The 55278-nt window shown below is 73.6% G+C and carries 53 protein-coding genes and 1 pseudogene (1 of these 54 only partly in view); 33 read left to right on the top strand and 21 right to left on the bottom strand.

Features of this window, described 5'->3' with window-relative positions; all coding sequences use genetic code 11:
* From GA0115242_RS16090 to GA0115242_RS16075, 4 genes are all read left to right on the top strand, one after another.
* Positions 1-492 carry part of the coding region annotated (locus GA0115242_RS16090; RefSeq protein WP_093828944.1) for an MFS transporter on the top strand (this coding region is incomplete at its 5' end). 434 nt of the annotated region lie to the left of the window's left edge, so 492 of the 926 annotated nt are shown.
* A gap of 526 nt (positions 493-1018) precedes the next feature.
* Positions 1019-1231, top strand: a complete 213-nt coding sequence (locus tag GA0115242_RS16085) for a hypothetical protein (RefSeq protein WP_093828942.1) — start codon at positions 1019-1021, stop codon at positions 1229-1231.
* Positions 1232-1497: 266 nt separating this feature from the next.
* On the top strand, positions 1498-1737 hold the full coding sequence (locus tag GA0115242_RS16080; protein WP_093828940.1) for a response regulator transcription factor: 240 nt from the start codon (positions 1498-1500) through the stop codon (positions 1735-1737).
* A gap of 261 nt (positions 1738-1998) precedes the next feature.
* Positions 1999-2559 carry a hypothetical protein gene (locus tag GA0115242_RS16075; protein ID WP_093828938.1) on the top strand — a complete coding sequence of 187 codons (561 nt, stop codon included), beginning with the start codon at positions 1999-2001 and terminating at the stop codon, positions 2557-2559.
* Positions 2560-2684: 125 nt separating this feature from the next.
* On the opposite strand, the gene GA0115242_RS16070 is transcribed toward GA0115242_RS16075, so the two are convergent.
* Positions 2685-3905, bottom strand: a complete 1221-nt coding sequence (locus GA0115242_RS16070; protein ID WP_237549084.1) for a helix-turn-helix transcriptional regulator — start codon at positions 3903-3905, stop codon at positions 2685-2687.
* A gap of 747 nt (positions 3906-4652) precedes the next feature.
* On the bottom strand, positions 4653-5480 hold the full coding sequence (locus tag GA0115242_RS16065; RefSeq protein ID WP_093828936.1) for a helix-turn-helix transcriptional regulator: 828 nt from the start codon (positions 5478-5480) through the stop codon (positions 4653-4655).
* Positions 5481-5610: 130 nt separating this feature from the next.
* Between GA0115242_RS16065 and GA0115242_RS16060 the strand changes: the two genes are divergently transcribed.
* The 3 genes from GA0115242_RS16060 (at position 5611) to GA0115242_RS16050 (ending at position 8198) form a co-directional block, all read left to right on the top strand.
* Positions 5611-6366, top strand: coding sequence for an SDR family oxidoreductase (locus GA0115242_RS16060; protein ID WP_093828934.1), 756 nt, complete (start codon positions 5611-5613; stop codon positions 6364-6366).
* Entirely contained in the window at positions 6363-6881 is a 519-nt protein-coding gene (locus GA0115242_RS16055; protein WP_256089450.1) for a nuclear transport factor 2 family protein, read from the top strand. The genes GA0115242_RS16060 and GA0115242_RS16055 overlap by 4 nt, the downstream gene beginning before the upstream one ends.
* A 183-nt stretch (positions 6882-7064) precedes the next feature.
* Positions 7065-8198, top strand: coding sequence for a PP2C family protein-serine/threonine phosphatase (locus GA0115242_RS16050; RefSeq protein WP_093828932.1), 1134 nt, complete (start codon positions 7065-7067; stop codon positions 8196-8198).
* Positions 8199-8225: 27 nt separating this feature from the next.
* Here GA0115242_RS16050 and GA0115242_RS16045 read toward each other — a convergent pair whose 3' ends face one another.
* Both GA0115242_RS16045 and GA0115242_RS16040 read right to left on the bottom strand, forming a co-directional pair.
* Positions 8226-9818, bottom strand: coding sequence for a discoidin domain-containing protein (locus tag GA0115242_RS16045; protein WP_093828930.1), 1593 nt, complete (start codon positions 9816-9818; stop codon positions 8226-8228).
* Positions 9819-10026: 208 nt separating this feature from the next.
* Positions 10027-10176: pseudogene (locus tag GA0115242_RS16040) on the bottom strand (bifunctional 5,10-methylene-tetrahydrofolate dehydrogenase/5,10-methylene-tetrahydrofolate cyclohydrolase); the annotation flags it as partial.
* Between the two features lie 1175 nt (positions 10177-11351).
* Here GA0115242_RS16040 and GA0115242_RS16035 point away from each other — a divergent pair.
* The 3 genes from GA0115242_RS16035 (at position 11352) to GA0115242_RS16025 (ending at position 16201) form a co-directional block, all read left to right on the top strand.
* Positions 11352-13517, top strand: a complete 2166-nt coding sequence (locus GA0115242_RS16035; protein WP_370672288.1) for a transglycosylase domain-containing protein — start codon at positions 11352-11354, stop codon at positions 13515-13517.
* Positions 13518-13610: 93 nt separating this feature from the next.
* Positions 13611-14900: a hypothetical protein gene (locus tag GA0115242_RS16030; RefSeq protein WP_093828928.1), complete on the top strand. Its 1290-nt coding sequence runs from the start codon at positions 13611-13613 to the stop codon at positions 14898-14900.
* Between the two features lie 161 nt (positions 14901-15061).
* The gene (locus tag GA0115242_RS16025) at positions 15062-16201 is read left to right on the top strand and encodes an amidase domain-containing protein (RefSeq protein WP_256089449.1); all 1140 of its coding nucleotides are present in this window, start codon (positions 15062-15064) and stop codon (positions 16199-16201) included.
* A 96-nt stretch (positions 16202-16297) separates the two neighbouring features.
* Here the strand turns inward: GA0115242_RS16025 and GA0115242_RS16020 are convergent, their stop codons facing one another.
* The 3 genes from GA0115242_RS16020 to GA0115242_RS16010 are packed head-to-tail and all read right to left on the bottom strand — an operon-like array spanning position 16298 to position 18208.
* A complete protein-coding gene (locus GA0115242_RS16020) occupies positions 16298-17014 on the bottom strand; it encodes a GntR family transcriptional regulator (protein ID WP_237549082.1) in 717 nt (238 codons plus the stop codon).
* 38 nt (positions 17015-17052) lie between these two features.
* Positions 17053-17556, bottom strand: coding sequence for a flavin reductase family protein (locus GA0115242_RS16015; protein WP_093828926.1), 504 nt, complete (start codon positions 17554-17556; stop codon positions 17053-17055).
* A 49-nt stretch (positions 17557-17605) separates the two neighbouring features.
* Entirely contained in the window at positions 17606-18208 is a 603-nt protein-coding gene (locus tag GA0115242_RS16010; protein WP_237549081.1) for an ester cyclase, read from the bottom strand.
* A 210-nt stretch (positions 18209-18418) separates the two neighbouring features.
* On the opposite strand from GA0115242_RS16010, the gene GA0115242_RS16005 reads away from it, so the two are divergent.
* From GA0115242_RS16005 to GA0115242_RS15975, 7 genes are all read left to right on the top strand, one after another.
* Positions 18419-19033, top strand: a complete 615-nt coding sequence (locus GA0115242_RS16005; protein WP_237549080.1) for an amino acid synthesis family protein — start codon at positions 18419-18421, stop codon at positions 19031-19033.
* Complete coding sequence (locus tag GA0115242_RS16000; RefSeq protein ID WP_093828920.1) at positions 19030-19581, top strand: amino acid synthesis family protein; 552 nt, start codon at positions 19030-19032, stop codon at positions 19579-19581. The genes GA0115242_RS16005 and GA0115242_RS16000 overlap by 4 nt, the downstream gene beginning before the upstream one ends.
* Before the next feature lie 7 nt (positions 19582-19588).
* Positions 19589-20320, top strand: coding sequence for an alpha/beta fold hydrolase (locus GA0115242_RS15995; RefSeq protein WP_093828918.1), 732 nt, complete (start codon positions 19589-19591; stop codon positions 20318-20320).
* Complete coding sequence (locus GA0115242_RS15990; RefSeq protein ID WP_093828916.1) at positions 20313-21800, top strand: aldehyde dehydrogenase; 1488 nt, start codon at positions 20313-20315, stop codon at positions 21798-21800. The genes GA0115242_RS15995 and GA0115242_RS15990 overlap by 8 nt, the downstream gene beginning before the upstream one ends.
* A gap of 31 nt (positions 21801-21831) precedes the next feature.
* On the top strand, positions 21832-22116 hold the full coding sequence (locus tag GA0115242_RS15985) for a tautomerase family protein (protein ID WP_093828914.1): 285 nt from the start codon (positions 21832-21834) through the stop codon (positions 22114-22116).
* Positions 22113-23156 (top strand): LLM class flavin-dependent oxidoreductase, encoded by a 1044-nt coding sequence (locus tag GA0115242_RS15980; protein ID WP_093828912.1) that lies wholly within the window; start codon positions 22113-22115, stop codon positions 23154-23156. Before GA0115242_RS15985 ends, GA0115242_RS15980 begins: the two co-directional genes overlap by 4 nt.
* Positions 23157-23422: 266 nt before the next feature.
* Positions 23423-24859 (top strand): purine-cytosine permease family protein, encoded by a 1437-nt coding sequence (locus GA0115242_RS15975; RefSeq protein ID WP_093828910.1) that lies wholly within the window; start codon positions 23423-23425, stop codon positions 24857-24859.
* A 65-nt stretch (positions 24860-24924) separates the two neighbouring features.
* Here the strand turns inward: GA0115242_RS15975 and GA0115242_RS15970 are convergent, their stop codons facing one another.
* Positions 24925-25890, bottom strand: a complete 966-nt coding sequence (locus GA0115242_RS15970; RefSeq protein WP_093828908.1) for a pirin family protein — start codon at positions 25888-25890, stop codon at positions 24925-24927.
* On the opposite strand from GA0115242_RS15970, the gene GA0115242_RS40760 reads away from it, so the two are divergent.
* Together GA0115242_RS40760 and GA0115242_RS15965 are read left to right on the top strand one after the other, a co-directional pair.
* Positions 25889-26053: a hypothetical protein gene (locus GA0115242_RS40760; protein WP_161353163.1), complete on the top strand. Its 165-nt coding sequence runs from the start codon at positions 25889-25891 to the stop codon at positions 26051-26053. The genes GA0115242_RS15970 and GA0115242_RS40760 overlap by 2 nt on opposite strands.
* 53 nt (positions 26054-26106) lie before the next feature.
* Positions 26107-26481, top strand: a complete 375-nt coding sequence (locus tag GA0115242_RS15965) for a tetratricopeptide repeat protein (RefSeq protein ID WP_093828906.1) — start codon at positions 26107-26109, stop codon at positions 26479-26481.
* A gap of 244 nt (positions 26482-26725) precedes the next feature.
* Here GA0115242_RS15965 and GA0115242_RS15960 read toward each other — a convergent pair whose 3' ends face one another.
* On the bottom strand, positions 26726-28135 hold the full coding sequence (locus tag GA0115242_RS15960; RefSeq protein WP_093828904.1) for a PepSY-associated TM helix domain-containing protein: 1410 nt from the start codon (positions 28133-28135) through the stop codon (positions 26726-26728).
* A 157-nt stretch (positions 28136-28292) separates the two neighbouring features.
* Here GA0115242_RS15960 and GA0115242_RS15955 point away from each other — a divergent pair, with 157 nt between their 5' ends.
* A complete protein-coding gene (locus tag GA0115242_RS15955) occupies positions 28293-28970 on the top strand; it encodes a peptide deformylase (protein WP_093828902.1) in 678 nt (225 codons plus the stop codon).
* 358 nt (positions 28971-29328) lie between these two features.
* On the opposite strand, the gene GA0115242_RS15950 is transcribed toward GA0115242_RS15955, so the two are convergent.
* Positions 29329-30759, bottom strand: coding sequence for a dihydrolipoyl dehydrogenase family protein (locus GA0115242_RS15950; RefSeq protein WP_093828900.1), 1431 nt, complete (start codon positions 30757-30759; stop codon positions 29329-29331).
* 134 nt (positions 30760-30893) lie between these two features.
* Here GA0115242_RS15950 and trxA point away from each other — a divergent pair, with 134 nt between their 5' ends.
* Positions 30894-31295 (top strand): thioredoxin, encoded by a 402-nt coding sequence (gene trxA, locus GA0115242_RS15945; protein WP_093828952.1) that lies wholly within the window; start codon positions 30894-30896, stop codon positions 31293-31295.
* An 81-nt stretch (positions 31296-31376) separates the two neighbouring features.
* On the opposite strand, the gene GA0115242_RS15940 is transcribed toward trxA, so the two are convergent.
* Positions 31377-32411: a LacI family DNA-binding transcriptional regulator gene (locus GA0115242_RS15940; RefSeq protein WP_093828950.1), complete on the bottom strand. Its 1035-nt coding sequence runs from the start codon at positions 32409-32411 to the stop codon at positions 31377-31379.
* A 157-nt stretch (positions 32412-32568) separates the two neighbouring features.
* On the opposite strand from GA0115242_RS15940, the gene GA0115242_RS15935 reads away from it, so the two are divergent.
* Positions 32569-33240 carry a TetR/AcrR family transcriptional regulator gene (locus GA0115242_RS15935; protein ID WP_093828898.1) on the top strand — a complete coding sequence of 224 codons (672 nt, stop codon included), beginning with the start codon at positions 32569-32571 and terminating at the stop codon, positions 33238-33240.
* Between the two features lie 135 nt (positions 33241-33375).
* Positions 33376-34515 carry an FAD-dependent oxidoreductase gene (locus tag GA0115242_RS15930; protein ID WP_093828896.1) on the top strand — a complete coding sequence of 380 codons (1140 nt, stop codon included), beginning with the start codon at positions 33376-33378 and terminating at the stop codon, positions 34513-34515.
* 192 nt (positions 34516-34707) lie between these two features.
* On the opposite strand, the gene GA0115242_RS15925 is transcribed toward GA0115242_RS15930, so the two are convergent.
* Positions 34708-35397, bottom strand: coding sequence for a TetR/AcrR family transcriptional regulator (locus GA0115242_RS15925; protein ID WP_176729823.1), 690 nt, complete (start codon positions 35395-35397; stop codon positions 34708-34710).
* Between the two features lie 98 nt (positions 35398-35495).
* On the opposite strand from GA0115242_RS15925, the gene GA0115242_RS15920 reads away from it, so the two are divergent.
* Entirely contained in the window at positions 35496-36059 is a 564-nt protein-coding gene (locus GA0115242_RS15920; protein WP_093828892.1) for an NAD(P)H-dependent oxidoreductase, read from the top strand.
* Positions 36060-36296: 237 nt separating this feature from the next.
* Here the strand turns inward: GA0115242_RS15920 and GA0115242_RS15915 are convergent, their stop codons facing one another.
* Entirely contained in the window at positions 36297-37166 is an 870-nt protein-coding gene (locus GA0115242_RS15915; RefSeq protein WP_093828890.1) for an LLM class F420-dependent oxidoreductase, read from the bottom strand.
* A 108-nt stretch (positions 37167-37274) separates the two neighbouring features.
* Positions 37275-38216, bottom strand: a complete 942-nt coding sequence (locus tag GA0115242_RS15910; RefSeq protein ID WP_093828888.1) for a TerC family protein — start codon at positions 38214-38216, stop codon at positions 37275-37277.
* 242 nt (positions 38217-38458) lie between these two features.
* On the opposite strand from GA0115242_RS15910, the gene GA0115242_RS15905 reads away from it, so the two are divergent.
* Both GA0115242_RS15905 and GA0115242_RS15900 read left to right on the top strand, forming a co-directional pair.
* Complete coding sequence (locus GA0115242_RS15905) at positions 38459-39433, top strand: alpha/beta hydrolase (RefSeq protein ID WP_093828886.1); 975 nt, start codon at positions 38459-38461, stop codon at positions 39431-39433.
* A 40-nt stretch (positions 39434-39473) separates the two neighbouring features.
* Positions 39474-40487 (top strand): helix-turn-helix domain-containing protein, encoded by a 1014-nt coding sequence (locus GA0115242_RS15900; protein ID WP_093828884.1) that lies wholly within the window; start codon positions 39474-39476, stop codon positions 40485-40487.
* Between the two features lie 17 nt (positions 40488-40504).
* On the opposite strand, the gene GA0115242_RS15895 is transcribed toward GA0115242_RS15900, so the two are convergent.
* Positions 40505-41047: a 2'-5' RNA ligase family protein gene (locus GA0115242_RS15895; RefSeq protein WP_093828882.1), complete on the bottom strand. Its 543-nt coding sequence runs from the start codon at positions 41045-41047 to the stop codon at positions 40505-40507.
* A gap of 174 nt (positions 41048-41221) precedes the next feature.
* On the opposite strand from GA0115242_RS15895, the gene GA0115242_RS15890 reads away from it, so the two are divergent.
* From GA0115242_RS15890 to GA0115242_RS15880, 3 genes are all read left to right on the top strand, one after another.
* Positions 41222-41680 carry a MarR family winged helix-turn-helix transcriptional regulator gene (locus GA0115242_RS15890; protein ID WP_093828880.1) on the top strand — a complete coding sequence of 153 codons (459 nt, stop codon included), beginning with the start codon at positions 41222-41224 and terminating at the stop codon, positions 41678-41680.
* A gap of 227 nt (positions 41681-41907) precedes the next feature.
* Entirely contained in the window at positions 41908-43128 is a 1221-nt protein-coding gene (locus GA0115242_RS15885; protein ID WP_093828878.1) for an MFS transporter, read from the top strand.
* 53 nt (positions 43129-43181) lie between these two features.
* Positions 43182-44009 (top strand): aldo/keto reductase, encoded by an 828-nt coding sequence (locus GA0115242_RS15880; protein ID WP_093828876.1) that lies wholly within the window; start codon positions 43182-43184, stop codon positions 44007-44009.
* Positions 44010-44042: 33 nt separating this feature from the next.
* On the opposite strand, the gene GA0115242_RS15875 is transcribed toward GA0115242_RS15880, so the two are convergent.
* Positions 44043-44954 (bottom strand): LysR family transcriptional regulator, encoded by a 912-nt coding sequence (locus GA0115242_RS15875; RefSeq protein WP_093828874.1) that lies wholly within the window; start codon positions 44952-44954, stop codon positions 44043-44045.
* Positions 44955-45066: 112 nt separating this feature from the next.
* On the opposite strand from GA0115242_RS15875, the gene GA0115242_RS15870 reads away from it, so the two are divergent.
* Positions 45067-46362: an MFS transporter gene (locus tag GA0115242_RS15870; RefSeq protein WP_093828872.1), complete on the top strand. Its 1296-nt coding sequence runs from the start codon at positions 45067-45069 to the stop codon at positions 46360-46362.
* A 22-nt stretch (positions 46363-46384) separates the two neighbouring features.
* On the opposite strand, the gene GA0115242_RS15865 is transcribed toward GA0115242_RS15870, so the two are convergent.
* The gene (locus GA0115242_RS15865; protein WP_093828948.1) at positions 46385-47092 is read right to left on the bottom strand and encodes an SDR family oxidoreductase; all 708 of its coding nucleotides are present in this window, start codon (positions 47090-47092) and stop codon (positions 46385-46387) included.
* Positions 47093-47194: 102 nt separating this feature from the next.
* Between GA0115242_RS15865 and GA0115242_RS15860 the strand changes: the two genes are divergently transcribed.
* A complete protein-coding gene (locus tag GA0115242_RS15860; protein WP_093828870.1) occupies positions 47195-48034 on the top strand; it encodes a helix-turn-helix transcriptional regulator in 840 nt (279 codons plus the stop codon).
* Between the two features lie 64 nt (positions 48035-48098).
* A complete protein-coding gene (locus GA0115242_RS15855) occupies positions 48099-48770 on the top strand; it encodes a TetR/AcrR family transcriptional regulator (protein ID WP_093828868.1) in 672 nt (223 codons plus the stop codon).
* Between the two features lie 108 nt (positions 48771-48878).
* Here GA0115242_RS15855 and GA0115242_RS15850 read toward each other — a convergent pair whose 3' ends face one another.
* The 3 genes from GA0115242_RS15850 to GA0115242_RS15840 form a co-directional block, all read right to left on the bottom strand.
* Entirely contained in the window at positions 48879-50150 is a 1272-nt protein-coding gene (locus GA0115242_RS15850) for an MFS transporter (RefSeq protein WP_176729822.1), read from the bottom strand.
* A gap of 78 nt (positions 50151-50228) precedes the next feature.
* Positions 50229-50813 carry a PadR family transcriptional regulator gene (locus GA0115242_RS15845; protein ID WP_093828864.1) on the bottom strand — a complete coding sequence of 195 codons (585 nt, stop codon included), beginning with the start codon at positions 50811-50813 and terminating at the stop codon, positions 50229-50231.
* A 9-nt stretch (positions 50814-50822) separates the two neighbouring features.
* Positions 50823-51953: a protein kinase family protein gene (locus tag GA0115242_RS15840; protein WP_237549079.1), complete on the bottom strand. Its 1131-nt coding sequence runs from the start codon at positions 51951-51953 to the stop codon at positions 50823-50825.
* 71 nt (positions 51954-52024) lie between these two features.
* On the opposite strand from GA0115242_RS15840, the gene GA0115242_RS15835 reads away from it, so the two are divergent.
* Positions 52025-54196, top strand: coding sequence for a TerD family protein (locus tag GA0115242_RS15835; protein WP_093828862.1), 2172 nt, complete (start codon positions 52025-52027; stop codon positions 54194-54196).
* Positions 54197-54393: 197 nt separating this feature from the next.
* Here GA0115242_RS15835 and GA0115242_RS15830 read toward each other — a convergent pair whose 3' ends face one another.
* A complete protein-coding gene (locus GA0115242_RS15830; RefSeq protein ID WP_370672287.1) occupies positions 54394-55278 on the bottom strand; it encodes a fructosamine kinase family protein in 885 nt (294 codons plus the stop codon).

Raw genomic sequence — 55278 nt, 5'->3', positions numbered from 1 at the left:
ACCGGGTCCGCCGTCGGGGCCGTCCTGAGCGTCCTCGGCCTCGGCGGGGTGCTCGGGGCGCTGTCGGCGTACCGCGTCGTGCGCCGGATCGGCCAGGCCCGCGCGGTCTGGCTGGTGCCGCTCGCGACCTTCCCCGCGCTGCTGCTGGTGCCGCTCGCGGGGCCCGGTGCGCTCCTGGTCCCGGCGCTCGCCGGTCTCCTCGTCACCGGGTACGGGGTCGTCGTGTACAACGTCGCCCAGGTCAGCTACCGCCAGGTCGTCTGCCCGGAGGCCATGCTGGCCCGGGTCAACGCCACCGTCCGCTTCCTCGGGTTCGGCGCGATGACGCTCGGGGCGCTGGCCGGGGGCGTGCTCGGCGAGTACCTGGGCGTCCGGGGCGCGCTGTGGGTCGCGGCGACCGGCACCGCGCTGGCCACGCTGTGGGTGATCTGCTCACCCCTGCGCGGCCTGCGCGACTTCACCCCGACGGCCCCTTCGACGACGGGGGCGTAGCAGCGCACGGGGACGGGGACGGGCCACCGGGGGGACGGGCGGGCCCGCTGGCGGGACGACCCACGGGGAGTACGCGTGGATGCCCGCCACGGGGACCGTGCCCGGCGGGCGGGCCCGGTGCCCCGGTCCCCCGGTCGCCCGATGCCCGGTCCGTGCCCGGCGGGCTGCCCCAGAACCCCGTCCCGTGCCGTGCCCGGCGGGCGGTCCCCGGTGTGTTCGTCGTGGGCCGTTCTCCGTCCGCGTCCCCCGCGCACATCGATCGCACATCGATCGCGCACGGCCCGCACCTCGCGCGCACACGGCACGCGTCTCCCGCGCGCCCTGCACACGAATTCCCCTTCCCAGGCGGCCCGTTCGTCCCGTTTCACCGCCGTTCGCGCGTTTCGCCACCCGTTCGTCTTTGTTGCCGCACAGGTTGGTGAGCAGCGGACCCCATGGCCAGCGACTGCCGCGGCGGAGAACCTTGGAACAGCGGCGATTCCACCCCGGAAACGCCCCATCTCCCGCCGAAACACAGGAGCGTACCGTGATAGCCAGCCGCCCCGTCACCGCCGCGATCGCCGTCGCGCTGCTCGCTCTCGGCGCCGTATCCGGCGCGCAGAGCCCGGTGTCCTCGCGCCTCTCCGCGGGCGCCGCCACGGCGTTCTCCGACGACAGCGGCTGGGGCCGTAAGGCACCCGTCGGCGGCGCGTCGGTGCTGGGCGTCGGCTCCCCGACCGACGACAGCGGCTGGGGCTGAGCCGCCCGCGGGGGCGATCCGCACCCCGCCGACCGGCACCGCGCGTCCGGTTCCACCCGACCGCTCCCGCCGACCGCCACCACGCGTCCGGTCCCGCCCGACCGGCACCGCCCGTCCGGTCCCGCGCCCCGAGCCACCGGAACCGGCTCCGCCCGCCCGACCGTCCGCCCCGAGCCGCCGGGAACGACCCCGTCCGACCGTCCGCCCCGGGTGGGCCCGCGGGCGCCGGGGTCCGCCCGGCCGACCAGAAGGACACACGTCATCCGATGGTTCCCGAAGCGATCGCATCGCTGAGCGACCGCGAGCGCGAGGTGCTGGCGCATCTCGCGGACGGCCTCACCTACGCGTCCATCGCGCGCCGCATGAATCTGAGCCCGCACACCGTCGACACCTATCTGCGCCGGATCCGCGCGAAGACGAAGGCCCGCAACCGGGTCCATCTGCTGCGCCTGGCCTTCGCGTTGACCCCCGCGACGGAGGAGCCGGCCGCCGCACCGCGGAGCTGAGGGGACGGCACCCGAGGGGGCGGGCGGGCCCGCTTCGGGCCCGTCGCGTCGCGGCCGCCGCCCTCCCGGGCGGCAGGTTCCGTGTGGCGCGAATACGTGACTACAGGTCAGGCCGCCCGAACTGAACAATGTCTCTCACACCGCCGTCGGACGGTGCCGGGACACCTGGGTCCCGGTGACAGGCATTCACGGAACCAGCCGACTCGACGGCGCCCGCCGCCCCTCGTCCCCGGGGCCGGGCGGACGCGAGATCGGAGAGCTGTGCCTGAGCCCAGACGGCTGGAGAAGCCGCTCGAGTCCTTCGTCCAGGAGCTGGCGCTGTGCGTCGCGACGAACGGGGACAAGGGACCGGCGCTGCTGTGGCCCGAGGACTTCGACACGCTGCCCGAGCTGCTGCGCATCGCGCGGCCCTCCTATCCGCGCAAGGGCTGGCCGTACGCCGCCGAGAACGGGCCCCCGCCACCCGACGAACCCCAGGAACGCCCCGCGGCCCCGGGCTCGCGGGCCGAACTCCTCGCGTCCTCGCTCGGTGAACTGCTGGGCCTGCGGGTCCGGCCCGCCTTCCGCTTCATGCGCTCCCTGTCCGTGGGCGGACGGCGCACGTCGGACGGGACGGAGTGCACGGTGACGGTGCTGGAGGGCGCGTGCCGCTGCACGCTCACGCGCGGGGAGGGCGCCCCGGACTCGGGCCCCCGGGGCACCGTGGACCTGCGCCTGCGCGCGGGCGGGACACTTTTCGTGCCCCGCGACCACGTCTACAGCCTGCTGGACGTCCACACGCCGACGGTGCTGCTGGAACTCGTCCTGGGAGAAACGGACTGACGTAACGTCAAGCACCGTCAGTTGCAGCGGAGTTGCTCGGCAAGCAGCCCGACCCGGACGACCGCCCGACGACCAGCGCGCCCGAACGCCCGCCAATCCGCGACCCGTTCAGGCCCCCCGGGCCGCTAAGCCCTCTCGGTGCCCTCGGCCCCCTCGTTCCCCCTGCCCTCCTCCGCCCCCGCGGACCGCTCCGGCCTCCGCGCGGCCCCGGAGTCGGCGTCCGGGCCGGAGACCGGGGCGGGACCCGGGACCGAACCCGGGGCGGGGTCCGGGCCGGAATCCGGGACGGGATCGGGGCCGGAGTCCGGGCCGGGGATCTCCTCGTCGACGTCGTCGCCCAGCAACCCCCGGGTGGCGACGGCGAACCCGGCCTGGAAGCGGCTTCCGGCGCCCAGCGTCTGCATGATGTCCGCGATGTGCTTGCGCGTGGTGCGCAGCGACATGCCGAGGCGACGGGCGATCGTCTCGTCCTTCCGGCCGGTCGCGAGGAGCCGCAGGATCGTCCGGTCCAGGTCCTTGGCGACCGCCTCCAGGCCGTCCGTGGCGGCGTCGGAGAACGGCTGGGCCTCCGTCCACACCTGCTCGAACAGCTCGCACAGGAAGTGCACGACCGACGGCTCGCGGATGACGACCGCGCCCCACGTCCCCTTGTGGTCGGGCAGGAAGGCGAGTTCCCGGTCGAAGACGATCATCCGGCCGAAGAGCTGGTGGGCGGTGCGGTACTCGGCTCCGAGGGCGCTGGCCATGGCCACGTACGCCTGACTCGGGCTGTTGAAGCGCGCGGTGTGGTGGTAGAGGGTGCGGATGCGCACCCCCCGGGCGAGCACCTCGCTGTCCCTGGCCAGCGCGTCCGTGAGGACCTCGGGGGCGCGCGTGCCGCCCGGCTGGACAGTGATCATCTCCTCCCGGCACCGCTGGGCGGCCCGGTCGAGGGCGACCCGCACCTCGGTCAGGGCCGGGATGGTCTGGAGGGCGGCGGGAGCACCCCGCAGCCCCTCCTCGTAGTGCGCGGAGAGCTGGGCGAACTGGTCGCGGAAGGCCCGCAGCGAGATCTGCTGCTCGCGGATGGACCTCTCCAGCGGCGCGGTGGCCACCGCGGCGGCCAGGTGCGGGTCGACGGCCCGCATCACCCCGTCGTCCTCCGCGTCGGGCTGGATCAGGCCCAGGTGGACGAGGGAGTCGACGGTCCGCGTCACCGACGCCTCGTCGAGCCCCAGTTCCCCGGCCATCCGGGACAGATCGACCTGGCGGTGGAGGGCCAGCCACCGGTAGACGGCCACCTCCTCGGCGCCGAGTCTGTCGCCCACCCCGAACAGGTGGCCATCGGCCTGCTGCCTCAAAGTCATCCCCTGTCTGTGACGAATAACGCGGGAACGCCGGACACCGCGCGGCTCCGCTCTCCGACCACCGGGCGCCGCGGCTTCGACGTGCCGGGGGCGAGCGGGCTCGCGCCACCCCCGGGGAATCGATTCACCTGGGCACGGCGGGCGACCGCGCGGGCACCGGGCCGACCGGCACCGGCAGCCGCCGCGCCCGGGTCGCCGACGGCCGCGCGGCAGGACGTGCGCCCCGCGACGGGGTCGAGAGACTGTCGTGTGTTCATCGCATCCGTTCCCCTGGACGGCCCGCGTGCACCACACGGACCGTTGTGCCGACGAGAGTTCACCGAGTTGTCGTCGAGGACCGTCCGGTCCGGCCCCGTGCGACGCGGTCGGCCGCGGTGGGGGCGTGCCGGAGCCGCACCACGGCAGCCCCGTCCGGCCTCACAGATCGCCGGACGCGCCCCCGGTCCCCGCACCGCGCGCCGCCGGTCCGCACCGGCGGCCCGGCGGACCGGAGCCAGTCCCTCGCTGGGCAGGCAACACCTTAGCGTCCAGGTCGGTGACGCGACATGACGACTTTCGACGGCGGGCACCCCGGAACACCCGGCGGCAGGCCGAGCCCCCGCGCCCACCGGACCGCCCCGGGCGGGCCGCACTTCTTCCCGACCAGCGCGGTGTTCTGGCGCACTTCTTCCGGACAGAGTTCGGCCACGGCGTCATCCTTCCCCTCCGTCCCGGGGGACATACCAGCGGGGCAGACGGGGGCGGGGCTCAGCCCTGGCGGGCGGTGGCGTGCACGGAGCCGAGCAGGCCGAGCGCCTGCGCGCTGGGGCTGCCGGGTTCGGCGTGGTAGATGACCAGTTGCTGTCCGGGCACGTCGCGCACGTCGAACGCGTGGTAGGTCAGGGAGAGTTCACCCACGTCCGGGTGGCGGAAGCACTTGTCGCCGCGGGTCTTGCCGCGCACGTGGTGGCTCTCCCAGAGCCGGGTGAAGTCCGGGCTGCGCGAGCTGAGTTCGGCGACGAGGTCGGCGAGGCGCGGGCTGCCCGGGTCGACGCCGGACGTCTGCCGCAGATGGCCCACCACCGCCTCGGCGTTCTCCTCCCACCGGGGGTGGAAGGTCCGGCCCAGCGGGTCGAGGAAGACCATGCGGGCCAGGTTGTCCATCGGTTCGAACGGCGCGTAGACCGCCTGCGCGAGGGAGTTGGCGGCCAGGATGTCGAGCGTCGGGTCGATGACCAGCGCGGGGGTGTGGGTGTAGCCGTCCAGCAGGACGCGCAGCGCGGGGTCGACACGGCCGGTGACTCCGGCGGCCCCCCGGGAGGGCACGGTCCCGGCGAGCCGGTGGAGGTGGGCGCGGGCGTCGCCGTCGAGGAGCAGCGCGCGGCTGAGGGCGTCCACCAGTTGCGGCGAGGGGCGGCGTTCGCGGCCCTGCTCCAGCCGCGTGTAGTAGTCCACGTTCATGCCCGCCAGTACGGCGACCTCCTCGCGGCGGAGACCGGCCACCCGGCGCACGCCGTGGCTCGGCATCCCGACCTGGTCCGGCCGCACACCGGCGCGCTGCGCCCGCAGGAACTCCCCCAGCTCGTTGTCCTTCATGCCCCCAGGCTAGGACGCGGCCCGGAACGCCGCCTGGGTGTGCCGTACCCAGGCAGCAGGCGGCCTGGGCCGTGCGGCACGACCCGCACAGACTCGGTCTCCTCCGAGAGAAGAGGCAGTCGTGACAGACATGACAGAGATGACGGGGACGACCGGGCGGGCGGCCAAGGTCGTCCTGATCACCGGGGCGAGCAGCGGGATCGGGGAGGCGACCGCGCGTCGCCTCGGCGCCGACGGGCACATGCTGTTCCTCGGCGCGCGGCGCACCGACCGCCTGGACCGGCTGGTGGAGGAGATCACCGCCGCGGGCGGCACGGCGGCGGCGCGGCGGCTGGACGTCACCGACGCGGCCGACGTGCGGGAGTTCGCGGCGGCGGCCGAGGCGCGTCACGGCCGGGTGGACGTGATGGTCAACAACGCCGGGGTGATGCCGCTGTCGCCCATCGACGCGCTCAGGACCGACGAGTGGGACCGCATGATCGACGTCAACCTGCGGGGTGTCCTGCACGGGATCGCCGCCGCGCTGCCCCTGATGCGGGCGCGGGGCGGCGGGCACTTCGTGAACGTCGCCTCGGTCGGCGCGTACGAGGTGTCGCCCACCGCGGCCGTCTACTGCGCCACGAAGTTCGCGGTCCGGGCGGTCTCCGAGGGGCTGCGGCAGGAGTCCGGGGGTGACATCAGGGTCACGCTGGTCTCGCCGGGCGTCACCGAGTCCGAGCTGGCCGACAGCATCGGCGACCCGGTGGCCCGGGAGGCCATGCGGACGTACCGGTCGGTGGCCGTGCCCGCGTCCGCGATCGCGGACGCCGTCGCCTTCGCCATCGGCAGGCCGCCGGAGGTCGACGTCAACGAGATCGTGGTGCGGCCCGCGGCGAGCGCCCAGTGAGCCCGGACCCGGCCGGGCGGCCCGCCGTCCCCACCGTCCCCGACACGCACGACCTGGCCCGGAGGGTGCGGGCGCTGGAGGACCGGGACGCCCTGCGGGCCCTCATGATGCGCGGCTGGTGGGCGCTGGACCGCAAGGACTGGACGACGTGGTCGGCCTGCTGGACCGAGGACGCGGTGCTGGAGTTCGGCCCCTGGGAACGGGTCCGGGGCCGGGACGCGGTCCGCGCGAAGGTCGAGGAGGCCGAGTCGCCCTACGCGACCATGCAGCACCACATCCTCAACCTGCACGTGGACGTGGACGTGGACACGTCAGGAGACCGGGCGACTGGCACCGGCTACATGTGGTTCGTCGCCGTCACCGCCCCCGGACGGACCACGACGCCCTACGCCATGGGCGGCCCCTACGACTGGGAGTTCCGCAGGGAGGACACCGGGTGGCTCCTGTCCCGCCAGCGCCTGGGCGTGTGGTGGACGACGGGCGAGGACACGGTGGGGGCGTTCGAGGGGGACTGACCGGGCGGGGCCCGCCGCCGTCCGACGAGGAAGGGAACCTCCGCCGGCGCACCGCCCCGCCCGCCCCGCGCGCCGCCCGCCCCGCGTCCCGGAGGACGGGCGGACGGCGGGAACGACAGAGCGCCCTCGCCGGTGCGGTGAGAAGCTCGATCCATGCGAGCACCGGACGGCTCAGCAGCAACGATGAGCCCCATCACGTCCAGCAGGACCCTCTTCGCCCTGGCGAGGGCCCTGCCCGTAGCGGTGCTCGTGGCGGTGCTGACGATCGAGCTGTCCCCCGCCCGCTTCCTCTACACGGGGCCGCTCCTGTCCCCGGCCCCCGCGCTGGCCGCCGTCACGATGGGCCCGGTGGGGACCGGCTCGGTGGCCCTCGCGGCGGGGGCGGTCAGCAGCATCACCGCCACCTACAACCACGCCTGGGGCACCGGGCAGGTCTATGCCAATCTGCTGGCCCTGGTGGTGGTCTCCGTGGCCAGCCTCACGACCAGCACCGCGCGGGTGCGCAGGGACCGGGAACTGGCGCGGGTCCGCCGGATCGCGCAGGTCTCGCAGGACGTGGTGCTGCGCCCCGTGCCGACCCGGGTCAAGGACGTGCGGGCCGCGGGCGTCTACCTGGCCGCCGAGGCGGGGGCGCGCATCGGGGGCGATCTGTACGAGGTGCTGGCCACTCCCTTCGGGGTCCGGATCATCGTGGGGGACGTGCGGGGCAAGGGGCTGCCCGCGGTGCGCTCGTCGGCCGCGGTCCTCGGCGCCTTCCGCGAGGCCGCCCAGTACGCGCCGGAGCTGCCGGAGGTGATGAGGCGCTGCGAGGCCGCGCTGCGCCGTGAGCTGTCGGGCGCGGAGAGCCGTTCACGGCAGACGGAGGCGCGCGGCCCCTCGGAGGAGTTCGTCACGGCGGTCCTCGCCCAGGTGTCGGACGCGGCCGTGGTCGAACTGGTCAGCCGTGGCCATCCCCCGCCGCTGCTGCTCCACCGGGGTGCGACGGACGCCCTGGAGACGGTGTCCTCGCTGCCGCCGCTCGGCCTGGAGGAGTTCCTGGACACGGCCGACATGCGGGTGGAGACGTACCCGTTCGAGCCGGGCGACCGGCTGCTGCTGTACACCGACGGAGTAGTCGAGGCCCGCGATCCCGGCAGGAGGTTCTTCGACCTGTCCGCGCACCTGACGCGGCTGCGCGACGGGCCCCCGCAGGAGCTGGTGGACCAGCTCCTCGCCTCCCTCCTTGACCACACGCGGGGACATCTGGAGGACGACGCGGCGATGATCCTCCTCGAACGGGACCCGCCCCGCGACTCCTCCGCCCGGGGCCTCCGCTGACCGGGCGCGACCCCAGGCCGTCCGGGCTCAGGACTCCTTCAGGTAGGCGGAGAGCTTCCCGATGAGCCGGGCCGCCTCGTCGAGACTCCGGGCGGTCTCCCCCAGGTCGCCCGCGAGGAGCCTGCCCGGACCGTCGGCGGTGGACGGCTCGCCGGAAACGTCGGACCACGGACCGGGGACGGCGGTCCCCCGGTACCCGGTGGGGGCGCCCTCCCGCAGCGCGCGGTAACCCGTGAAGTCGACGGTGTCCGTGTCCGCGGGACCGGGCTGCGCGGCGCCGCCCGCGAGGAGCTGCACGCGGGAGAGCTGGGTCAGGTCGGAGCCGTTGTTGCGCTCGATGCGGAGCCGGTAGCGCGAGTAGGACGCCGGGTGGGCGACGGAGTACTCGCGCGCCTCGTGCCTGCCGTGGAAGCGCTCGTCGGCGCGGGAGTCGACGGCCGTCCAGTGGACCCCGTCGTGGGACCCCTGGAGCGACCAGTCACGGGGGTCCCGGTCGGGCGCGTCGTTGGCCGAGGTCAGCCGGTAGGCGGCGACGGCGGCGGGCTGGGCGAGCGTGAAGGTCACCTCGGCCGTCTCGTCGCGCGCCAGCCACTTGGTGCGGGCCTTGCTCACGAGGTTCTCGGCGACCTCGGCCCACTCCTCGAACTCGTCGCTCGCGTCGATGCCGACGACCGTCGGGGTGATGTCCCGCAGCTCGCCGACGGGCGCGACGGCGGGTGCAGCGACGCCCCCGCTCAGGGCGAGCGAGGTGGTGTCGCCGTTCCGGTCGGTCCAGGTCACCCGCTCCAGCGGCGCTCCCCCGTCGTCGAGGAGCAGCCGCAGCTCGCCGGACGGGGTCCAGACGTCACCGCGCGCCTCCTCCGTGGAGAAGCGGCGCAGCCGGGTCCCCGCGGTGCCGTCCGGGTAGGCCAGGCGCTCGGTGAGCGTGCCGCGGTACTCGGTGACTTTGGCGTCGGCCGCCCTGCGGTGTCCCAGGAAGCCGGAGAGGTCGGCGCCGAGTCCGACGGACGCCTCCGAGCCGTCCGTCCCGCGCCAGGAGAGCTGCGCGGGCACGGCCCGTCCGCCGGCGTCGAGGTGGAACCGCACCGGGGGCGCGGGCTGCCAGGCGGTGGTGCCGGGGGCGCGGACGTGGGTGTCGAAGGTGACCACGGACCGCGCCGCCGTCCGGGCCGCCATGGCGCGCTCGGCGCGGTCCTGGTCGTGCGCGGGCGCCACGGTGACGGCGGCGATCCGCAGCAGCGCGTCCGAGCCCTCGGGGTTGCGCACCTCCAGGAGGTTGGCGCCCGCGGTCAGCGCGTCGGCGGGCGCGGTGAGCACGACACGGCGCGCCCCGGAGTCCGCCCCCTCGCCGCCCGTCTCCAGGCGCTCCGCGAGGGCCTTCCCGTTGAGCAGGACGTCGAGGGGCGCGGACGTGCCGGGGAGGGTGACGGTGACGACGGCGTCGCCGGGCTCCCGGCCGTCCTCCGCCGGCGCGTCGACGGTGAAGTCGACCTTGATGTGCCCTCCGGGTCCCAGCGCGAGATGCGTGGGGGCGATCCCGCACCGGTGGTGGACGACCACGGCGTTGGAGAGGCGTGCCGGGGTGCTGGAGAAGTCGGCGAAGACGGGTACGGATCGCATGGGTGTTCCTCTGCGGTTCGGAGCGCACCGGCAGAACCGGCACGCGGCGCGTACGGCGAGACCCGATCACTGGGACCGGACCCACAACGTAACGGCGCCCACTGACAACGCCGTTGCCTCGCAGGGGAGTTGGAAGGGACATGAGCGCTGCGGCGGCGGGGCGGCCTGCCGGTGGCCGGTCCGCTTCACGGTCGACCGAGAGCGCACCGGCCGCCACCACGACATCGGCCTCCCGCACGCTCGCGGCAAGATCAGCGGTACGGGAGTGGCAGTAGGTGACCGTGGCGTCCCGGGCGAGCAGGAGCATCCCGACCGGCTTGCCGAGGATCGCACTGCGCCCCACGACGACGGCACGACGGCTCGTCGATGTGCGCAGTCGTCAGACCGCTCCCCGGTGGTGCTCCACCTCAGCGCCAGTCACGGCCCAGGACGCACTGTAGTGGACCCCGCCCGCGCTCATCCCGAACCGGCGGCAGTCGCCCCCGCCGTCCCGCGTCGCCCCTCCCCCGCCTCCTCAAGCGCTCCCCGCCCCGCCTCCCGACGCGTTCGACGGGTGTCGGATGTCGGGTGTTTCCCCGGTGTTGAGGTCTCCTCTGCCTCCATGCGGAGGATTTGAAAAGATCGCTGATAATTTTGTATGGCCGCGAGGGGCCCCAGAGCGGCTGGGGGCGAAAGGGATGGCGGGCCACGTCAGAGGCGGCTGCGTCGACCCGCGCGAGCTACACGTAGTGCGGAGGGAGGCCCAGCCGTGACTGAGGCGGGGCAGGGGCAGGGGCCGGGGGGCCCTGAAGAGAAGCGGAACCGCAGGTCATCGGGGCGGAGGGAGGACGACGGCGCCCCGTCGGGTCAAGAGGGCGCCTCGTCGGCCCGCCGGGAGAGCGGCGCGGGCCGGCTCACCGGCGACGGGTCCGACGGCCCGGGGCGCTCGCGGGACCCCGAGACACACGACGGGCGGGACGGTCGGGACGGGACCGAGGACTCCGGGGGGAACCGGCGTCCCCGTCTCGATCCCGAGCGCCTCGACCGTATACGGCGCCTCGCCCGTGCCGAGCGCACCGAACGCACCATGCAGCTCAAGTTCGAGCCCCCGCCCGCCGCCGACGAGACCATGCAGCTCAAGGTGGGTCCGCTCCCGGAGCGCACCGAGCCGAAGCAGGGCGACCGCCCCGCTCAGAGCGACCGGAACAGCCGGAACGCGGCTCCCGACGCGCCGGATCCGGTCACGGACCCCGCCGAGGACGGGCCCGCCGAGCGGTCGTCGCGGCCCGAGTCCCCGGCCGCCGGGTCGCCCGAGCGGCCCGAACCTGCCGCGCGCCGCGGCCGTCTTGGGCGCCTCGACCGTCGCCGTCATCCCGACGCGTCCGCCTCGGAGACGGCGTCCCCGCGTCCCCGCACGCCCGCGGACCGACCCGAGCGACCTGAGCGATCCGATGCCGCCGAGCGGGCCGACCAGGTCGGAGCGCGTGGGGCGGCCGAGGATTCCGGGGCCCGGACGGGCTCCCCGCCGGAGTGCCCCTCGCGCCCGATCAGACCATGCAGCTCAAGGTCCCCCCGCCGCCGCCGAAACGCGCGCAGGGGTCGGGGGACGACCCCGCCGCGCCCGCCGCTCCGGACCAGACCATGCAACTGCGGGTGCCGCCGCCCGAGTTGCTCATGGCCGCCCGCAGCGGGCGGGCCGACCGGCGCAAGGCCGAGCGGCCGCCGCCCGCGCCCGCCCGGCTGCTGGCCCTGGTCACCGCGCTCGGTGCCCGGCTCGCGCCGTACGTCCAGCGGTTCAGGCCCCGCTACCCGCGGCCCGGACGGACCGGCTGGCGGCGCTGGGTGCCGTCCTGGCGGCAGTCGGCGGGCGCCGCGCTCGCCGTCTTCGGGGTGAGCGGGCTGTTCCTGACCGTCGCCTACGCGGCCACGGACATTCCGGCGAACCTCAACACGTACGCGACCCAGCAGGACAACGTCTACTTCTGGTCGGACGGGACGCCGATGGCGCGCACCGGCTGGGTGCAGCGGCAGGCGATGCCGCTCAAGGACATACCGGAGGACGTCCGCTGGGCCGTGCTCGCGGCCGAGAACGAGAGTTTCTACAGCGACCCCGGCGTCTCCTTCAAGGGCCTCACCCGCGCCGTGTGGCGCACGGTCGGCAAGGGCGACACCCAGGGCGGCTCGACCATCACCCAGCAGTACGTCAAGAACGTCTACCTGAACCAGAACCAGACGGTCAGCCGGAAGTTCACCGAGGCCATGATCGCCCTCAAGCTCGACAACCGGATGAGCAAGGACAAGATCCTGGAGGGCTACCTCAACACGAGCTGGTTCGGGCGCGGTACGTACGGCATCCAGCGGGCCGCGCAGGCCTACTACGGCAAGGACGTCAGTGAACTCAACGCGAGCCAGGCCGCGTTCCTCGCGTCGCTGCTCAAGGGCGCGGGCCTGTACGACCCGACGCTGAGCGCCGCCAACCACGCCCGCGCGGTGGAGCGCTGGAACTGGATCCTGGACCGGATGGTCAAGGCCGGGAAGCTCTCGGCGAAGGAGCGGGCGACGTACCGGACCTTCCCCGAGCCGCTGAAGCGCAACCCGCTGTACGACACCGGCCAGCAGAGCGACTACCTGGTCGAACTCGCCTCCCAGTACGCGCAGAAGGCCGGTCACATCGCGGCCAAGGACTTCGACCTGGGCGGCTACCAGGTGTACACGACCTTCGACCGGAAGCGGGAGGCCGCGCTCGACAAGGTGGTGGAGAAGGCGCGCAAGGACGCCCGGCAGGACGATCCGAAGAAGGCGTCGACCGCGCACTACGGTGCCGCCTCCGTGGCGCCCGACGGCCGCATCCTGGCCGTCTACGGCGGTCCCGACCACCGCAAGCAGGGCTACAACGAGTCCAACGCCACCACCGTGCCCGCCGGTTCGGCCTTCCTGCCGTTCGTGTACGCGGCCGGTCTCGAACACGGTGTGGTCAAGGAGCGCGGCGGGGCACGGGAGCAGATCACCGCGCAGTCGGTCTACGACGGCGACGACGACATCCCCGTCAGCACCCCGGAGGGGCCCTACTGGGACCGCAGCGGCAAGAAGGTCTCCACGCACAACGACGGCGAGAAGTCCTGGGGGAAGATCACCCTGCGCGAGGCGCTCGCCCGGTCGGTGAACACGCCGTTCATGCAACTGGGCATGGACACCGGCCTGGACAAGGTGAAGCAGACCGCGCAGGCCTCCGGGCTGCTGGCGTCCAGCATGGGGCCGCAGGTGCCGTCCCTGTCCACCGGCACCTCCACGCCGAGCGCGATCCGGATGGCCAGCGGGTACGCGACGTTCGCCGCCCAGGGGCAGCACACCGAGCCGTTCTCGGTGCGCCGCATCACCCGCAACGGGACGACGATGCGCCTGGACAAGCCCGGTTCGGGGCGCGCGATGGACGCGCGGGTCGCCGCCGAGGTCGGCCAGGCGCTCGCCGACTCCTTCCGCACCGCGCACCCGGGCGCCGCTCCCGCCGGGGCGGCCGTGTCCGGCAAGGCCGGGACCACCGGCGACGACAAGGCGGCCTGGTACGTCGGTACGGCCCGCACGGTGTCGACAGCCGTCGTCGTGTACCGGATGGATCTGGCCAAAAGTCTCGAACCGCTGCCCCTGGAGGGGCTTGCGGGAACTGGGCAGGACAGCGTGGCGTATGACATCTGGACGGGTGCCATGAGCCCACTCGGCTGACCACCGGGAGCCCTGGCGACAGGACCGGCACCACCAGCCCGTTCGCGACCGCACCCGCACCATCGGGACCCCCCTCGCAGATTTGAGCCCTGTATGAAGTCGACCTCCGGCCGCCGCCGCAAGGCACCGGCGCCCCGCCGTACTCCCCCGCCCCGGTATCTGATCGTCGCCGCCGTCCTGCTGGTGGTCTGCTCGGTCGTGGCGGGCTACCTGGTCCTCGACCATTCGGACGGCGACGCGCGAGCCGCGTCCGGCGGCAAGAACGGATCGGCCGCCGGCGGCACGACGAAGTCGAACCAGGAACCCGCCTGGGACGGCAAGGTCAAGGTCCTCGGGGACGGCTCGACCTCCTACACCGGGCCGCAGAAGAACGAGTTGAAGGCGGAGCCGCTCAAGCCGGGCGAGAAACCACCGCAGTTCGTCGTCTTCTCCTGGGACGGGGCGCTCCAGGGCGACGACGAACTCTTCTCGCACTACCGGGAGCTGGCCAAGGAGTACGACGCCCACATGACGTTCTTCCTCACCGGCATCTACCTGCTGCCGAAGAGCAAGAAGGACCTCTACCACCCGCCCCAGCACTCGGTCGGCTCCGCCGCGATCAGCTACCCCACCGACGAGCACATACGCACCACGCTGACGCAGCTCGCCGGGGCCTACGAGGACGGCAACGAGATCGGCACCCACTTCAACGGCCACTTCTGCGGCGCCAAGGGCGGCGGCGACTGGAGCGTGGCGGAGTGGAAGAGCGAGATCGACCAGTTCTACGACTTCGTGGAGAACTGGAAGACCAACACCGGCTACAAGGACCTGCCCGCGCTGCCCTTCGACTTCCGCAAGGAGGTCGTCGGCGGCCGCGCTCCCTGCCTGGAGGGGCAGCCCAACCTGCTGAAGGCGATGAAGAGTTACGGCTGGCGCTACGACGCCAGCTCGCCCGGCGACTTCCAGATATGGCCCGCCAAGAAGGAGGGCTTCTGGGACTTCCCGCTGCAGATGCTGCCGTACCCCGGCGGCAAGTACCAGGGCCTCTCCATGGACTTCAACTTCCTGTACAACCAGTCCGACGGCGAGGTCTCGGGCGACCCGTCCAAGTACCCCGAGTGGGAGCAGCAGGCCGTCGACTCGTACATGGCGGGGTTCAACCGGGTCTACTACGGCAGCAGGGCACCGCTGTTCGTCGGCAACCACTTCGAGGACTGGAACGGCGGCATCTACATGAAGGCCATCGACCAGGTGATCAAGCAGACCTGCACGAAGAAGGGCGTGAAGTGCGTGTCCTTCAAGGAGTTGGCCGACTGGCTCGACGTGCAGAAGCCGGAGACCCTGGAGCGGATGCGCGGTCTCGACCCGGCGCAGTCCCCGGACTGGTCGACGGTCGTCAAGTGAGCCCGGAAACAGTCTGATTCCGTTTGCGGACCTCCCTTCACAGTCCCTGCACCACTCGTGCGAGGATGCGGACGCGCGCGGTCGGTGTACCGGCGTAGAGGGGAACATCGTTGAAATCGAGAAGATTGAGCCGTACGCGTAGCCGTGCCGGCATAGTCACGGTGGCCGCGGCCTCCGTGGTCGCCGGTGCCGTACTCGTACCCAACTGGAGCGCGGGCGCGGCCGTCACCGACGACCCGACCGTGGACGCGGCCACCAAGGCCACCTTCCAGCGGCTGGCCGACGCGGTCTTCGCGGACCGTACGCAGGCCCTGGTGGACGACACCGCGACCGGCGGGAAGCGGCACCAGCAGCGCACGCACGGCTTCACCGGCAAGGTGCGTCTGTCGGGGACCCAGTCGCGTGAGGAGTCGTCGACGCTCGACGCGCTCCGTACGCGCAAGTCCCGGCTGGCGAAGCTCGGTGAGGAGTACAGCGCGGCGCAGACCAGCGTCAAGCTGGACGCCACCCGGGTGAAGGGCCGCAGCGCCAAGGTCGCGGTCACCGAGACCACGGCGCTGACGTACGAGCGGGCCAAGGCGGGCGAGCCGAAGACCACCGGCTTCCAGGCCCACCACGAGCTGACCTTCAAGGCCGACTCGAAGGGTGTCTGGCGGCTGAGCGGTGTGCGCAGCACCGACGACGGCTACCTCGCGGTCAACCAGGTCGAGAAGCCGGCCGTCGCCGCGCCGGCCGTCGCGGCCGACGACGACAACCCGCCGTCGGCGCCCCGCGCGGCCACCACGCGGCCCGCGCCCGCCAACGCGAAGAACATGACGGCCAGTGGTTACGACTACAAGGCCATGGTCGCCTACGCGACGAAGTACTGGAGCAAGTACAACACCGACTACCCCGACTTCAACGGGGCCGGGGCCGGCGGCGACTGCACCAACTTCGTCAGCCAGTCCCTGAAGGCGGGTGGCTGGAAGCACGTTCCCGGCTACACCTACGACTTCAAGAAGTGGTTCGGCAACAACGAGATCCAGTCGGACTCGTTCGTCGGCGTGAACGAGTTCTCGTGGTTCGCGCTGTCGTCGAAGCGGGTCACCAGCCTGGCGAACGTCTACCAGATGGACATCGGGGACGTTCTCCAGATGGACTTCGACAAGGACGGGTCGAAGGACCACACGATGATCGTCACCTCGCGCAACGCGCAGGGCGTGCCGTTCGTCACGTACCACTCGACCAACACGTACAACCGGTCGGTGGCGAGCCTCGTCGCGTCGTACCCGAACGCGGCGTACTACGCCTACCGCACCTGATCGGCCCGTAGCACCGCACGCGACGGCGTGATCCGGACCGGAACCCCGGTCCGGATCACGCCGTTCGGCTCTCCGGGCGCACGCGGACGCCCGGGGTCAGGAGCCCGCCAGGCCGGGCTTCGGCTTCGCGGACGCGCGCCGCCCGTCGACGGGCAGGCCCGCAAGCAGGGCCCTGCGACTGGCCCTGACGTGTTCGCGCATGACGCGCTCGGCGCTGTCGCCGTCCTTCTCCAGGATCAGTTCCAGCACCAGGTGGTGCTCCCGGTCGGACTGGCTGGCGCGGCCGGGCTGGCTCAGCGAGGTGTTCACGAGCCGGGAGTACGCGAGCTGGTTCATCAGGATCCGGTAGTGGGCCTGCAGCTTGCTGTTGTCGGACCCGGCTATGAGCAGGTCGTGGAACTCCTGGACGAGCGCCGCGTACCGTTCCCGGTCGTCCTGCTCCACCGCGGCGTCGGCCTCCCGGAGGTTCCGTTCCAGGGAATCGATCTCCGGGACGCGGCCGCGCTGGGCGAGCAGGCGGGCGGCGGCGCCCTCGATGAGTTCCTTCATCTCGAAGAGTTCGGTGATCTCCCGGCGCGAGGGCGTGGTGACGAACGTCCCGACCCGGGGCCGGATCTCGACGAGTCCCTCGGTCTGGAGCTGCTTGAGGGCTTCCCGCACCGGTGTCCTGCTCACGCCGAACTCGTCCGCGAGGACCGTCTCCGAGAGCGAGGCCCCGGGTGCGACGTCGCCGTCGATGATGCGTCTGCGCATCTCCGCGATCACCCTGGCCTGCATCGACCCGTTCTTCACTTCGCCCGCGTCGCGATTCATCGCCTGTTTCCCCATCTCTGGTACCGCCGCCCACCGGATCATCCCAGAGACGTGAGCGCCCCACCGTCGAAGAAGCTGCCCGCGCTGTAGACCATGGGCGGCAGTTCGGTGACCGCGGCGTGCACCACGCGGCAGACGAAGACGGTGTGGGTGCTGGCCCGCAGCCGCTCGCGGATCCGCACTTCCATCTGCGCGCTGCTGCGGGCGATCAGCGGGCTGCCGAACGGGCCGCTCTCCCAGTCCAGGTCCGCGAACTTGCCGGCGGACTTGGCCGCGAACGTGCCGACGACGTCGAGCTGCCCGGTGGACAGGATGTTGATCGCGAGGTGGTCCGCGCGGAAGAGGCAGTCGTGGGTGGACGAGGTGTGCTGGACGCACACCATCACCGTGGGCGGGTCGAGCGAGATGCTCGAGAACGCGTTGACGGCGAGACCGCGGGGGGTGTCTCCGTCCATCGCGGTCACGACCGTCACGCCGGTGACGAACTGCCGGTTCACCCGCTTCATCACGTCGAGGTCGGGGGTGGAGGCAAGCGCGGTCATGGGGGTGCTCCTAGTCATCTCGGTCGTCGGTCCTGTCCCGGTCCCGCCGTCAGTCCTGGCCCAGGCTGATGATGCCCAGCGCCACGAGCAGCGCCCGGGGGTCCCACGTGACGTGCTCCTCGGCGATCAGGTCCCCGTCGAAGCGGGCGAACGTGGCGCCGCCGATGTCGACCCGCCGCTTGGTCGGCGGAACACCGAGGAAGGCGTTCTCGTGGGTCCCGCTGCTGTGCCAGCGGATCGCGGCCCGGTCACCCTCGATCACGATGTCGTCGATGACGGTGGTCAGGTCGGGGAACGCCGCGCGCGTGGAGACGATCGCCGCCTTGAGGACGTCCGGGCCCTGCGGGTGCGGGTCCGTGCCGTGGCGCAGGTACGCCGGGCTGAGCAGCCCGTCGAGCGCGTCCACGTCGCCCTTCCCCCAGGCCCGGACCCACGCTGTCTCGATGCGTTCCCTGCGGGCGTCGGCGGTGTTCGGCATCTCTTCCCCTTCTCCATCGAAGGGCCGGGGGCGGGGAACGGGAGCGGGGCTGCGCGCCCCGCCGTCCGTCGCGTCCTCGACCCGTGCGTCGCCGGTGGCCGCGTCCTCACCCGTCTCCAGGTGAACGGGCACCGGCTTCCCGGGGTCGAAGGTGAACCCGGCCTGCTCTGACATACAAGAAGCAGTAAGGCACGGCACTGGAGGAGCGTCAAGACCCCGACAGGGAGAGGCCCGGCCCCACGCCTTCCGACTCGCAAAATAACCAGTTCACAGCAGTGTGTGACCGTCACGCGGGGGTGTGGACCGGCATACCGAGGGCATCTCCGCAGACCTCTTGACGGCTCCGAGAACCCGTGCCTAGGGTCCTGTGCCATGCAAGAGGGCTTGAAGCAAACAGACGAGAGCATCGGTCTCCGCAAGCTCGTGCTCTACCGCGACGCCGTCCTGACCGAGGCGGGTGAGGCGCCCGCGCGGCCCGTGTGGCGGGCCAGCGTCGCCGCGGTCGTCCGCAATCCGTGGCTGGGCTCGGGCCCCGCCACCGACCTGGTCCCGGAGCAGGCGCGGATCGCACCCGTGCTCGCGCGGCTGCTGACCGACCGGCTCATCGCCTCCCTCGGCGGCGTGGACGCGATCGAGTCGTTCGGCAAGGCCGCCATCGTGGGCACGGCGGGCGAGATCGAGCACGCCGGGGCGCTGATCCACACCCCGTACTTCGGCAACCTCGTCCGCGAGTTCCTCCGGGGCGAGTCGATCATCTGCTTCGCCGACACGCGCGCCGAGGCCGGGGAGTCCCTGATCGTCCCCCTGTGGCACAAGACGCAGGCCGCGACCCGCAGCCACTACCAGACCGTCAGCGTCCGCGTCTCCGACGGACCGCGTGCGGACGAGATCGTCGTCGTCGCCGCCGCGTCGACGGGGCCGCGCCCGCACCCCCGCATCGGAGACCGCAGGACCGACCCCGCCGTCACCACAGAAACCCTGGAGGTTGTTTCCTCATGAGCGTCCGCAGGATCGTGACCGTCGTCGAGGAGATCCACACCGAGGGCGGCCGCCCGCTCGCCCGTCCCGCCCGGATCGCCGTCGTCGCGGCGGTGATCGACAACCCCTGGGCGGGGCAGGGCTTCGTGGAGGACCTGGCCCCCGGCATCGAGGCGCACGCCTCCGACCTCGGGGCGCTGCTCGCCCCGGCGGTCCTCGACGCCCTCGGTGAACCCGCCGAGGCGTACGGCAAGGCCGCCATCGTGGGTCTGGACGGCGAGATCGAGCACGGCTCGGCCCTGATCCACACGCTCAAGTTCGGCGACCACTTCCGCAAGGCCGCCGACGCCACCACCCTGCTGCCCGCGGTCGAGAAGCGCGGCCCCGCCGGAGTGGTCTTCGACATCCCGCTCAAGCACATCACCGACGCCACGATCCGCTCGCACCACCAGAGCTTCGAGGTCCGCGTCAGCGACGCCCCGCACCCGGGCGAGATCGTCGTCGCGCTCGCCGCCGCCGCCCAGGGACGCCCCCAGCAGCGTCTGGCACCCCTCACGACCGAACAGTAGGTGCGCGATGAGCCAACCGACCGTGGTCCTGCTGCACGGCGTCGGACTCGACCACACCCTGTGGGAGCCCCTCGCCTCCCTGCTGGCCGACCGCTTCACCGTGATCGCCCCTGACCTGCCCGGTCACGGCACCCGCCGCCCGGTGCGCGGCACGGTGACGCTCGCCGACCTGGCCGACGGGGTGGCCGACGAGATCCCGGCCGGCGCGCACCTGGTCGGGTTCTCCCTGGGGGCGCTGGTCGCCCAGCACCTGGCGCTGCACCGGCCCGAGCGGGTGGCGACCCTGACCTCGGTCAGCTCGGTCTGCCGGCGCACGGCCGCGGAGCGCGCCTCCGTCCTGGCCCGGCTGCGCACCGCGGAGAGCGACTTCACGGCGAGCACGGTCGCCTCCCTGCGACGGTGGTACGACGGCACCGACGTGGACCCCGGCCAGGTGGCCCGCACCGAGGCCACCCTGCTCGCCAACGATCTGGCGTCCTTCCTCGCCTGCTACCGGGTGTTCGCCACCGCGGACACGGAACTCGGACCCGGCCTGGGCTCCATCGCCGTCCCCGCGCTCGCGGTGACGGGTGGGGACGATCCCGGCTCCACCCCCGAGATGACCCGGCGGCTCGCCGCGGCCCTGCCCGACTGCCGCGCGGTGGTCGTCCCCGGGGCGCGGCACATGCTGCCCGTGGAACGTCCCCGGGAGCTGGCCGGCCATCTCACCGCCTTCCTCGGAGAGTGTTCCCATGTCTGACCCCACCACGTTGCGGCACGTCATCGGCGGCGAGCAGGCCGAGCCCGCCTCCGGCGCGTACTTCGAGAGCACCAACCCGGCCACCCGCGAGGTCCTCTACCGGGCCGCGCGCGGCGACGCCGCCGACGTCGACCGGGCCGTGGCCGCCGCGCGGAGCGCCTTCGAGGACCCACGCTGGCGCGACCTCAGCCAGACCAGGAGGGGGCACCTGCTGCGCCGCCTCGGTGAGCTGATCGCCGAGAACGCCGAGGAACTGGCCCGGACGGAGACGCTGGACAACGGCAAGCTGCTGCGCGAGATGCGGGGGCAGCTGGCCGCCCTGCCGGAGTACTACCACTACTACGCGGGGCTCGCCGACAAGATCCACGGCGACTTCATCCCGACCTCCGACCGCCGGGTGCTCAACTACACGGCCCGGGAACCGCTCGGCGTGGTGGGCGCGATCACCCCCTGGAACTCCCCGCTGACGCTGACCAGCAGCAAGCTCGCCCCGGCCCTCTGCGCCGGGAACACCGTCGTGGTCAAGCCGTCCGAGCACACCTCGGCGTCCGTCCTCCGGCTCGCCGAACTGGCCCTGGAGGCGGGCTTCCCGCCGGGCGCGGTCAACGTCGTCACCGGGTTCGGGGCCGAGGCCGGACAGGCCCTGGTCGACCACCGCGACCTGGCGAAGATCTCCTTCACCGGCTCCACCGCCACCGGGGCCCGGATCGCGGCGGCGACCGCGAGCCGGTTCATCGGCTCCACCCTCGAACTCGGCGGCAAGTCCCCCAACATCGTCTTCGGGGACGCGGACGTCGCCAACGCGGCGATGGGTGTCGTGGCCGGTGTCTTCGCCGCCGCGGGACAGACCTGCATCGCGGGCAGCCGGGTCTTCGCCCACCGGTCGGTCTACGACGAGCTGCTGGAGCGGGTCGCCGGGCGCGCGCGGACGATCCGGATCGGCGACCCCCTCGACGAGCGGACCGAACTCGGGCCGCTGGCCTTCGCCGACCAGCGCGACAAGGTAGCCGGGTACGTCGATCTCGGCCGGGGCGAGGGCGCGCGGGTGCTGACCGGCGGGCAGGCCACCGACGGCGGCCTCGGCGGCTACTTCTACGAGCCGACCGTCCTCGTGGACGTCGACAACGGCATGCGGGTCGTCCGGGAGGAGATCTTCGGGCCGGTGGTGGCCGTCATGCCCTTCGACACCGAGGAGGAGGTCGTCCGGCTCGCCAACGACACCGACTACGGGCTCGCGGCCGGTGTCTGGACGACCGACCTCGCCCGCGCGCACCGGATGGCGGGCCGCCTCGACGCCGGGACGATCTGGGTCAACACCTACCGGGCCATGTCCCCCATGTCCCCGCGGCAGGGCTTCAAGACCAGCGGCGTCGGCGTCGAGCACGGCACCGAGGCCGTCAAGGAGTACACCCGCCTGAAGAGCGTCTGGATCAACACCAGCGAGGAGCCGGTGGCCGATCCGTTCACCATGCGGAGCTGACCGGAAACCGGCGCGAGAGAACGGGAACGACATGCCGCAGGTCGCCATCACCCTCGCGGAGGGCCGCAGCCCGGAGCAGATCCGGGCCCTGCTGCACGCAGTGCACACAGCGGTCCAGCGCACCACGGACGCCCGGCCCGACCACATCCGGGTCGTCGTCCACCAAGTCCCCCGGTCCCACTGGTCCACCGGCGACGTCACCCTCACCGAGGCGGACGCCGCGGGCACCGGACCGGCCGGGCCGGCCATCGACGCACACCACGGCCGGGACACGAGCCGACGCCCGGCCGACGCGCAGCAGGAGGAGCAGTCATGAGGTTTTCGTTGTTCGTGCACATGGAGCGCTGGGACGAGGAGGTCAGCCACCGCCGGCTTTTCGAGGACTTCACCGAGCTGGCCCTGATGGCCGAGGCCGGCGGCTTCAGCACCGTGTGGGTCGGTGAGCACCACGCGATGGAGTACACCATCTCCCCGAGCCCCATCCCGCTCCTCGCCCACCTCGCCGCGCGGACCTCCACCATCCGGCTCGGCGCCGGGACGATCGTCGCCCCGTTCTGGAACCCGATCCGCGCCGCCGGCGAGTGCGCGCTGCTCGACGTCATCAGCGACGGCCGGATGGAGGTCGGACTCGCCCGCGGTGCCTACCAGTTCGAGTTCGACCGGCTGGCGGGCGGCCTCTCGGCCCGCGACGGCGGCAAGCACCTGCGCGAACTCGTGCCCGCGATACGGGCGTTGTGGCAGGGCGACTACGCGCACGACGGCGAGATATGGCAGTTCCCGACGTCGACCAGCGTGCCCAAGCCGGTCCAGCGGCCCAATCCGCCCATGTGGGTGGCCGCCCGCGACCCCGACTCGCACGACTTCGCCGTCGCCCAGGGCTGCAACGTCATGGTCACCCCGCTGATGAAGGGGGACGAGGAAGTCGTCGACCTGAAGCGGAAGTTCGACACCGCGGTCGCCAACCACCCCGAGGTGGCGCGTCCCGAGCTGATGGTGCTGCGCCACACCCACGTGCACGCTCCGGAGGAGCCGACGGGATGGCGCCCGGCCGCGGAGGCGATCAACCGCTTCTACCGCACCTTCGACGCGTGGTTCGGCAACGAGACCACCCCGCGCGACGGGTTCCTCGACCCCAGCCCGGAGTCGAAGTTCGCGGACCGCCCCGAGTTCGCGCCGGAGTCGCTGCACAGGACGGCGATGATCGGCACGCCCGACGAGGTCATCGAGCGGCTGCGCGCCTACCAGGAGCTCGGCGTCGACGAGTACAGCTTCTGGATCGACACGGGGCTCTCCCACGCGGAGAAGCGCGCGTCGCTCGAACTGTTCATCAAGGAGGTCGTCCCGGCCTTCCGGTAGCCACACCCCCGGCTCCGCCCGCCCGGCAGCGGCCGTACCACCTCCAACGGCCGCCGCGGACGGACCCGTTCGACGAGGCGCGCACCCCTCACCCCCTGACTCGCGCCCCCCTTCACACACGCGGACCGCCCGTCCACGACGGCCGGGCGTCCGGCGCCCCCGGGTGAACCCCCGGCCCCCGGCCCCCGCCTCCAGCCCCACCACCAGCCCGCCCACCAGCCCGCCCACCGAAAGCAGCCTCCGCTTCCCGTCCCCAGGAGCACGCCATGTCCAACGATGCCACGGCGCCCGTATACGGCAGCGCGGTCACGAAGGTCGAGCCCTTCGGCGTCGACCACATCCCCGACAACGAACGGCACGGCAAACCGAGTTCGCAGTTCTTCGTCTGGTTCGCCGCCGGTCTCAACTTCCCGATCATCCTGCTCGGCTTCAGCGCCGCCTGGTTCGGGCTGAGCTTCGGCGCCGCCGTCACCGCCATCGCGGTGGGCGCTGCGGTCGGCTCGCTGCTGATGGCCGTGATGTCCCTCATGGGGGTACGCCTCGGGGTGCCCCAGCAGATCCAGGCCCGCGGCCCGCTCGGCTTCTTCGGCAACTTCCTGCCGGTGGCCTACATCAACGTCTTCGCGGGCATCGGCTGGGCCGCCGTCACCGTCATCCTCGGCGGCAAGGCCTTCGCCGGGCTGACGCATCTGCCGTTCTGGGTCTGCGGGGGCGTGCTCACCGCCGTCCAACTGGTGGTGGCGATCTTCGGCTACAACATGATCAATTACCTCCAGCGGGTCCTCACCTACGTCCTGACCCCGCTGTTCCTGCTGATCACGGTGGTCGCGGTGGTGCGCGGCGGCAGCCTCTTCCACACCAACACGCACGCCGCCGGGTACATCGGCTCCACCGGCGGCTGGATCACGTTCGGCGGCTGGTTCCTCTCCTTCCTGGTCGCCTGGGCCCCCTTCGCCTCCGACTACTCCCGCTACCTCCCCGACACCCCCGAGGTCGTCAGCCGCACCTCCTGGTACACCGGCCTCGGCAACTTCGTCACCATCTGCTGGCTGGGCATCCTCGGCGTGGTCGTCGGCGGCAGCGCCACCAGCTCGGACTCCATCACCGCGCTGCACGAGCTGGCCGGGCCGTTCGCGGTGCCCGCGCTGATCGCCGTCGGCCTCTCGGCACTGGCGCAGAACTTCCTGAACGTCTACGGCGGCGCCATCTCCGTGCAGACCCTCAAGGTGCCGATCAGCCGCTCGCAGGCGGTCACCGTCATCTGTCTGCTCGCCTACGTCATCAGCCTCTGGGGCGAGTCGGGCACGGAGGACAAGTTCAAGGTCTTCCTCAACCTCACCGCGTACTTCATCGCGCCCTTCGCGGTGGTGCTGCTCCTCGACTTCTACCTCGGCGGGCGCTCCGACCCGTCCCGGATCAAGGAACTCTACGACCGGCGACGGGTGCTGGGCTGGGGCTTCGTCGCCTGGGTCGGCGGGGTCGCGGCCTCCGTCCCGTTCTGGCAGTCCAGCTTCTACACCGGCGCGTTCGCCAGGGCGTACCCGGGCGCGGGTGACCTGAGCATGTTCGTCGCGGCCGGGACGGGGGCGGTGCTGTACCTGCTGACGTACCGCCTCAAGCCCCTGTGGGTGCGCGACGAGGCGACCCCGTCCGCACCGGGCGGACCGTCGGCCCAGAACCCGACGGCCCTCACCCGCTCCTGACCGGACGGTCCGGGCAACGCGCGGCGCCGGGGGCGGCGCCGCTCACGGCACGGGCGTCCCCCGGGTCAGCGCACCCTCCCCCGCGGCTTCAACGCCACCGGCGGCAGAGCCGGGGCCGGGAGGGGGGCGCCGTCGTAGCCCCGCACCTCGCCGAAGCGGGACCCCGTCATCCAGTCGGACCTGGCCTGTTCGATCTCCTCCTGGGAGCGTCCGATCCAGTTCCAGAACATGATCAGTTCCTCGTCGAACGGCTCGCCGCCCAGCAGCATCAGGCCCGCGTCCGACTCCGCGCGGATCGGCAGTTCGGAGCGGCCGCAGCCCAGGTAGAGCATCGAACCCGGCAGCACGGGCACGCCGTCGACCCGGGCCTCGCCCGACATGGACAGGACCGCGTACTCGAAGTCCGGCTCCAGCGGGACGCGCACGTCCGCGCCCCGGGTGAGCGCCAGGTCGGCGCCGACGATCGGGGTGTACGTGGTGCCCGGTGACGTCGCTCCGTCGAGGGAGCCCAGCACGAGGGTCGCCCTCAGACCGGGCGCGGTGACGACCGGGAGGTCGCCGTGGTGCTCGAAGCGCGGGTCGGTGTGCCGGTCGCTGTCGGGGAGCGCGACCCACAGCTGCGCCCCGTGCAGGAAGCGGGCGTGCGACCTGGGGCTCTCCTCGGAGTGGCTGATCGCCCGGCCGGAGGTCATCAGGCCCAGCTCACGCGGCCTGATGGTCTGGAGGCTGCCGGTGGAGTCCCGGTGCAGGACCTCCCCCTCGTGCAGCCAGCTCACCGTCTGGAGGCCCATGTGCGGGTGCGGCGGCACCTGCATGCCGGGCTCGTCGGCGATGTCGTCCGGCCCGTAGTGGTCGATGAAGCACCAGGCGCCCACCATGCGGCGGCCCAGGTTGGGCAGCAGGCGGCGGACCTCGGTCGACTCGCCGAGCCTGACGCGCCGCGGACTGAGGAGTTCCCGCACGGGTTCCGCCACGACGAAGCCGCGGCCACCGCAGACGGCGGGCGCGGCCTCGCGATCAAGATTGCTCATGGGCCACAACCTAGCCCCGTCGGGGCCGTCCCGTCAGCGCGTCCCCCGGTCGGCGGGCGTCCTCGAACACCGGCACGACGACGACTGCGACGACGACTGCGGCAGCGGCAGCGGCAGCGACAGCGACAGCGACAGCGACAGCGACAGCGGCCCGGCTCCTTAGGTAGTGGAATATTCAACCATCACCCCGGGTTGTGCCCGGCGAAGGAGGTCACCGTGAACACCACATTCGACTCGGCCTACTACGCCCACGGGACGCCCGCGGAGCGGTGGGAGCGTGCCCGGCTGTTCTTCGACGCCAAGGAGTACACGGCCGCCGCGCACGTCCTCGACCCGCTGGTCGCGGAGGTGCCGGAGCAGACCGGGCCGCGGCTGCTGCTGGCCAGGTCCTACTACCACTCGGCCCAACTGGGCCGCGCGGAGGCCCAGTTGCGGGTCATCGTCGAGCGGGACCCGGTCGAGCACTACGCCCGGCTGATGCTGGGCCGCACCCTGGAGCGCCAGGGGCGGGGCGAGGAGGCGGAGACCCAGCTGCGGATCGCCGCCGCCCTGGCCGGTGACTTCCAGGACGGCTCCCCGGCCGCCGAGTAGACCGGAGCGCGCACCCGGCGGCGGGGGCGTGACAGGGCCCGCGAGCCTCACGTCACGCCCCCGCCGCCTCCGTGCGCGCCCCGACGCCACCACGGCGCGGATCGGCTGCCCCCGGCTCGCGCCGTCTCCGGATGCGCGGGTCGGCGCCATCGAGGCGTCCGGCTCCGGTCGGGTCACCTCGGCTCACACCGGCTCACGCCGCTCACGCATACGCACGTCAGCCGACCGAGGCGTCCTGGTCCGGCTACCTCGCCCCCTGGTCCGCCGCCTCCGTGCGCGCGCGTGCGCGCCGGTGCGCGACCTCCCCGAGGGCCGCGTCGACGACGACGAAGGCGGCCAGCGGGATGCCCAGGAGCGGGACGAAGTAGCCGAGCACGGCGACCCCCGCCGCCAGCGGGACGAGGATCCGCGGGGAGACCTGCTGCCACGCGCCGCGCGGGATCGGCCGGCCGAAGGCACTGCCCCGGCCGCGCTGCCACCACATCCGGTATCCCCACAGGATCAGCAGGACCAGACCGGCCGCGAGCGCCATCAGCAGGAGCTGGTTGACCAGCCCGAAGAGGTTGCCGGTGTGCAGGTCGATGCCCCAGCGGGTGAGCTTGGCCAGCACCGGGTAGTCCGCGAAGCGCACCACGTCGGTGACCTCGCCGCTGTTCGGGTCGACGGCGACCGCGTCCTGCTTCTCGGGCCAGCTCCGCTGGATCTGCCGGACGACGTACGCGGACGACTCGTCGGCGGGCGGCACGATCTCCACCGGATCGCCCAGCCCCTCGCCGCGGGCCGCCGCGAGGACCGCGTCGAGGCCGACGCCGTGCTCGGCGCTCCCGGCGGCGGCCGAGGCCCCGTGCCCGGCGTGGTCGCCGCCCGCGTCGGCGGTGACCGAGGGCGTGGACTGGCCCAGGGAAGTGCGCAGTTCGTCGATGGTGGCGCCCGCGTACGTCGACCAGGTCAGCCCGGTCGCGGACAGGAAGAGGAAGCCGACGGCGGCCCAGGCGCCGATCGTGCCGTGCAGGCCGAGGGTGCGGCGGCGGCCCGACGTGCCCCGGACCTTGCGCAGGGCGCGGCGGCGGGAGAACCACAGCACCAGGCCGCCGCCCGCGATCACCCACAGCCAGCTCGCGGCGAACTCGCTGTAGAGGCGGCCGGTCTCGCCGAGGTGCAGGTCGCGGTGGAACTCGTCGATCCAGGTGCGCAGCGGCAGCGCGCCGGACGAACCGTACTGTTCGAGGGAGCCGCGCACCTTCCCGGTGTACGGGTCGACGAAGACGGCGAGCGTGTGGGCGGAGTCGACGCCCTCGACGCCGGAGAGCAGCACCCGCGTGGTGGCGCCGGGCTCGGGGGCCGGACGCACGGCGGAGACGGTTCCCTCGGGATACGCCTCGCGGGCCGCGGCCACCTGCTCCGAGACCGGTATCTCGCGCTCGCCGGCCGGCACGGTCAACTCGTGGGCGTAGACCAGCTTCTCGGCCTGGAAGGAGGCCGCGTAGAGGAAGCCGGTGACGGCGGCGATCAGCAGGAAGGGCGCGACGAACACGCCCGCGTAGAAGTGCAGGCGCAGGACCAGGGGGCGCAGCGGGGTCCAGACGCCGGGCGAGGGGGCCGGGGCGGCGGGTCTCGGGGTCTCGTCCGTGGTGGTCGGGGGAGCGGTGGACATCGTCGGGTCTCCGGGGGACGGGGGCGGATGTCGGGGCGACGTCTGCGGTCGCGGTGCAGGAGTCGGCGGCGGGGGTCCGCGAGTTCCCGGCCGCGGAAGTGGTCTGCGTCACATCGGAGCGGGACGTCGGGCGTCGGGCGCGTGACATCCTTGGTCGATGTCATCTCCCCACGCCGCCGTGCCCCTTGCCCAGCGGGTCGAGCAACTCCTCGCCACCGACGGTCCGTTGCCCATCGTCGCCGCCGGTGATCCGGTGCTCCGCGCCGACGCCCAGCCGTTCACCGGGCAGTTGGAACCGGCGCTGCTGGCCCGTTTCGTCGAGGCGCTGCGCGTCACCATGCACGCGGCGCCGGGGGTGGGCCTGGCCGCGCCGCAGGTCGGGGTGGGGCTGCGGATCGCGGTGGTGGAGGATCCGGCGCCGGTCCCCGAGGAGATCCGGGCGGCGCGCGGGCGGGTGCCGCTGCCGTTCCGGGTGCTGGTGAACCCGTCGTACGAGCCGGTGGGCGGGGAGCGGGCCGCGTTCTTCGAGGGCTGTCTGAGCGTGCCGGGCTGGCAGGCGGTGGTGGACCGACCCGCTGCGGTGCGGCTGCGCTGCGAGGACGAGCACGGGCGGGCCGTCGACGAGGTGTTCCGCGGGTGGCCCGCGCGGATCGTGCAGCACGAGACGGACCACCTCGACGGCATGCTCTACCTGGACCGCGCCGAGCCGCGCTCGCTGTCGTCGAACGAGGCGGTGGCCGCCCGCTGGGCGCAGCCGACGCCCGACCGGGCCGCCGCCGCGCTGGGCTTCGCCCTCCCCCGGCACGCGGGGTCGGACGACGGGTCGGCTTCGTAGGAGGGCCCGTCGCAGGCCCGCCTTCGCAGGGCGGCCGTCCCAAATGCCGCCGTCTCAAGGCGGCCGTCCCAAGGGCCGCGGTCCCAAGGGCCGCCGTCGCACGGCGGCCGTCACAGGGCGACCGACGCGGGACGGCTGTCGCGTAACGGCCGCCGCGGAGCCGCCGACACTGGACGACCGAGCAGGATGGCCGTCACAGGACCGCCGTCACAGAGCGGCCGAGCGGGATGGCCGTCACAGGGCGGCCGAGCAGGACCGCGGTCACAGCACCGCCGTCACAGCAGCGCCGTCACTCATGGGGCGGCCGTCGCCGCCGGGGAGCCGCACCGGTGCGGGCGCGCGGCTCCCCCGCCGGGTCTCAGTTGTCCCGGTACGCCTCCAGGAGCCGCAGCCAGACCTCGCTGATCGTCGGGTAGGACGGGACCGCGTGCCACAGGCGGCTGATCGGGACCTGTCCGGCGACGGCGACGGTCGCGGAGTGGATCAGTTCGCCGACCCCGGGTCCGACGAAGGTCACGCCGAGCAGGAGCTCGCGCTCCAGGTCGACGACCATCCGGGCGCGGCCCCGGTAGCCGTCGCCGTAGAGGCTGGCCCCCGCGACCGAGGCCAGGTCGATGTCGACGGCCCGCACCCGGTGCCCCTGCTGCTCGGCCTCGGCCAGGGACAGGCCGACGGAGGCCGCCTCCGGGTCGGTGAAGACGACCTGCGGCACCGCGGCGTGGTCGGCGGTCGCGGCGTGCGCGCCCCACGGTTCGGCGGCCACGTCCTCGCCCGCGGCACGGGCCGCGATGGCAGCGCCCGCGATGCGCGCCTGGTACTTGCCCTGGTGGGTGAGGAGCGCGCGGTGGTTGACGTCGCCGACCGCGTAGAGCCACTCGTTGCCGGTGACGCGGAGGGTGTCGTCGACGGTGAGCCAGGAGCCGGGCTCCAGGCCGACCGTCTCCAGGCCGATGTCCTCGGTGCGCGGGGAGCGGCCGGTCGCGAAGAGGATCTCGTCGGCCTCGATCCGGTCGCCCGCGTCGGTGGTGGCGACGACCGTGCCGTTCTCCCTGGTCACCGCGGTGACCGAGACGCCGGTGCGGACGTCGGCACCGGCCTCGGTGAGCGCGTCGGCGACCAGTTCGCCCGCGAACGGCTCCATGCGGTTGAGCAGGCCCTTGCCGCGCACCAGGAGGGTGACGCGGGAGCCGAGGGCCTGCCAGGCGGCGGCCATCTCGACGGCGACGACACCGCCGCCGACCACCAGGAGCCGTCCGGGCGCGGCCTTGGCGCTGGTGGCCTCGCGACTGGTCCAGGGCCGTACGTCGGCGAGCCCCGGCAGGTCGGGCAGGACGGCGCCGGTGCCGGTGCACACGGCGACCGCGTGCCGGGCGGTGAGCACCGTGCGGGTGCCGTCCGGGCCGGTCACGGTGACCGTGCGGTCCCCGGTGAGGCGGCCGTGGCCGCGGTACAGGTCGGCGCCGATGCCCTCGACCCAGGCGACCTGGCCGTCGTCCTTCCAGTGGGAGGTGTAGTCGTCTCGTCGTGCGAGCACCGCGGACGTGTCGAGGGGCTGCCGCACGGCCTGGGCGAGGCCGGGCAGGCGGCGGGCGTCGGCCTGGGCGATCACCGGGCGCAGCAGGGCCTTGCTGGGCATGCAGGCCCAGTAGGAGCACTCGCCGCCGACCAGTTCGCTCTCCACGACCGCGGTGGAGAGACCGGCCGCGCGGGTGCGGTCGGCCACGTTCTCCCCCACGGGCCCGGCCCCGAGCACCACGACGTCGTACGCGATGGTTTCCGTTTCCGTCATGGGGCCAGTCTGGTGGGTGGTGTGGCCCGGGGCCACACGGGTAGGGGCGCGGAATACGTGGCCGACCGGCCGCGTTTGTGCCGACGGCCTCGCCCCGACACGAGGCCCGACACGAGGAAGTAGGGATGCACACCATGAGCAGCACCGTGGAGCTGACCAAGGAGAACTTCGACCAGACGGTCACGGACAACGAGTTCGTCCTGATCGACTTCTGGGCGTCGTGGTGCGGGCCGTGCCGTCAGTTCGCGCCGGTCTACGAGAAGGCCGCCGGGGAGAACCCGGACCTGGTCTTCGGCAAGGTCGACACCGAGGCACAGCCGGAGCTGGCCGCGGCCTTCGGCATCCAGTCGATCCCGACGCTGATGATCGTCCGCGACCAGGTGGCGGTGTTCGCCCAGCCGGGCGCCCTGCCGGAGTCCGCGCTGACGGACGTCATCGGGCAGGCCCGCAAGCTCGACATGGACGAGGTCCGCAAGTCGGTCGCCGAGCAGCAGGCCCAGGCGCAGGCGCAGGGCCGGACCGGGCAGGAAGGCTAGAGCGAGCGGGTCGGACGGAGCGGCGGCCGGGCCCCGGACGGGGGCGGGCCGCCGCTTTGTCGTTCCCGGCGGCCCGCGGCGTCAGGTGGACTCCCGGCGGACGATGGCCGTACCGAGCACGGTGTGCCGCTCGGCCGGGGTGCCGGGGGCGCGGACCGCGCGGTCGACCAGTTCGGCGAGCCGGCGGCCCGAGGGCAGTTCGAGGTGGACGGTGCTGAGCCGCGGCCGTAACAGGCGTCCCAGCATGAGATCGTCCGCGCCGATCACCGCGGTGTCGCGGGGGACGCGGACGCCCCGGTCCTGGAGGGCCCGCATGAGCAGCATCGCGTACTCGTCGTTGTAGGCGAACAGCCCGTCGAGGCCCAGCTCGGGCCAGCGGGCGGCGAGCCGGGCGGCCGCCTCCTCCTCGTAGGCCAGCGGCAGTTCGGTGACGGTGGCGTCGGTGCCGTCCAGGGCGTCGCGCACGCCCCGCAGCCGGGGCCGCGCGAAGGCGTCGAGGCCGGTCTCGACGGGCACGACGACGCCGACGCGACGCCGTCCGGTGTCGTAGAGGTGGCGGCCCGCGCGGCGGCCGACGGCCGTGTGGTCCATGAGCAGGGCGTGCGCCCCCTCGACGGCTTCGGGGCCGAGGGTGACGACGGCGCGGGCACCGGCCCGCTTGAGCACGGTGACGGCCTGCGGGGCGAGGTCGGCACCGGCGACCAGGACGGCGACCGGGCGCAGTTCGGCCCAGGCGCGCACGGCCTCGTCACCGTGGAGTCCGACCGTGCCGCACTGCACCACGGTGTAGCCGAGGTGGCCGAGCGCCCACTGGAGTTCGGCGACGAACCGGCCGTAGAGCGGACCGGCGGGGAAGGCCGGGGAGGGCATCAGGACCAGGCGGCTCTGTCCGGCGCGCAGGCTGCGGGCGGCGGCGTGCGGCACGTACCCGAGTTCCTCGGCGGCGTCGTGGACGCGGCGCCGGGTGGGCTCGCTGATGCGCACGGCGCTGGTGTTGTTGAGGACGTAGGAGACGGTCGCGCGCGAGACGCCGGCCAGTCGGGCCACATCGGCGCTCGTGGGGGCGGAGCGCGGTGCGGGAGACGAGGACGCGGGCGTATTCGGTATCTGCACCATGAGGTACCGCATCTTTGCAGAACCTGTGTGACTTGTTTCGAGTAGAGGAAGTTCGCCGTCAAGTCTTGATGACTCTCGGAGACATCTCCGCCCGCTTTTTTACGAACACGTTCGTCCCGAACTTGTTCGCAGCGAACATGTTCGTTACGGTGGGCTCATGACCGATCGATCCGACACCCCCCGCAGCCGCCGCGAGCGCCCCGCCAAGCCCGCCCTCACCCGGGAGGGCATCGTGGCCGCGGCCGTCGCCGTGCTGCGCGCCGAGGGGCTGCCGAAGGTGACCATGCGGCGGCTGGCGCAGGAGCTGGACACCGGTCCCGCCTCGCTCTACGTCTATGTCCGCAACACGGCGGAGCTGCACGCGGCCGTCCTGGACGAGCTGCTCGGGACGATCGGGCCCGTCCCGGCCCGCGGCCCGTGGAAGGAGCGGCTGGAGGGCGTGCTCACCGCGTACGCCCTGATGCTCTTCGACCACCCGACGCTGGCCCGCTCCGCGCTCACCGCCCGGCCCAGCGGACCGCACTACCTGAACCTGATCGAGTCGCTGCTCGCCCTGCTGGACGAGGGCGGGGTACCGCCCGCGCAGGCCGCGTGGGGCGTCGACCTGCTGCTCCAGCACGCCACCGCGACCGCCGCCGAGCACGCGACCGAGGCGAGCGCGGAGGACTGGGACGCGGTGCGCCGCGCCGTCCGCGACATCGACGCGGGCCGCCATCCGCACGTCGCCGCGCTGGCGGGCGAGCTGCTGTCCGGCGAACCGGCGTCCCGGCTCTCCTGGGCCCTGCGCACCCTGATCGCCGGCATCGAACGGACCGCCGTCCCCGACTGAGCGGCCGCACCCGCCGCCCGCCGAACCCACCCCGACACCCGACCGACACCCGCGCACCGAACCCACCCGGGCGGCCGACCGCCGTCCGCCCGCCGTGCGACCGCCCTCCGCCCGTCTCCCTCCCGAGGAGCCACCATGACCACCGTCCCCCACCACCCCGTCCTGATCGTCGGCGCCGGACTCGGCGGGCTCACGCTCGCCCGGGTGCTCCAGGTGCACGGGCTCGACGCCACCGTCCTCGACCTGGACGCCTCCCCCGCCGCCCGCGCCCAGGGCGGCATGCTCGACATCCACGAGGACTCCGGGCAGGAGGCGCTGCGCGCGGCCGGGCTGCACGCGGAGTTCCGCGCCCTGGTGCACGCGGGCGGCGAAGCCCTGCGCGTCCTCGACCGGCACGCCGTGGTGCGCCGGGAGGAGGCCGACGACGGCTCGGGCGACCGCCCCGAGATCGACCGCGGCGATCTGCGCGACCTCCTCCTCGGCTCGCTGCGCGACGGCACGGTCCGCTGGGGCACGAAGGTCACCGGGGCCCGGCCGCTGGGCGGCGGACGGCACGAGGTGACGCTCGCCGACGGCACCGCCCTCACCACGGACCTGCTGGTCGGCGCGGACGGCGCCTGGTCGCGGATCCGCCCGCTGCTGTCGGACGCCGAACCCGCCTACACCGGCGTCTCGTTCGTCGAGGCCGACCTGCGGGACGCGGACACCCGGCACCCCGGGTCAGGCGCGGTGATCGGCTCCGGGTTCTTCTTCGCACTCGGCCACGGCCGGGGCTTTCTGGCCCACCGGGAGAGCGACGGCAGCCTCCACGTGTACGCGGCGGTCAGGGCGCCCGAGGAGTGGCTGGAGGGCATCGACTTCACCGACACCGGGGCCGCGAAGGCGGCGGTGCTCGCGGAGTTCGCGGACTGGGACCCGAGCCTGCGCGCCCTGGTCGCGGACGCCGACGGCCCGCTGGTGCCGCGCCGCGTCCACGCGCTGCCGGTCGGCCACCGCTGGGACCGGGTCCCGGGCGTCACGCTGCTCGGCGACGCGGCGCACCTGATGTCGCCGTTCGCGGGCGAGGGCGCGAACCTCGCCCTGCTCGACGGCGCGGAACTGGCGCTGGCCCTGGCCAAGCACCCCGGCGACACCGAGGCGGCGCTCGCCGCGTACGAGGAGGGCATGTTCCCGCGCGCGGAGGCGTCGGCGGCCGAGTCGGCGCACAGCGGGGAGATCCTGTTCCGCGCCGACGCGCCGCAGGGGCTGCTGGACCTGTTCGCCGCCCACGGCTGAGCCCGGACGGCACCAGCCGGTACGGCTCAACTCCCGCACATCCAGGCATTGTCGAGAGCCGGACCCCGCCCGGCAGAACGCGACTCCGCACGGCCGGGCATCTCCGAGGCCGACCCCGCCAAGAGTGGCCAACTCCCCAACCCCGGGGCACCGTCGAGAGCCGTGCCCTCCGAAGTGGCGTGACCCCGCCGGTCAGTGGGGCCGGGCGACCGGTTCGGTGCGGGTGACCCGGGCGACCAGGTCGGACCAGCCCGCCTCCAGACGTTCCAGGGGCATCCCGCACTGCTGGGTCAGATGGTGGATGAGGGCCGGGTCGAGGTAGCTCATCAGGGTCCTGGCCAGCAGGTCGCAGTCGGCGTCCGGCTCGATCTGGCGCAGCAGGACGGTGACATGGGTGGTGAGCGCGCCGACCGAGGGGTGGGCGAACCTGCGCGCCGGGTCGGGCTGGGCGGCGAGTTGCAGGTCGAGCTGTTCCGCCGAGCGGTAGAGCACCGCCACACCGAACGCCCGCAGCCGCTCCAGCGGGGGCGCTCCAGGACCCAGCGGGGGCGGGCCGCCGAGGAAGTCGGCCTGGAGCTTCCTGGACGAGTGGTCGAGCAGCGCGGTCAGCAGTCCGGTGCGGTCGCCGAACCGCCGGAAGACCGTGCCCTTGCCCACGTTCGCGGCCGCCGCGACCGCCTCCATGGTGACCCCGGCCGCCCCGTGCTCGGCGATCAGCCGTGCGGCCGCCTCCAGCAGCCGGGCCCGGTTGCGGGCCGCGTCGGCGCGCAGGCAGGGCTCGTCCGTGAAGGTGCTGACCTGGAGCAACTCGGGCTCCCCGGTGAGTCCTTGGGGCTCGGGGAGGGACGGCGGTGAGGCGGACATGAAGACAGCGTAAAGCATCAGGAAGAAACTGGACCGTGGTCCGGTTAGGGTGGTAGATATTTAAACGGACCCCGGTCCGGATCATTACGGCAATGTTTCAGCATCTTGGAGTTCGCATGTCTGTTCGCATTCTTGCGCTCGTCGGCAGCCTTCGCGCCGGTTCGCACAACCGCCAGCTCGCCGAGGCCGCCGTCAAGCTGGCCCCGGAGGGCGCGGACGTCGAGCTGTTCGAGGGCCTGGCCGAGATCCCCTTCTACAACGAGGACATCGACGTCGAGGGCTCGGTCCCGGCCGCCGCCGCCCGGCTGCGCGCCGCGGCCCAGGCCGCCGACGCGTTCCTGCTGTTCTCCCCCGAGTACAACGGCACCATCCCGGCCGTCCTGAAGAACGCCATCGACTGGCTGTCGCGCCCGTACGGCGCCAGCGGCTTCGGCGGCAAGCCGGTCGCCGTGGTCGGCACCGCGTTCGGCCAGTACGGCGGCGTGTGGGCGCAGGACGAGGCCCGCAAGGCCGCCGGCATCGCCGGTGGCAAGGTCATCGAGGACATCAAGCTGTCGATCCCCGGCTCGGTGACCCGCTTCGCCGGTACCCACCCGTCGGACGACGCCGAGGTCGCCGCGCAGCTGACCGAGGTGATCGCCCGTCTGCACGGCCACGCGGGCGCTCCGGCCGCCGCCTGACGAACCCGCCCGCGCGAAGGGGGCCGGAGCCACGCCACGGGCTCCGGCCCCCTTCGCCGTGCCGCCCGGCCGGAACCGGCCCGCCGATCGGACCCGCCCGGCCCGCTCGACCCGCTCAGTCCGCCCGATCCGGTCAGGGCGCCAGGCACGCCGGGTCCGCCCGGTCCGCCCGATCCGGTCACGGCACCCGGCCCAGACAGGCCACCCCGCCCGATCCGCCCGCCCCGCCCGGTCCGGTCAGTCCAGCGCGGCCAGCCGGGGGACGGCGGGCGCGGCGATCTCGTCGATCCAGGACGCCGGGTCCCCGGTGCGCGGCCCGAAGATGACCGTGTCGATGCCCAGCCCGGCGTAGCCGGACAGCTCCCGGACGATGCTGTCGACGCCGCCCTCGCCCGAGTAGGTGACGGTGACCCGGATGTCGCCGAAGTCGCGGTTCTCGGTGTCGCAGTGCCGACGCAGCACGTCGATCTTGTGCTTGACCTCGTCCGGGGAGGTCGCGAAGAGGTTGCACGCGTCCCCGTACCGGGCGACCAGGCGCAGCGTCTTCTTCTCGCCGCTGCCGCCGATCATGATCTCGGGGCGCGGCTCGCTCACCGGGGCCGGGACGCAGAGCGTCTCGGCGAGGCGGTAGTGCTTGCCCTCGAAGGGGCCGTTGTCCGCGGGGTCCCACATCTGCAGGCAGATCCGCAGCGTCTCCTCCAGCCGCTCGAACCGCTCGGCGAGCGGCGGGAACGTCACTCCGAGGCCCTCGTGCTCGCGGTCGTACCAGGCGGCGCCGATGCCGAGGGTGGCGCGTCCGCCGGAGAGCACGTCCAGGGTGGTGGCGATCTTCGCGAGGAGCCCGGGGTGGCGGTAGGTCACGCCGGTCACCAGGGCGCCCAGCCGGACGGTCGAGGTCTGGCCCGCGAGGTAGCCGAGGGTCGTGTAGGCCTCCAGCATGGGCTCCTCGGCGCCGCCGTTGAACTCCATCTGGAAGTAGTGGTCCATGACCGAGAGCCAGCTGACCCCGGCCGCTTCCGCCGCCCGGCCCGCCGCGGCGAGTTCGGCGCCGAGCGCGGGCGCCCCGCCGCGGTTGCCGAACTGGTTGATGTGTACGCCCACCCGCATGTCCGACTCCGTCCGTCCGGGCCATCACCGTCCCTGGTGACGCTAGATCCTGGAGCGCGCTCCAAGTCAAGGTGGTTCGACCGGACGGCGGCTCCCGGGCCCCCGGGGCTACGTCCTCCGGGAGGCGCGCAGGCTGGTGAGCGTGGTGACCGCGAGGACCAGCACGATGAAGCCGAGCGAGAACGGGATGCCGATCTCGGGCACCGGGACGCCCGATTCGTGCAGCGCGTGCAGCACGAGCTTGACGCCGATGAAGCCCAGGATGATCGACAGGCCGTAGCTGAGGTGGACCAGGCGCTTCAGCAGCCCGCCGATGAGGAAGTAGAGCTGGCGCAGGCCCATCAGGGCGAACGCGTTGGCCGTGAAGACGATGTACGGGTCCTGGGTGAGGCCGTAGATGGCGGGGATGGAGTCCAGCGCGAAGAGGACGTCGGTGGAGCCGATCGCGAGCATCACCACCAGCATCGGCGTCATGACCCGCCTGCCGTCCTGCTCGACCCACAGCCTGGTGCCGTGGTAGCGGTCGGCCACCCCGAACCGCCGCTCCACCGCCTTCAGGAGCTTGTTCTCCTCGAACTCCTCGTCGTGCTCCTCCTTGCGCGCGTCCTGGACCAGCTTCCACGCGGTCCAGATCAGGAAGGCGCCGAAGACGTAGAAGACCCAGGAGAAGGTGGAGATGATCGCCGCGCCCGCCGCGATGAACCCGGCCCGCAGCACCAGGGCCATCAGGACGCCCACCATCAGCACCCGCTGCTGGTACCGGGAGGGCACCGCGAACTTGGACATGATCAGGACGAAGACGAAGAGGTTGTCGACGCTCAGGGACTTCTCGGTGAGGTACCCGGCGAAGAACTCACCGGCGGGCCCGCCCCCGGCCCTGGCGTACAGGACGAGCCCGAAGACGCAGGCCAGGACCACCCAGACGCCCGTCCAGACCCCCGCCTCCCGCACCGACACGTCGTGCGGTCTGCGGCCGATGAGGAAGTCGGCGGCGATCAGCACGCAGAGGACCGCGACGGTCAGCAGCCAGACGGACGGGGAGACGTTCACCGGTGGGCGCTCCTGGGGGCGGGGGCGGGCGGTCACGGGGGCCGTGTTCCCGAGGTGCGGACGGCGGGGCGGGCGGTCGCGCCAGGACCAGGAGTACCGGGGCGGGGCCGTCCGGGCGACCTCTCCCCGGGCGGCCACCCGCCGTTCGGCGGGCAGGTTCCGCCGGACGGCGGCACACCGGGCGCCGACCGGACGCGGATCATGGCCGTCACGAGCCGCCGCGCCCCGCGTGAGGAGAAGCCATGACCCTCGTACCGCCCCCGTTCGACCCGGAACTCGCCGCCGCCCTCGAACTGATCGGGGACACCGTGTCGCCGGGCATCACCGTCGACCAGATCGACGCGTTCCGGGAGAGCACCGGCATCGACGCGATGGCCGGGATCGATCTGACCGCCGACGGGCACTTCGAGGTCGAGGACCGCTCGGTCCCCGGCCCCGCGGGCTCCCCCGAGGTCTCCCTGCTGATCTGCCGTCCCCGGGCTCCGCGCACCCCGGGCCCGCTGCCCGTCATCTACCAGGTGCACGGCGGCGGCATGATCATCGGGAACAACCGGGTCGGCATGGAGGGCCCGCTCGGCTGGGCGAAGGAGCTGGACGCCGTCGTCGTCTCCGTCGAGTACCGGCTGGCGCCCGAGCACCCGCACCCGGCGCCGATCGAGGACGTGTACGCGGGGCTGGTCTGGACGGCCGACCACGCCGACGAGATCGGGGGCGACGCCGGACGCGTCCTGATCGTGGGCGGCAGCGCGGGCGGCGGCCTGTGCGCGGCGCTGGCCCTGCTCGCCCGGGACCGGGGCGGTCCGCGCCTGCTCGGGCAGATGCTGCTCTGCCCGATGCTCGACGACCGCAACGACACCCCGTCCGCCCGTCAGATGGCGGGCCTCGGCGTCTGGGACCGCACCGCCAACGAGACCGGCTGGACGGCGCTCCTGGGCGACCGGCGCGGCGGCCCGGACGTCTCCCCCTACGCGGCGGCGGCCCGCGCCACCGACCTGAGCGGCCTGCCGCCCGCCTTCCTCGACGTCGGCTCGGCGGAGACCTTCCGCGACGAGGTCGTCGGCTACGCGTCCCGCATCTGGCAGGCGGGCGGGGTGGCGGAACTCCACGTCTGGCCGGGCGGCTTCCACGGCTTCGACGGCTTCGCCCCGCAGGCGGCGGTGTCCCGGGCGGCCCGCGCGGCCCAGACGGAGTGGGTACGGCGCCTGCTCGGCGGGTGACATGTCCCCCCGCTCCCCCCGCATGCCGCACCATGAGCGTATGAGAGAGCTGGCCGGGCGGCTGACCGCGGTGGACCCCGATGCCGGGGCCGCGGTCCAGGTCATCACCTACTTCGACCGGCTAGCCGTGGACCGGGCGGGCCTGGAGTCCCTGGTGCGCGGCGCGGCCGTGCTGGCGGGGTGCCCGGCGCGGCTCGTCGACGACGGGCGGCGGGTGCGGGTGCGGGTCCGCCCCGACGGCGTCCGCGAGGACGGCGGTCCGCCCGTCGGGGCCGGCTGGCCGTCCGCCGCGCTGGAGCCGGGCGGCGCGCCCGCGCTGTGGCTCGAACGGACGACGGGCGGTCCGAGCGTCGTCGACGCGGTGATCCTGGAACGGGCGGCCGCCGCGATCCGGGACGTCCTGGACCGCACCCGGGGCCGCGCGCCCGCCTCACCCGCCGACGATCCGGCCCTGCTGGAGACGGTGCTGGACGCGACGGTCCCGGAGGCGACCCGGTCGCGCGCCGCCCGCCGTCTCGGCGCCGGACCGGGCACCCGGGTGCGGGCGCTGGCCTCGGCGGACGGCCGGCCCCGGGTTCTCCTCGGGTACCCGGACGCTCCCCCGCCCGACGCCGAACTCCCGCCCGGACGGCTCGGGGTGGGCCCCGCCGTCGACGTCCTCGACCTGCCGCGCTCGTGGGACGACGCCCGCACGGCCCTGCGCTTCACGGCGGACGGCACCGCGCGTGACCCCGGGCCCCGGGTGGTGCGGGCCGAGGAGCTGGGCGGTGTCGCCCTGCTGGCCGGTCTGGTCGCGCCGGGCGCACAGCCGCCGTCCGATGTGCGGGCCCTGGAGACGGCGGCGGCCGGGGCGCCCTGGCTGCTGGCGACGCTGCACGCGGTGGCGTCGACGACGAGCCAGCGGGCGGCGGCGGCCGAGATCAACGTCCACCACTCCACACTCCAGGACCGCTTGACGCACGCGGAGCATCTGCTGGGGTGGCCGCTGCGCACGCCCCAGGGGCGGCTCAGGCTCCATCTCGCCCTCACCATGCGGCACTTGGCGCGGCCGTAGCCGGTTCGTCGCCGGGGTCAGCCGCCGAGGGGGAACCCGGTGCGGTGGCGCCACACCGTGCCGTCGTGGACGACCAGTTCCACCGAGGTCACCCGGGTCACGACGGGCAGGGCGTCACGCACCTCGGCCTCCGCCGCGTCGAGGACGTCGTCGTCCTGGCCCTGCGCCAGGGTGAGATGGGGATCCGGGTCGCCGAACCTGCCCCCGTAGGGCGGGACTTCGGGCCAGCGCGCGGTGACCGCCGCGGTGAGCGCGCGGAACGGGGCGTCCGGGGACGGCGCCAGGTGGAGGAGGCCGGGGAAGCGCCCGAACCGCTCGAAGCGGGCCGCGAAGGAGCGGTGCCCGGCGAACGTCCGGGCCAGCCGGGCGAGCGTGCCCTCGTCGAGGAGGGAAGCGTCGAGGAACGGGAAGAGCACGGTGACGTGCGCCGGGATGCCGGCCCGCGCGTGCGGGTCGAGACGGTCGCGGACCGCGCCGACGACGGGGTCGGCCTCGGGCACCGGTACGACGAGCCCCGAGAGGCCCGCCCGGGAGCGGCGGGGGTCACTGGTGTCGGTCACCCGCCGTGTCTACCAGCGCCCACCGGCCGGACGCCACGGGGCGTGCCGCGCGGGCGGAGCGCCAAGGGGCGCACGCCGCAGTGTTTGCGTGCGCGGCCAACCGGCTCACGCTGGCAATTTCGCGGATGCCCTATCCTGGACGTCAGTCACTTCGGGACGGAGGACACAGGCCCCATGACCGCGACGGACCCGGCACTCACCGCCCTCGCCCAGGGCTGGCACGCCCTCTCGGCGCTGCACGGCCGGATCGAGGCCCACATCGAGCGCGCCCTGCAGGCCGGACACGACCTGAGCGTGCGCGAGTACGCGCTCCTCGACGTGCTCAGCAGGCAGCACGACGGCGAGGGCGGCCACCTCCAGATGAAGCAGGTCGCCGACGCGGTCGTGCTGAGCCAGAGCGCGACGACCCGGCTGGTCACCCGCCTGGAGGACCGCGGCCTGCTGACCCGCTACCTCTGCCCCACCGACCGGCGCGGGATCTACACCAACGTCACCGAGACGGGCCTCGGGCTGCTGCGGCGGGCCCGCCCGACCAACGAGGCGGCCCTGCGCGAGGCGCTGGACGAGGCCGCGGCCGATCCCGAGCTGGCCCCGCTGGTCCGCGCCGTCGAGGGCCTCCGCGTCCCGGCCTGACCGACCGCCGCCGCCGCGAGCGACCCGCACGACACCCGAGCCCCCGCCGACCTGATCGGCGGGGGCTCTCGTCACCCCCGCGCCTCCCTCTTCATCCCCCTTCACCCGAATGCTTGCAGACGACCACTACCGGCCTCCACCACTCCACGCGCTTGCATTTATCCCGCGTCTGCAATTATTGTCGACGCTCGTAAGAACCACACGCAATCGCCTGGAAGGTACGTCCCATGCCTCTCGCCCTTCTGGCCCTGGCCATCGGGGCCTTCGGGATCGGCACCACCGAGTTCGTGATCATGGGCGTGCTGCCCGAGGTCGCCGCCGGATTCGGGGTCTCCATCCCCACCGCGGGGTGGCTGGTCTCCGGCTACGCCCTCGGTGTCGTCCTCGGAGCGCCCCTGCTGACCGTCCTGGGCACCCGGGTCTCGCGCAAGAAGATGCTCATGTTCCTGATGGGCCTGTTCGTCGCGGGCAACGCGCTCTCCGCCGCCGCCCCGGTCTTCGGCGTCATGCTGATCGGCCGGGTGGTCGCCTCGCTCGCGCACGGCGCCTTCTTCGGCATCGGGTCGGTGGTCGCCGCGAACCTGGTCGCACCGGCCAGGAAGGCGTCCGCGATCTCCCTGATGTTCATGGGCCTGACCGTCGCCAACGTCGTCGGCGTCCCGCTCGGCACCTGGATCGGACAGGCCGCCGGGTGGCGGGTCACCTTCCTCGTCGTCGCCGTGCTCGGCGTCGTCGGGCTGCTGGGCGTCGCCCGGCTCGTCCCGGAGGAGGGACGGCCCCGATCCGCCGACGTGCGCGCCGAGTTCGCCGCCTTCCGGGACGCGCAGGTCTGGCTCGCCATGGCGATGACGGTCCTCGGGTACGGCGGTGTCTTCGCCGCCGTCACCTACATCACCCCGATGATGACCGAGGTCGCCGGATACTCGGCGGGCGCGGTGACCTGGCTGCTCGTGCTGTTCGGTGTCGGCATGTTCCTCGGCAACCTGCTGGGCGGGCGGTTCGCCGACCGCGCCCTGATGCCGATGCTGAGCACCGCGCTCGGCGCGCTCTCCCTGACGCTGCTGCTGTTCACCGCCACCGCGCACCACAAGGTGCTCGCCGCGATCACGCTGACCCTGGTGGGCGCCCTCGGCTTCGCGACCGTGCCGCCGCTCCAGAAGCGGGTGCTCGACCAGGCGTCCGCCGCGCCGACGCTGGCGTCCGCCGCGAACATCGGCGCCTTCAACCTCGGCAACGCGCTGGCCGCCTGGCTGGGCGGGACGGTCATCTCGGCCGGTCTCGGCTACACCGCGCCCAACTGGGTCGGCGCGCTGCTCTCCGGTTCGGCCCTGCTGCTGGCCCTCCTCGCCGCCTTCCTGGACCGGCGGACCCGGGCCGCGGCCCCCGCCGCCGGAGCCGGTGCGCGGCACACGCCCGAGCGCCCCGCTCCGGTCGCCGCCCGGCGCTGACCCGCGCCACCGGCACTCCCCCACCGATCGAACTCCCGCAGAAAGCACCGCACATGAACGTCCACGTCCCCTCCGTCACGCTCAACAACGGGGTCGAGGTCCCCCAACTCGGCTTCGGCGTCTTCCAGGTGCCCGACGCCGAGACCTCCGCCGCCGTCGGCACCGCGCTCGAAGCCGGGTACCGGAGCGTCGACACGGCCGCCGTCTACGGCAACGAGCGCGGTGTCGGAGCCGCGCTCGCCTCCTCGGGGCTCGCCCGCGCCGACCTCTTCGTCACCACGAAGGTGTGGAACGACGACCACGGGTACGACGCCACCCTCCGCGCGTTCGACGAGAGCCTCGGGCGACTCGGCCTGGACTACGTCGACCTCTACCTGATCCACTGGCCCGCCCCGGCCCGCGACCTCTACCGCGCGTCGTGGCGGGCGATCGAGAGGCTGGCCGCCGACGGGCGGATCAGGGCGGCCGGGGTCTCCAACTTCCCTCCCGCGCACCTGCGCCGGCTCGCCGAGGGGAGCGCGCTGGTGCCCGCCGTCAACCAGATCGAGCTGCACCCCGGCCTCCAGCAGCGTGAACTGCGCGCCCTGCACGCCGAGTCGGGGATCGTCACCGAGGCGTGGAGCCCGCTCGCCCAGGGGGCGGTCCTCGGCGACCCGGTGCTCACGGAGATCGCCGCCCGGCACGGCAGATCGCCCGCGCAGGTGGTGCTGCGCTGGCACCTCCAGCTCGGCACCGTGGTGATCCCCAAGTCGGTGACGCCGGAGCGGATCCGGGAGAACATCGACGTCTTCGGCTTCGCCCTCACCGACGCGGAGATGGCGTCGATCGCCGGGCTCGACCGGGGGCTGCGCACCGGCCCCGACCCGGACACCCTCGGCTGACCGCGTCCGCCCCTGGCCCGGCGACCCCTGCCGTCACCGGGCCCAGGCCGGGGTCCACAGGTCGGGGCCCGCGCGTTCGGTGCCGAGGTGGGCGCGGAGCAGGGCGAGGGCCGGGTGCGGGTTGTCGGCCCGCCAGAGCAGCGAGTGCGGATAGACCGGCGTCGGCCGGTGCAGCGGGACGCGGCGCAGGTCGTGGTCGGCGGGCCAGACCATCCGGGTGCGCTCGCCCACGAGGGTCGCGAGGTGCGCGGAGTCGGCGATGGTGTCGAGGAGGGGTTCGGCGCCGAAGTCCGGCCCGGTGACCTCGATGGTCAGCCCGAACGCGGCGGCGAGGTCGTCGTAGTAGACGGCCCACTCGGTGCCGGTGACATTGCCCGGCATCCAGATCCGGTGCCCCGCCAGCTCCGCCGGGGTGATCCGGCGGGCCGTGGCGAGCGGATGGCGCGGGCCGGTGAGCAGGTGCAGCGGCTCGTGGTGGACGCGGGCCGCCTCGATGCCGTCGGGCGGCTGCCTGGTCAGGGCGCGGAACGACGCGTCGATGGTGCCGGACCTGACGGCCGCGAGGGCCGCCTCGGCGTCGAAGAGGGTGACGACGTCGAGGGCCCGGTCGGGGTGCGCGCGGTGGAAGTCGCGGACCAGGTCGGCGGGGGCGAGACGGCGTCCGATGACGTCGACGCGCAGGGCCCGGCGGCCGGGGCGCACCGAGGCGGCGGCGCGTTCCTCGGCGCGCAGCAGGTCGCGGGCGTGGGGCAGGAAGACCTGTCCGTCGACGGTGAGCACGGCGCCGCGCGCGGTCCTGGTGAACAGCCGTACGCCCAGTTCCCGTTCCAGGGCGGCGACGCGTTTGGACACCGCCTGCTGGGTGACGGCCAGGGCGAGGGCGGCCTCCCGGAACCGTCCGGCGTCGGCGACGGCGAGGAAGGTGCGTACGGCGTCGAGATCCACGTCTCCCTTTGTACAACGTTTGGTTGTCGGTCGGGGGGTGGGTGGGTTGTTTGATCCCGGCGCCGGTCGAGCGCTTGGATGGGGCGGGTCGGCGGCGGGCGCGGGAGGGCGTGTGGGTGGGTGGTGGGGGCCGTCGCTGGGGCGGCGCTTCAATTGGCTGTGGGCGTCCTTCGCGGTCAGCACGTTCGGCACCCGGCTGGCGTTCGACGCGTTTCCCTTGATCGCGGTGCTGGTGCTGCACGCGGGACCGGCCGAGGTGGCGGCGCTCGCGGCGACCGGGACGGCGGTGGGCGCGCTGGTCGCGGTGCCGCTCGGCCCGTGGGTGGAGTTCCGGCGCAAGCGGCCGGTGATGGTCGCCACGGACCTGGTGCGGTGCGGGGCGCTGCTCACCGTCCCCGTCGCCTTCGCTCTCGACGCGCTCACCTTCGTACAACTCCTGGTTGTCTCCGTGATCGTGGCGGCCTCCGACATCGCGTTCACGGCGGCGAGCGGCGCCTTCCTCAGATCCCTGCTGCCGAAGCGGGAGCTGCTGGCGGCGGGCGCCCGCCTGGAGTCCACGTCGTGGACCGCGACCGTCCTCGGGCCGCCGCTCGGCGGGGCCGCGATCGGGCTCTTCGGGCCGGTGCTGACGGTCTTCGCGGACGCCGTCAGCCATCTGCTGTCGGCGGTGGGCCTGCGCGCGATCGGCGGGACGGAGAAGCCACCGCCGGTCCGGGACGAGGACCCGGCGGCCCCGGGCGGTTCGCTGCTCGACGGCTGGCGGTACATCCTGGGCCACCGCGAGCTGCGTCCGCTGTTCTTCAACTCGGTCCTGGTGAACAGCCTGATCATGGCGTCGGCGCCGCCGCTGCTGGTCCTCATGGTCGGCGACCTGGGGTTCGCGCCGTGGCAGTACGGGCTGGCGTTCGCCGTGCCGTGCCTGGGCGGCCTGTTCGGCGCGCGGCTGGCCGGGCCCCTGGTCGCGCGGTACGGGCGGCGGCGGGTGCTGCTCGCCGCGGGGACGGCGCGGGCCTGCTGGTCCATAGGGCTCGCGGCCGTCGGGCCGGGCGTGGGCGGTCTGGTGCTGGTGATGGTCGTCGAGCTGGGCCTCATCACCTGCTCGGGGGTGTTCAACCCGGTGTACTCGGCCTACCGGCTGGAGCGGACGGCCCGGGACCGGATCGCCAGGACCCTCTCCGCCTGGACGGTCACCAGCAGGACGGCGGTGGCGGCGGCGACCGCGCTGTGGGGGCTGCTGGCCGGGGTCGCCGGGCCGCGGACCGCGATCGCGGTCGCCGGGGCGCTGCTGCTGGCGACCCCGCTGCTGCTGCCGCGCGGGGAGCTGATCGTGGAACCGGAGGCGGTCCCCGCGCCCCGGGACCCGGCCCGGCCCGCCGCGGCCGGGGAGACCTCCGGGGACGGCGGGTGAGCGGCGGCCGGGCGGGCGCGGTTCACCAGGCGAGCGGCCCGTCGGCGTCGAAGTAGCCGCCGGTCGGTCCGTCGGGCCCGATCCGTGCCATGCGGACGATGATCGCGGCACCCTCGGCGACGCTCTGGTGGCCCGTGTTGCCGTTGAGGTCGGTGCGGGTGAAGCCGGGTTCGACGGAGTTGACGCGCAGCTCCGGGAACGCCTTCGCGTACTGCACGGTCAGCATGTTCACGGCCGTCTTGGACGCCGGGTAGGCGATCCCGGGGTAGAAGTGCGCGGGGTGGTCCGGGTCGGAGAGCGCGGTGAGGGAGGCGAGGCCGCTGCTGACGTTGACCACGACCGGGGCGGCCGAGCGGCGCAGCAGGGGCAGGAAGGCGTGGGTGACGCGGACGACGCCGAAGACGTTGGTGTCGAAGGTGGTGCGCATGTCGTCGGCGGTGACCTCCTCGGCGCCGATCACGGTGTTGCCCTCGCCGCGGCCCTCGATGCCCGCGTTGTTGATCAGGACGTCCAGTCCGCCGTCGTCCTCCACGGTCTTCGCCGCGGCCCGCACGCTGGCGTCGTCGGTGACGTCGAGCTGGACGAACCTGGCGCCCAGGCGCTCCGCTGCCCGGCGTCCGCGCTCGCTGTCGCGGGCCCCCGCGTACACGGTGTGACCGGCCTCGACGAGCTGCCGGGCGGTCTCGTACCCGAGGCCCTTGTTGGCTCCGGTGATGAGTGTTGTCGTCATGTGTTCAGCCTGCGTCAGCAGGGCGGACCCGGCCAGCACACCCTTCTTCCTGGGACCATCAGTACCAGGCAGCCGGGAGAGCGAGCGTGTTGACTGAGGGGCATGACGGTCACCGAGCTGGGACACGCGCTGCGGCGCTGGCGCGACCGGGTGGCGCCGGAGGCCGCGGGGCTCCCCGCGGGCGGGCAGCGGCGGGCGGCCGGGCTGCGGCGTGAGGAGCTGGCGCTGCTCGCGGGGATCTCGGTGGACTACGTGATCCGTCTGGAGCAGGGACGCGCGACCCACCCGTCCGCGCAGGTCGTCGAGGCGCTGGCGCGGGCGCTGCGGCTGTCGGGGGACGAACGGGCGCTGCTGTTCCGGCTGGCCGGTCTGGTGCCGCCGGGCCCCGAGCGGGTGCCGGCCTACCTCACGCCGAGCGTGCAGCGGCTGCTGGACCGGCTGGTGACGGTGCCGGTGGGGGTGTTCGACGCCGGGCTGACGCTGCTGCTGGCGAATCCGCTGTACGCGGCGCTGATGGGTGACCCGTCCGGCTGGCGCGGCTTCGAGCGCAACAGCGTGTGGCGTCTCTTCCTCGGTCCGCGGACCCGGGTCAGGCACACGCCCGAGGAGCTGCGGGGGTTCAGGCTCCGTATGGTGTCGCAGCTCAGGGGCGCCCTGGCGCGCTACCCCGACGACCCCGAACTGCGGCGCCTGGTCGCGGAGTTGCGGACCCGCAGCACGCTGTTCACCGAGCTGTGGGAGGAGGGGACGGTGGTGCGCAACGAGGGCTCGCGCAAGACCGTCGACCATCCGCGGGTGGGTCCGCTGACCCTGGACTGCGACATCGTCCACGTGACGGGCAACGATCTGACGCTGCTGATCTACACGGCCGAGCCCGGCACCGAAGACGCGGAGCGGCTGGCGCTGCTCGGGGTCCTCGGCACCCAGTCGCTGGTCGGGTGACGGGGGTTGCCCAGGGGTCCGATGCGGCCCCGGAGCGGGGTTGACTGACCGTACTGTTCTCCCCATGGCATCGATGTCGGAGCAGCCTCCGCACACCCCGGCCGAGGAGCCCGCCTGGAAGCGGCGCGCGGTCGAACGATCCACCCAGGCGGCCAAGCGCCGGGCCGAGGAACGGGGCGAGCGGTTCCTCGACGCCGCGCGGGCGGTCGTCACGGAGAAGGGCACGACGGACTTCACGGTCCAGGAGGTCGTCGATCGGTCGCGGCAGTCGCTGCGCAGCTTCTACCAGCACTTCGACGGCAAGCACGAGTTGCTGCTCGCGCTCTTCGAGGACGCGATGGCCACGACCGCGGGGCGGCTGCGCGCGGCCGCCGCACGGGAGAGCGGGCCCCTGGAGCGACTCCGTTGTGTGGTGCGGGAGTTGTTCGAGAGCGGCCGTCCCGGCGCGGTCGGCGCGCGGCGTCCGCTCTTCGCGGACTTCGCGCCCGCGCTGCTGGTGTCCCGCCCCCGGGAGATGGCGGTGGCGGTCGCGCCGGTGGTCGCGGTGGTCGCCGAGCTGACGGCCGAACTGGAGCGGACCGGGGCGCTCGGCGGGAGCGTCGACGCGCTCCGGGCCGCCCGACTGACCGTCAGAACGGTGCTGTTCGCCGCCCGTCCGGAGTCCGCGGACGAGGGCGAACCGCTCACGGCGGACGAGGTCTGGGACTTCTGCGCGCACGGCCTGCTCCGCGGGTAGGGCCCGGCTGGGTCTTCCCGTCGTGGCCCGGGGCAGGCGTCGCACGGGACAGGACAGGCCCAGGCCCGGTGCGCGAGGCAGGACGGGCCCCGTCGGGCCGGTTCCGTCTCAGGACGTCTCGGGTTCCGGCGTGGCCCCGGCCGGGCACGTGGTCTTCGCCGGGACCCCCCGGTCGGTGAGCGTGCGGACCTCGGGCGCCAGCAGGGCCGCGGCCGTCGCCAGGACGACGAGGAGGGCGCACCCGGCGAGGGCGTCGTCCAGGCCGATGCCGGCGGCGACCGGACCGGCGAGCAGCAGGCCGAGCGGTGCGAAGGCGAGGGAGCCGAAGAGGTCGTAGGAGCTGACCCTGGAGAGCGCCTCCTCGGGGATCTCCCGCTGCATGGTGGTCGACCACAGGACCCCGAAGACGTCCCCGGCGACCCCGGCGAAGAACATCGCCACCACGATCGTCCAGACGGGGGCCGAGGCGGCGAGCAGGGCGATGGGGGCGGCGGCCGGGAAGGTGGCGAGGACCGCCACCAGGATCGGCCTGCGGACCCGGACCCGGGCGGCGAGACCCGCGCCCGCGACGGTGCCGACCGCCTGCGCGGCCACGATCATCGACCAGGTCCGCGCGCCGCCCAGCTCGCGGTGGGCGACCAGCGGGCCCAGGACGCCGACGTTGGCGTTGACCGCGGCGACGACGATCGCGTACTGCGCGACGACCGCCCACAGCCACTGCCGGGAGGAGAACTCCCGCCAGCCCTCCTTGAGGTCGGCCCAGCCCGTGGACGTCCTCGCCGTGCGCACGAAGCGCGGCAGCCGTGAGGTGAGGACGGCGCTCACCACGAACGACGCCGCGTTCAGGGCCAGCGCCCACCCCGCGCCGATCCAGGCGACGGTGACACCGGACAGGGCCAGGCCGAGCAGCAGCGAGGAGTTGGTGCCCATGCGCAGCAGTCCGTTGGCGCGCTGGAGACGGTCGGCGGGCACCAGCAGCGGGACCAGGCCCTCCATCGCGGGCAGGAACAGCGCGGTCGCCGCGCCCGCCACGAACGCCAGCGAGCACAGCAGGACGAGCGGGGCGTGACCGGTGAACACCAGCACCGCGAGTCCCGTGTAGGCGGCGGCGCCCAGCACGTCCGACACCACCATCAGGCGCGAGCGCGACACCCGGTCCGCGATGACCCCGCCGAGGAGGATGAACACCAGTTGCGGCACCGCCTGACAGGCCAGCACGAGGGAGAGCCTGCCGGGTCCCGCGCCGGGCAGCGCGAGGACGGCGAAGGCCAGCGCGATCCGGGCGAACCCACTGCCCAGGATGGAGATCGTCCGGGCCGAGGCGAGGAGGAGAAAGGGCTTGTCGCGCCAGAGGTCGATGGTGTTCGAGGAGGAGGTCACGGCGCCGCACTCTAGGGGGCCGCCACCGAAAGCGCATCGCCTATCGGCCAGGCGGCCGGGGCCGGGTTCGGCCGCTGTTCACGGCGCGGGGCGGTCGGCGCCCCCGGCGGCCAGCCGCAAGTCCAGCCTTTTCAGCACGCTCTCCCCCCACTGCAGGTTGGCCCGCTCCAGTGCCATGCCGCCGAGCAGTGTGAGATAGGGGCCGACCCGGTCGGTCCCGGTGAGGAAGGTGTGCTCGTCGCGGCCGTCCAGCAGCCGGTCGCGCATCCGCTCGTACCGGGCGAGCTTGACGGCGGCCCGTTCGACGCGTTCGACGATCGCCGCGCGCACCGGGCCCGGGTCGCCGATGTCGACGCACTGCACCTTCACCATCAGCTCGTCGCGGATGGCGGGCGGCTTGTCGGGCGCCTCGGCGAGGTACTGGCGCAGCGCGGTCAGGCCCGCGTCGGTCAGGGAGAACAGCCGCTTGTTGGGGCGCCGCTCCTGGGTGACCACGCGGGCCGCGACCAGACCGTCGGCCTCCATGCGTTCCAGTTCGCGGTAGAGCTGCTGCGGGGTGGCCATCCAGAAGTTCGCGACGGAGGCCGCGAAGCCCTTGGCCAGGTCGTACCCGGACGCCTCACCGTCCAGGAGCGCGGCCATCACCGCGTTGCGCAGAGCCATGACCTCAAATTACACGGAGCCGGACGGCCGCCGGAGGGCCGATCCGTCCGGCTCCCGGAGGGCCGGTCCGCCCGGTCCCGGGAGGGCCGGTCCGTCCGGGGACCTGGCGGCCAGGGTCTCCCTGAGCGCGGTGCCGGGGAAGGGGGTGCGCAGGTCGTGGGTGCGCAGCCGGTGGGCGAACGCGTCGAAGACGAGGACGGTACGGGCGTGCCGGTCGAGGATCCCGGCCAGATCGGCGGGGACACCGTCGGGACGGTCGCCCTGGAGCCAGGCCCGCAGGAAGGGCCCGAGTCCGGGACCGCCGCCCACCCGCTCCAGGACGTGGTGGCGCAGCAGGTGGGTGAGGGTGTGACCGCGGTCGTACACCAGGTGCTCGCGGTGGAAGTCCCTCTCGGCGGGGGCGAGTTCGAAGCGGGCGTCGAGGGCGAGGCCGAGGTCGGCGAAGTAGAGGCGGTGGCCGTCGGTCAGCAGGTTGGCGAAGTGGGCGTCGAAGTGGACGAACCCGCGCGCGGCGAGGAAGTCCGTGCCCCTGAGCAGTTCCCGTTCGGCCCACGCGCAGGAGACGGCGTCCGCGCCGAGCCGGTCGGCGAGGGTGTGGGGCACGAACTCGAGGAAGAGGACCAGGCTCGCCGCGGCTCCCGCGACGGCCTCCAGCCGGTGCCGGACAGCCTCCGACCCCTCCCAGTGGGCGACCGCGCCGTCGATCCCGCCCAGGAAGTCGACGAACCCGGTCGGCGGAGTGTCCGGCAGCACCCGCCAGTGGTGCAGCAGCGGGAAGCCGTCGTGGGCCCCGTCCACCACCCAGGCGGTGGTGGTGAGATGGGCGGCGAGTTCGCGCCAGGCGCCGAAGCCCGAGGAGCCCACTCCGTACTGGTAGTGCGGGGGCAGGTGGAAGAGGTTGGCCGTCGAGCGGACGTGCCCGGGGCGGCGTTCGAGGTCGGTCAGCGGGACGCGTTTGACGAAGACGCGGACCCCGGCCACCTCGGTCTCGGCCGCGCGGCCGCCGATGCCGGAGCCCAGCGGCGACGCCTCGGACACGAGGTCGGCCAGTCGGCCGTCGTCCAGAGCGGCGAGGGCCGCGCCCGCCCTGGTGTGGGCCGACAGGCGCGCCGGGTCGCACGGTGCGGTGGGACGGGGCATCGGGGTGCTCCTCGGCTGGGCGGGGGGAAACCCGGATGCGGGCGCTCCCGGGGGCCTGCGATCATGCCGGAATGTCCCAGCGTCTCGCTCAGTTGGTCGTCCGGCACACCCTCCGCCTCCCGCGACCCGCCGGTGGCCCCGGTCAAGGAGCGGTCGCCGCGCGGCAGTTCGACGTCGCCCTGATGGCGACCGGGTTCAAGCTCTCCGCCGGGCTGCTGGAGTCGCTGTCCGGGCTGTCCGCGGCGGCGGTCGTGCACACCGCGGTCCGCACGCTGCCCACGGTCCGCGAGATGGCGGGCGACCACGTCCGGCACAACGCCTACTTCATCGACTTCCCGGCCAACGTGCCGGACACCGAGGACTTCTGGCGGGCCTGCCTCGTCGAGGCGCTCACCGACCCGGCGACCCGCGACGCCACGCTCGACCGGCTCGGGGCCGGTGTGGTGGACCTGCTGACGCTCCCTTCGTACGGCAGCTACCAGCACACCTACGACGAACTCCTGTCCGCGCACGACGCGTTGATATCGGTGGCGGGCGACCGGGTGACCGTGCTGCACCCCGGTGGTCCTGCGGAGGAGGAGATCGGCGCGCTGTACCTCGCGCTCGCCGGGAGTCCCACCCCGCTCGGCGAGGACGTCCTGTCCGACCTCAGGGCGCTCGCCGCGCACTGCGCGGACGGCCCGCAGCCGGAGACGATCCCGGTCAGGGAGAACCGGGCGGTGGTGAACGAGGCCCGGCTGACGGCGGGTGCCCCGCTGCTCCTGGACACCGTCACCGACGTGCTGCGGCTGGCCTGCGCGCTCTCCGGCGGCAGCCCCGCCCTCCAGGAGCCCACCCCGTTCCGGACGATGCCGCGTCCGGTGCGGCGGGCGCTGCTCGCGGGGCTCGACTCCCTGGTCGCCGGGTCGCCCGCCCGGCTGGCCGACGTGCACGCGCACCGCGAGCGGTGGAAGCGGCTCGGGGAGCGGCTGCATCCGCACGAGTACCCGCGGTGGCCGCACGCCGCCGAGGTGTTCGCCGTCGCCCGGGGCGAGTCGGCGGCGCGGACGTTCGACAGCCGGGTCGAGGAACTCCTCGCCGCCGACGACGTCGTGGGGGCCGCGCGCGTGCTGGAGGCGGCGCCGGGGCGGCTGCTGCGCTCCCTGGACCGGCTGCTGCGCACGGCCGCGACGCCGCAGGACCGGGACGCCGTGGTGGCGGCGGCCGAACGGGTCGCGCCGAAGGCCGCCGGGCGGGTGGTGCTCGCCGTGCGCGAGCACCTCGACAACCGGCCCGCGACGCGCGGCGGACGCCGGGTGTTCGTCAACCGGTCGGGCCGCGCGTGGGTCGCGCCGGACGACCGGCGCCCGCTGCCCGACCCGCAGCGGCGGCGGCTGCTCGACGCCCTCGACGCCGAGATCGGGCGCCGACTGCCGTCCCCTGAGCGGCTGTTGGTCGATCCGGAGTTCCTCGACGTGGCGCTCCCGCTGAGCGGCAGGGCGACGACGGCCGGGCTCGGCGTGCTGCCGCGCGGTTCGGCGAGCCGGGTCGACGGCGAACTGCTGCGGTTCTTCGTGTACTGGAAGCAGGCCCGGGAGACGACCGACTTCGACCTCTCGGCGATCCTGCTCGACGCCCGGTACCGGACGAAGTCCTGGCTGGACTACACCGCGCTGTCGTCCCTCGAAGGCGAGCACTCGGGGGACATCACCAGCGCCCCCGACGGCGCCTCGGAGTTCATCAACCTGCGCCTGGACAAGGCCCGTTGCGCGTTCATCGTGCCGCAGGTCAACATCTTCGCGGGCGAGGGCTTCGAGGAGGTGGAGGAGTCGTTCTTCGGGTTCATGCTGCGCGACGGCGAGCAGCTGGGCCGCCCGTTCGAGCCGCGCACGGTGCGGATGAAGTCGGAGCTGCGCGGCCGCGGCAAGGTCGCCCTGCCACTGGTCTTCCGGCGCGGGAACGACGGCCGGTGGACGGCGCTGTGGCTGCACCTGTACCTGCGCGGGATGCCGGACGCCAACCGGGTGGCGGCGAACCGGGCCACCGTGGAGAGCCTGCTGCGGCCCCTCGTCGAGCGCCGGTACCTCACCGTGCGGCACCTCGTCGGGCTGATGGCGGCGGGCGGTACGGAGGTGACGGAGCACGACGGCGGGGCGCTGCCGGAGGGTCCGGTGACCTACCTCGGGTCGACGCGTCCCGAGGGGCTGCACCCGGACTCGGTCGTCGTCACGCCCGGGAATCTGCGCGACGTGATACCGGCCTGACTGTTAAGGTCTGCGCAGGCGAGGCCATGAACGGGCTTCCTTCTCAGACTCCTTGCTGACATCAGTCCGTTCGCTCTCCTCGCCGCCCACGTGCGGGACCCACCGGTCCGGCGGTGCACAGGGGGCGCCAGGGCGTCCCCTGTTCCCGTGACCGGGCCCACCGGTACGGAGCGGCGGCGGTGCCGCCCGGTCCCGGCTCAGCGCGACAGGGCCTTCCTGGCCACCGAGACGGCCTGTTCCGCGAAGCCCCGGCCGAACAGCACGGCGTGCACCAGCAGCGGGAAGAGCTGGTGCAGCGCGGTCCGTTGCTCCCACCCGTCGGCGAGCGGCGCCGCCGCCCGGTAGCCGTCGAGGACGTCGTCCAGGAACGGGCAGCCGAAGAGGCACAGCATCGCGAGATCGGTCTCCCGGTGTCCGCCGTGGGCGGCCGGGTCGATCAGCCAGGCGGTGCCCTCCCGGCCCCACAGCACGTTGCCGTGCCAGAGGTCGCCGTGCAGCCGGGCGGGCGGCTCGGCGGGCCCGGCGAGTTCGGGCAGCCGCGCGCAGACCCGCTCGACGTCGGCGGCCTCGGCGGGCAGGACCACCCCGTCGTCGACGGCGGAGCGCAGATAGGGCAGGACGCGGTGTTCGGCGTACCAGCGCGGCCAGTCGGCACCGGTGACGTTGCGCATGGGGGCGAGGCCGATGTACGCGTCGACGGGGCCGCCGGGCGGCGGTGCGCCGAACTCCGGTGCGCCCGAGGCGTGCAGGGCGGCCAGGTCGCGTCCGAAGCGGTGCGCGGAGTGGGTCGTCGGGCGTCCGGTGGGGATCAGGTCGGTGACCAGCCAGCGCGGGTCGTCGCCGTGCACGTCCGGCACCCGCACCGCGCCGCTCCCGGCCAGCCAGCGCAGCCCCGCCGCCTCGGCGCGGACGGCGCCCGGCGCGTCGGCGCGCTTCACCATCACCGACCGGCCGTCGTCCAGGCGGACTTCGACGAGCGCGCCGGTGCGCGGGTGGGCCGCGCCGACCCTCCGCCCGGTGATCCGCGCGGCGGCCTCGGCGGCCCCTTCGTCCCGATCGTCGACGGCGTTCACGGCGTCCAC

The sequence above is a fragment of the Streptomyces sp. SolWspMP-5a-2 genome, from assembly GCF_900091845.1.
GTDB lineage: Bacteria > Actinomycetota > Actinomycetes > Streptomycetales > Streptomycetaceae > Streptomyces > Streptomyces doudnae.
This window is presented reverse-complemented; position numbering and strand designations above follow the sequence as displayed.

What these genes read in the sequence shown, in the direction of transcription:
- GA0115242_RS16080 (WP_093828940.1), top strand. Translation starts at nt 1,498, where the DNA reads ATGGTTCCCGAAGCGATCGCATCGCTGAGCGACCGCGAGCGCGAGGTG.
- GA0115242_RS16070 (WP_237549084.1), bottom strand. Translation starts at nt 3,905, where the DNA reads ATGACTTTGAGGCAGCAGGCCGATGGCCACCTGTTCGGGGTGGGCGAC.
- GA0115242_RS16065 (WP_093828936.1), bottom strand. Translation starts at nt 5,480, where the DNA reads ATGAAGGACAACGAGCTGGGGGAGTTCCTGCGGGCGCAGCGCGCCGGT.
- GA0115242_RS16060 (WP_093828934.1), top strand. Translation starts at nt 5,611, where the DNA reads ATGACAGAGATGACGGGGACGACCGGGCGGGCGGCCAAGGTCGTCCTG.
- GA0115242_RS16050 (WP_093828932.1), top strand. Translation starts at nt 7,065, where the DNA reads ATGAGCCCCATCACGTCCAGCAGGACCCTCTTCGCCCTGGCGAGGGCC.
- GA0115242_RS16045 (WP_093828930.1), bottom strand. Translation starts at nt 9,818, where the DNA reads ATGCGATCCGTACCCGTCTTCGCCGACTTCTCCAGCACCCCGGCACGC.
- GA0115242_RS16035 (WP_370672288.1), top strand. Translation starts at nt 11,352, where the DNA reads ATGCAGCTCAAGGTCCCCCCGCCGCCGCCGAAACGCGCGCAGGGGTCG.
- GA0115242_RS16030 (WP_093828928.1), top strand. Translation starts at nt 13,611, where the DNA reads ATGAAGTCGACCTCCGGCCGCCGCCGCAAGGCACCGGCGCCCCGCCGT.
- GA0115242_RS16020 (WP_237549082.1), bottom strand. Translation starts at nt 17,014, where the DNA reads ATGAATCGCGACGCGGGCGAAGTGAAGAACGGGTCGATGCAGGCCAGG.
- GA0115242_RS16015 (WP_093828926.1), bottom strand. Translation starts at nt 17,556, where the DNA reads ATGACCGCGCTTGCCTCCACCCCCGACCTCGACGTGATGAAGCGGGTG.
- GA0115242_RS16010 (WP_237549081.1), bottom strand. Translation starts at nt 18,208, where the DNA reads ATGTCAGAGCAGGCCGGGTTCACCTTCGACCCCGGGAAGCCGGTGCCC.
- GA0115242_RS16000 (WP_093828920.1), top strand. Translation starts at nt 19,030, where the DNA reads ATGAGCGTCCGCAGGATCGTGACCGTCGTCGAGGAGATCCACACCGAG.
- GA0115242_RS15995 (WP_093828918.1), top strand. Translation starts at nt 19,589, where the DNA reads ATGAGCCAACCGACCGTGGTCCTGCTGCACGGCGTCGGACTCGACCAC.
- GA0115242_RS15990 (WP_093828916.1), top strand. Translation starts at nt 20,313, where the DNA reads ATGTCTGACCCCACCACGTTGCGGCACGTCATCGGCGGCGAGCAGGCC.
- GA0115242_RS15985 (WP_093828914.1), top strand. Translation starts at nt 21,832, where the DNA reads ATGCCGCAGGTCGCCATCACCCTCGCGGAGGGCCGCAGCCCGGAGCAG.
- GA0115242_RS15980 (WP_093828912.1), top strand. Translation starts at nt 22,113, where the DNA reads ATGAGGTTTTCGTTGTTCGTGCACATGGAGCGCTGGGACGAGGAGGTC.
- GA0115242_RS15975 (WP_093828910.1), top strand. Translation starts at nt 23,423, where the DNA reads ATGTCCAACGATGCCACGGCGCCCGTATACGGCAGCGCGGTCACGAAG.
- GA0115242_RS40760 (WP_161353163.1), top strand. Translation starts at nt 25,889, where the DNA reads ATGGGCCACAACCTAGCCCCGTCGGGGCCGTCCCGTCAGCGCGTCCCC.
- GA0115242_RS15970 (WP_093828908.1), bottom strand. Translation starts at nt 25,890, where the DNA reads ATGAGCAATCTTGATCGCGAGGCCGCGCCCGCCGTCTGCGGTGGCCGC.
- GA0115242_RS15960 (WP_093828904.1), bottom strand. Translation starts at nt 28,135, where the DNA reads ATGTCCACCGCTCCCCCGACCACCACGGACGAGACCCCGAGACCCGCC.
- GA0115242_RS15955 (WP_093828902.1), top strand. Translation starts at nt 28,293, where the DNA reads ATGTCATCTCCCCACGCCGCCGTGCCCCTTGCCCAGCGGGTCGAGCAA.
- GA0115242_RS15950 (WP_093828900.1), bottom strand. Translation starts at nt 30,759, where the DNA reads ATGACGGAAACGGAAACCATCGCGTACGACGTCGTGGTGCTCGGGGCC.
- trxA (WP_093828952.1), top strand. Translation starts at nt 30,894, where the DNA reads ATGAGCAGCACCGTGGAGCTGACCAAGGAGAACTTCGACCAGACGGTC.
- GA0115242_RS15940 (WP_093828950.1), bottom strand. Translation starts at nt 32,411, where the DNA reads ATGGTGCAGATACCGAATACGCCCGCGTCCTCGTCTCCCGCACCGCGC.
- GA0115242_RS15935 (WP_093828898.1), top strand. Translation starts at nt 32,569, where the DNA reads ATGACCGATCGATCCGACACCCCCCGCAGCCGCCGCGAGCGCCCCGCC.
- GA0115242_RS15930 (WP_093828896.1), top strand. Translation starts at nt 33,376, where the DNA reads ATGACCACCGTCCCCCACCACCCCGTCCTGATCGTCGGCGCCGGACTC.
- GA0115242_RS15925 (WP_176729823.1), bottom strand. Translation starts at nt 35,397, where the DNA reads ATGCTTTACGCTGTCTTCATGTCCGCCTCACCGCCGTCCCTCCCCGAG.
- GA0115242_RS15920 (WP_093828892.1), top strand. Translation starts at nt 35,496, where the DNA reads ATGTCTGTTCGCATTCTTGCGCTCGTCGGCAGCCTTCGCGCCGGTTCG.
- GA0115242_RS15915 (WP_093828890.1), bottom strand. Translation starts at nt 37,166, where the DNA reads ATGCGGGTGGGCGTACACATCAACCAGTTCGGCAACCGCGGCGGGGCG.
- GA0115242_RS15905 (WP_093828886.1), top strand. Translation starts at nt 38,459, where the DNA reads ATGACCCTCGTACCGCCCCCGTTCGACCCGGAACTCGCCGCCGCCCTC.
- GA0115242_RS15900 (WP_093828884.1), top strand. Translation starts at nt 39,474, where the DNA reads ATGAGAGAGCTGGCCGGGCGGCTGACCGCGGTGGACCCCGATGCCGGG.
- GA0115242_RS15890 (WP_093828880.1), top strand. Translation starts at nt 41,222, where the DNA reads ATGACCGCGACGGACCCGGCACTCACCGCCCTCGCCCAGGGCTGGCAC.
- GA0115242_RS15885 (WP_093828878.1), top strand. Translation starts at nt 41,908, where the DNA reads ATGCCTCTCGCCCTTCTGGCCCTGGCCATCGGGGCCTTCGGGATCGGC.
- GA0115242_RS15880 (WP_093828876.1), top strand. Translation starts at nt 43,182, where the DNA reads ATGAACGTCCACGTCCCCTCCGTCACGCTCAACAACGGGGTCGAGGTC.
- GA0115242_RS15865 (WP_093828948.1), bottom strand. Translation starts at nt 47,092, where the DNA reads ATGACGACAACACTCATCACCGGAGCCAACAAGGGCCTCGGGTACGAG.
- GA0115242_RS15860 (WP_093828870.1), top strand. Translation starts at nt 47,195, where the DNA reads ATGACGGTCACCGAGCTGGGACACGCGCTGCGGCGCTGGCGCGACCGG.
- GA0115242_RS15855 (WP_093828868.1), top strand. Translation starts at nt 48,099, where the DNA reads ATGGCATCGATGTCGGAGCAGCCTCCGCACACCCCGGCCGAGGAGCCC.
- GA0115242_RS15845 (WP_093828864.1), bottom strand. Translation starts at nt 50,813, where the DNA reads ATGGCTCTGCGCAACGCGGTGATGGCCGCGCTCCTGGACGGTGAGGCG.
- GA0115242_RS15840 (WP_237549079.1), bottom strand. Translation starts at nt 51,953, where the DNA reads ATGCCCCGTCCCACCGCACCGTGCGACCCGGCGCGCCTGTCGGCCCAC.
- GA0115242_RS15835 (WP_093828862.1), top strand. Translation starts at nt 52,025, where the DNA reads ATGTCCCAGCGTCTCGCTCAGTTGGTCGTCCGGCACACCCTCCGCCTC.